Here is a 56521-nt window from a genome sequence, read left to right as displayed (position 1 = left end):
CTGTGAAGCAGGGGCCGGAGTAACTGAAACGCCGGTTCGGCAACGCGTGCATAGGCCAGGCCATGCTTCGGGAATGCGAGATATACATGATTGCGCAGCGGACGGATCCGCTTGTCGAAAATGGAATAAACCCGGTTTAACATTGTACTTTTCCGACCGGTCGATCTGGAAGGCGCGGAGCTGAAAGTGTGTGCGGCAGCCTGCCGATGCATCAAACAACCGGCAATTTACCCGTTGTCGGGGTCAAATATCAAGATCTTCGGCGAATTCGGCATTATCCTGAATGAACTTGAACCTGGCCTCCGGCTTGTTGCCCATGAGGCGCTCCACCGTGTCATTCGTGTCGGCGATTGTATCTTCCGCAACAACAACCTTCAGCATTGTCCTCTTGCTCGGGTCCATTGTTGTTTCCTTGAGCTGCGCAGGCATCATTTCGCCGAGGCCCTTGAAGCGCCCGATCTCCACCTTCGACTTGCCCTTGAAGACCGTTCCCAGCAACTCGTCCTTGTGGGCGTCGTCCCGCGCATAAAGTGTCTTGCCGCCCTGGCTGAGCCTGTAGAGCGGAGGAACGGCAAGGAACAGATGACCGGTGCGGATCAGTTCGGGCATCTCCCGGTAAAAGAACGTGATCAGCAGCGAGGCGATATGGGCGCCGTCGACATCCGCATCTGTCATGATGACGATCTTTTCGTAACGCAGATCGCTGTCGCGGTACTGGGAGCGGCTGCCGCACCCGAGAGCCTGGACAAGATCGGCCAGTTGCTGGTTGGCGACCAGCTTGTCGCGCCCCGCATTGGCGACATTGAGGATCTTGCCGCGCAGGGGCAGCACCGCCTGGTTCGAGCGGTTGCGCGCCTGTTTGGCAGAGCCTCCGGCGGAGTCTCCTTCCACGATGAACAATTCCGTGCCGTCCGCCTGATTGGCGGAACAGTCGGCGAGCTTGCCCGGCAGGCGCAGCTTGCGCACGGCGGTCTTGCGCGCCACATCCTTTTCCTGCCGCCTGCGCAGGCGGTCGTCCGCGCGGTCGAGCACCCATTCCAGAAGTTTGTTGGCCTGATTGGGAGAAGCCGTCAGCCAATGGTCGAAGGCATCGCGGACCGCGACTTCCGTGATGCGGGTCGCCTCGTTGGTCGACAGCTTGTCCTTGGTCTGGCCGACGAACTCCGGTTCGCGGATGAAGACAGACAGCATGCCGCCGGCCGACGTCATCACGTCGTCACCGGTTATGATCGAGGCCTTCTTGTTGTTTGTGAGTTCGCCATAGGCCTTCAGGCCGCGCAGCAGCGCATAGCGGAAACCGGCTTCATGCGTGCCGCCTTCGGGAGTAGGCACCGTGTTGCAGTAGGAATTGACGAACCCGTCACCCGCGAACCAGTTGACCGCCCATTCGACGGAGCCGTGCTTTCCGGCATTGTCGGTGCGCCCGGAAAAGACCTCGTCGACGACACGCCGTTCGGTTTGCAGACGCTCTTCGAGAAAGTCCCGGAGGCCACCGGGAAAATGAAAGACGGCTTCCGCCGGCGTTTCGTCTTTTTCCGGTATCATGTCGGGCGTGCAGTGCCAGCGGATCTCGACACCGCCGAATAGATAGGCCTTGGACCGGGCCATCTTCAAAAGGCGCGCAGGCTTGAAGTGCGCCCCCTTGCCGAAAATTTGTTCGTCCGGCTTGAACCGGACCTGCGTGCCGCGCCGGTTCTGAGTGTCACCGACCAGCTCGATCGGCCCCTGTGGCTGACCGCGGCGGAACACCTGTCGGTACAGCTTGCGGCTGCGGGCCACCTCGACGACGAGTTCCTCGGAGAGCGCGTTGACCACGGACACGCCGACGCCGTGAAGGCCGCCGGATGTCTCGTAGACCTTGCTGTCGAACTTTCCGCCGGCATGAAGGGTGGTCATGATGACCTCGAGCGCGGACTTGTCCTTGAACTTGGGATGCGGATCGACAGGGATCCCGCGTCCGTTGTCGGTAATGGTCAGATAGCCGTCGCTTGTCAGGCTGACATCGATCCAGGTCGCGTGGCCGGCTACGGCCTCGTCCATGGAGTTGTCGATGACTTCCGCGAACAGGTGATGAAGCGCCTTTTCGTCGGTTCCGCCGATATACATGCCGGGGCGCCGTCTGACAGGCTCAAGTCCTTCCAGGACCTCGATATCGGCCGCGGAATAGTCATCGGGCACTTCCACAGGTGCAACGGAACGTGCTTTTTGCGGCTTTGGAGCGGGCGGGTCTTGCGCAATAGGTGCGGAGACCGCCGCGTTGCCGGCAAATAGATCGTCTTTTGAACTCATTCCGTGTCGCCTGCCGTATCGCCTGTTGAATGCTGGGTACCGGTTTCCCGATGATCAGCGCTGTTACCTACACCGAATCGAGAGAGAGTTTGAAGGACAAAGATAGAACGGGAAAGGTTTTGAGCCAAAAGCCCCCGTTTTCAACAGACCTGAAGCGGAATTGTCGGCTCCGGCAACCCTTCGTCAACCCGGGCATGGTGTGATGAGCGGGAACCATCGGGAGAGGGGTTTATCGGAATGTGCCAATTCAGCAACACTTGCCGGCAGAGTCATTCGCGGCATGGCCGAATACATTCCATTGCCCATGTTCGGCCATTTTTGGCGGTCACCCGTTAACATGAATTAAGTCGGGCCATGCATGAGGGACCGCCTCGATCAGGGCGGCGCCTGAACCTAAAGACCCGGAATTGATCCAAGTTGGGCGCAAAGCAGCCCAACTTGGAACGAAATGATCGGCCATCTTGGGCCAAACCGGAAAACGACCCTGAAGGGCCTAGCCTGGCAGGGGTGAGAGACTTCAAATGCGCATGGCGCGGACAAAAAACAAGAGTGTCCGTCGGAAGGACAAGTCGTTGCCGACGGATAATTGTGTGACAGGGATGCTGAACAAAAGCACGATGCTTCGACGCATGGGCAAGGCCGGAACTGTGCTCGGCGCGTTGATCGTCATCGCACTTGCCGGACCGGCGGGTGCATTCGACGGCCAGCCGGCGCCGCACAGGACAATCGGTCCGGACGACCTGTCGCCGATGGAAGCCCTGCGCGCAGGGGCACGCCAGTACTATTCCGGCGACAAGACAGCCGCCCTCGGTTCGCTGCAATACGCCGCCGAGAATGGCGAGCCCATGGCCGCCTGGAAACTCGGCGAGATGTATGCCAAGGGCGACGGCGTCAAGGAAGACGACCTGAAGGCATTCAAATATTACAGTCAGATCGTGCGGGAACATGGCGACGACCGTCCGGATGCGCCGGATGCTCCTTTCGTTTCCAGTGCGTTCGTTGCACTTGGCTCCTATTACCTGGACGGCATAGACGGCGCCATCCCGAGAAACGAGGCCAGGGCAAGGCAGATCTTCACCCATGCCGCCTCTTATTTCGGCGATGCCGGCGCCCAGTACGAACTGGGCCGGATGTATCAGAGCTCAAATTATCGCATGGCCGTTCGCTGGTACAATCTGGCCGCTCTGAAAGGGCATGTCGGCGCCCAGGCACGGCTCGGGGAAACGCTTTACGCCATTGGCACGTCGGACAAGAAGAAAGCGCGCGGGCTGATGTGGATGACCGTTGCCCGTCAGCAGGCCCAGGGAACCGAGGCGGCGTGGATCAACACCATGCATGAACAGTATTTCGCCGTATCGCCGGAACCCGTTCGCCAGATGGCCCGTTCGCTGGCCGATGGCTGGCTGCAGCAGAACCGGCCGGACGTCCTCACCGCGCAGCAACTGCCTTCTCAATAGTCGTCACACCGTTCACAACCGGGGCCTGTCGGCTCCGCCCGGGAGCCCGGACGCACCGGCATGTGCACGGCTGAAATCCGCCTGAAGAAGGCCGGTCTCGAGCCGGGGCGCCGTCCAAGGTGTTTCGGGCGGGTGGTCGCCATCGTGCCCTGGCACCCGGCTGACCGGGCAGGGGGCATCGCTCAATTTCCACGATGTGTTGTTCAGGACCATGTCGCAGGTTGCCATGCGCATTCCGTCCGGACTTTTCAGGCAGATGGAATCGCCCAGCCCGTAGTCCGCGCCCTGGTAGCGGCAGGTGCATGAAACGTTCTGGGCAGCGGCGAAAGAGCCGCCATAAAGCGCGAAAACAACAAGCTGCACCGCGAACAGCAGGCGAAAGAAAATCGCCGGTCCAAGCGTGCCACGCCCGGCCAGCGCCGTCCTTTCAGGCGGTGCCGACCCGTATTGTCCGCATGTCGCGCGCGCGGACGTTGAGCGCTGTTGCGTTATCCCATGATCGCAAAAGCCTAGCACGGTCGCGGTCAACCGCAAGTCCAGGCGCGAAAATTCGAGCCGACGCAGGGTGTACTGGCATTTGTTAGGTTCTTCGACACCTCATGGGCAGCGTCAGGAAAAGCGACCGGACACAAGCCCGCGCTTTGCATTCTTTCCTGGCAACTCGTCGAGATTTGACGCGCGATTTCAGTCCGATAATTGACTTCGCGACCTAGGCCGCAAGCTCAACCCAGACCGGGACATGATCGGAGGGCTTTTCCCAGCCGCGCACAAATTTGTCGATCCCGCAGCCCGCCATTCTGTCCGTCGCCTGGGGCGACAGCAGGATATGATCGATGCGGATGCCGTTGTTTTTCTGCCAGGCGCCGGCCTGATAATCCCAGAACGTATAGGTTTCCGGCGCTTCTGTTGTCGCACGGACGGCCTCGGTCAGGCCAAGATGGGTGAGGGCACGGAAGCGTTGGCGGCTCTCGGGTTGAAAGAGGGCGTCATCGACCCAATTGTCCGGGTTCCGGGCATCGATCCGGTCGGGGATCACGTTGTAGTCGCCAAGCAGGACAAAGGGGATTTCCTCCGCGAGGCGTTTTTCGGCATGGGCAATGAGACGGTCCATCCATTCCAGCTTGTACGGGAATTTTTCGGTTCCGAGCGGATTGCCATTGGGCAGATAGAGGCAACCGAAACGGATATCCCCGCGTTCGGTGGAGATACTGGCCTCGATATAGCGGGCCTGTTCGTCGCCATCGTTTCCGGGAAGGCCGCGCTGAACGTCCAGAAGCGGTTGCCTGGAGAGCAAGGCAACACCATTGAAACCCTTTTGCCCGTGGGTTTCGACAACATACCCGAGGTCCTCGAAAACCGACCTGGGAAAGTTTTCGTCGACCGACTTTATTTCCTGAAAACACGCTACGTCCGGTGACGTTTCCTTCAGCCAGTCCTGCACTGTATCGATGCGGGCCTTGACGCCATTGATGTTCCAGGTCGCGATTTTCATGGGCGGGGAGGCCTTGTGGACAGGAGGGACGGCGCAGCCGGCCGGAAATTCAAGATGCAGGACAATCAAGCGATCATGTCGCATGATGTTCTTATGCCGGGAACCGGAAACCGGCGCGCACGCGGGTCAGATCGTGAAACTGGTTCCGCAGCCGCATCCGGCAACCGCGTGGGGATTGTTGATCTGAAAGGACTGGCCAATCAGATCGTCCACGAAGTCGATTTCCGAACCGCCCATATACTGCAGCGAAACGGAGTCGATCAGAACGGTCGCCCCCTGTTTCTCGATTGCCAGATCATCCTCTTCCCTGGCATCGACCACGTCATATTTGTATTGCAGCCCGGAGCAGCCGCCGCCTTCGACACTGACCCGCAGCATGCTGCCCGCCGGTTCTCCGGACAAAATTGCCGCGATGCGCTTGGCAGCGCGGTCACTGACTGTTACTCGATTTTCAAGTGTTTCGGTCATGTTCTGCCGACTCGCTCGTTTCCCGCACTCGCGGGCGCATGAAACCTGATTTGTTCAGATAAGTATGTTTTGGAACTGCCCGCGTCAATGCACGCCGACAGGCCACGATGGCATCGGGTGCCGAAATACGCTGAGAACCATGGCTGGAAGCAGATGAACGCCGATATCGGATATGGGGCTCAGGCCCGCGCAGCCTACGCGGAAAATCCCGCCGAAAGCCGGGGGCGGCTGTACCCGGAACCGGAAAGTCCGACCCGGACGCCGTTTCAGCGGGACCGGGACCGGATCATCCACTCCTCCGCATTCCGGCGCCTCAAGCACAAGACACAGGTTTTCGTCTATCACGAGGGGGACCATTTCCGCACCCGCCTGACCCATACGATCGAGGTCTCTCAGATCGCCCGGTCCCTGGCCCGCGCCTTGCGTCTTGATGAGGATCTGGCGGAAAGTCTGGCGCTCGCCCATGATCTTGGTCACACGCCCTTCGGCCACGAGGGCGAGGATGTGATGCATGACTGCATGGCGCCGTTCGGCGGGTTCGATCACAATGCCCAGTCCATCCGCGTCGTCACCCAGCTCGAACAGCGCTATGCGGAGTTCGACGGACTGAACCTTGCCTGGGAGACCCTTGAAGGCCTCGTCAAGCACAACGGCCCCCTCATCGGAACGGACGGGGCACCGCTCGGAAAGTTCAAGGACGGCGAATTGCCTTTCGCGATCCGCGAATATGCGGCCCGGCAGGACCTGTTGCTGGACACCTGGCCGAGCGCGGAGGCGCAGGCTGCGGCCATTGCCGATGACATCGCCTATGACGCGCACGACTTGGATGACGGTCTCCGGGCCGGCCTTTTTGCCATAGAAGACATGCGCGCGGTTCCCTTCCTTGCGAGCATTCTGGAAGAAGTCGATGGCCGTTACCCGGGTCTCGAGGAAAGCCGGCGGATCCACGAGATCGTCCGCAGGTCCATAACCCGCATGGTGGAGGACGTGATCAGGGAAGCCGTGCGCAATCTCGAGGAGATAGCTCCGAACAACGTTCAGGACATCCGGATGGCGGGACGATGTCTCGTCGGCTTCTCAAGGGATATGGTCTTGCAGGAAAAGGCGGTGAAACAGTTTCTGTTCGCGCGGGTCTACCGGCATGCGGATGTTCTGGCCGTTCGCCGGGTTGTGGCAAGAATCGTCCGGGATCTCTTCGAAAGGTTCCTGGCCCAGCCGGAGACCATGCCGAAACCCTGGAATGTCGGCCTGGGGGACTTGAACGAAAAGGAGGTCGCGCGGCGGGTATGTGACTATATCGCCGGCATGACGGACCGCTATGCCATTGAAGAGCACCGCAGATTGTTTGACGATACTCCCGATTTGGGGTAGGCGCTTGATCAACTTTGAAGCCCTGTGGCGCCGAGGGGCGGCTCCCTCGCTGCGCACGGGGACTTTGTGTTTGCATTGCAGAACCCGATCGGTGACCCATGAATATCTTCGCGGACTTCACAAAACGCGTCAAAAAGATCCTTCAAGATCTTGACTTGAAGGATGCAAACGGATCTGCGCCAGATCTGTCTCGCGTTGTCGTCGAAGCTCCGCGCGATCCTGCTCACGGCGATCTGGCCACGAATGCGGCAATGGTTCTTGCCAAGCCGCTCGGACTGAAGCCGCGCGATCTGGCCGAGCGTCTGGTGTCCGAACTCAACGCTGATCCCGACATCACGGAAACCTCCATTGCCGGGCCCGGTTTCATCAACTTGCGGGTCGCTCCGGCTGTCTGGCACCGCGTTCTGGCAAGTGTTCTCGACCTGGGTGTCGATTTCGGGGCACAGACCAAGTCGCCGGCACCCAAGGTAAACGTGGAGTACGTCTCCGCCAATCCGACGGGGCCGATGCATGTCGGGCACATTCGTGGCGCCGTTGTGGGAGATGCTCTGGCCAATCTTCTGGAGTTCGCCGGCGATGAGGTCGTCAAGGAATACTACATCAACGACGCCGGTTCGCAGATCGACACGCTCGCACGCAGTGCCTATCTCCGCTACCGCGAGGCGCTCGGGGAAGACATCGGTGACATCCCGGCAGGACTTTACCCGGGCGATTACCTGAAGCCTGTCGGTGACCGGCTCAAGACCGAATTCGGTGAGAAGTTGAAGGCCATGGACGAAGCCGCCTGGATGCCGGTCGTCAAGGAACGCGCGATGGCGGCCATGCTTGATCTTATCCGGGAAGATCTCGCAGCGCTCGGTGTCGAGCACGAGGTGTTTTATTCCGAAAAGTCGCTTCATGAGCGCACGGACAAGAACGGTTCGAAAATCGACCACATGCTGGACACGCTCCGGGACATGGGGCTGGTCTATCAAGGCACGCTGCCGCCCCCCAAGGGCCAGACGCCCGAGGATTGGGAAGACCGGGAGCAGACCCTTTTCCGGGCCAGCGATTTTGGCGACGACACCGACCGCGCGCTCAAGAAATCCGACGGGTCCTATACCTATTTCGCGGCGGATGTCGCCTATTTCCAGGACAAGTTCGAGCGCGGGTTTCAGGAAACGATCTACGTGCTGGGGGCGGATCATGGCGGCTATGCCAAGCGCCTCCAGGCTGTCGGCAAGGCGATCTCCGGCGGCAGCACCGAAGTCATTGTGCGGTTCTGCCAGCTGGTCAAGCTGATGCGTGACGGCGAACCGGTCAAGATGTCGAAAAGGTCGGGAGATTTCATCACGCTGCGTGACGTTGTCGACGAGGTCGGTTCCGATCCGGTCCGCTTCATGATGCTGTTCCGCAAGAACGACGCGCCGCTGGACTTCGATTTCAAGAAAGTCACCGAGCAATCGAAGGACAACCCCGTCTTCTACGTTCAGTACGGGCATGCCCGGTGCCGCTCCGTGCTGCGCCAGGCGGTCGAGGCCGGAACGGCGGCCGACAGCAAGGCACTGGCAACGGCCGATCTTGCGCTGCTGGAAGACAGCGGCGAGTTGGAGCTGATCGCGAAGATGGCTGAATGGCCGAAGGTTGTGGATGCGGCGGCCGAAACACATGAGCCTCACAGAATCGCTTTTTATCTGCATGAATTGGCGGGATCTTTGCATGGCCATTGGAACAAAGGCTATGAATTGCCGCATTTACGTTTTATTCAGGCCGGTAACTTGAAATTAACCCTGGCGCGTCTTGCTTTGGTTCAGGCAGTATCTTTGGTGCTTGCTTCAGGATTATCGATTCTTGGCGTCAACGCCCCTGAAGAAATGCGCTAGGCTAAACGTCGCTGCCGCAGACAAAATGTTGGTTAAAAGTACCGAAGTGGACCGGTTTTCGCAAAGCTCATGGCACAAGACTACGAAACAAAGCGATCAGATTTGCAGGCTTCGCGCGATAAACCGGGCGATAACCTGACGGCTGCCGAAGATCCGCTGGTCGAGCTGGCGCGGATTGTCCACAAGAACAAGCAATCGGGGGCAAATGTGAGCAGTGGCCGCGTCGGCAGCACGGACTACTTCGCAGGGCTTGAGGACGTCGCCAGCAAGGACGATGAAACCGCGGCCGAATTCAGCACGCGCCAGGAGCCGACCTTCGCTTCACAGCCGTCCGCAAGCCAGGACCCTGCCGGGCCGGCCTTGAGTGCCGATACGAGCACACAAACCGTCTCCGGCGGGATGCAGGTGGCTACCGAAGCAGGCGACCAGGAACCGTTTTTCGAAGCGCCAACCGAGCCTGCCACGGGCAGATCCTCGCATCCCTCGACACTCTGGCCGGAAATCGGCCAATCCGGTGCGGGTATCGGTCTTCCGGAGGTGTCGGGCCAGGTCGCGACCGGGCTTCAGCCAGCGCCGCTTGAAAGCGCTGCCGTTGACGGTCAGACCGCCTATTCCGAAGTTCCGGACTTTGCCTCGGAAGTCGAACCTTCAAGTCTTGCGCCGACGATATCTATCGACCTTGAGCAGAACCTCTCCGCCGAACTCGAGGACGAACTCATCGGTGCGCTGCGCCAGTCGGTAGATGAAGTGCAGCCGGGCGCCGAAATCCCGGTCGAGCCGATTGCTCCTTACGCGGTGCAGGGAACGGAATACCCGGCCACCGGTCAGTATGCGGGATCCTATCGCGTTGACGCAGGTGCGCCTGCCGCCGCTGCCGCGCCGCATGAAACCGGTGCCAGGGACATGGCTGCGGAAAACCGGATTTTTGACCGGGAAGACCGGGTCTCTCCGAGCCGGGGGACGGAACGGTATATGCCGTCCGGTCATCACGAACCTCGCCTGGACACGCCCGTGCAACCACCCGAACCGGTTTCGGCGCAGCGTCCGCGCATCGATGAAAACGATCTGTTTGCCGCCTTGAACCCGGTACAGAGCGATCCGGTCCCGGAGCAGGAACTTTCGCCGACGGCGCAGAGCGGTGATCCGGCCGGAATTGAAGCCCTGTTTGCCGACCTGGATTTTCCGTCACCTTCCGAAAGGAAGGCCGGTGCCCAGGAAACCCAACTCTCTCAGACGGCCGGGTCGACCGACTTGTCGGCACTCGACGAGATGACCTGGCCTGCTGCGGCTGCGGCCGTGCCGCAGACCGAGGCGGAAGAAACACCGCCGCCGCCCGAGGGCTACGATCTCGATGCGGTCGCCAGAGCAATGCAGGAAAGCGACCCGAGCCTGACAGGTGCAGGCGTGCTTCCGCCCCATTCCGCCGCAGAGACGGGAGCCGTTCCGCACGCGGGTGAGAAGTCGCGCCGTGGAATGGTGGTCGCTGCGGGTGTGCTTGGCGTCGCCATACTCGGTGCAGCCGGGTTCTTCATGCTCGACGGGGACTCGGTCTCCGTGCCAAGCGGGCCGCCTCCGGTCATCAGCGGCCTGCAGGAGCCGCTCAAGGTCTTTCCCGAGGACGCACCGGCTCCCGCGAATGACCAGACCGCGAAACTCGATTACTCGCGCGTCGACGGGTCCGGCGTGACCGGGCCTGACAGACTGGTTCTTCCAAACACGCCGCAACCGGCCGAACTGCCGCCGGCTCCGGCCGACACCAACGGACGTGCAGAACTGGCTCCCGGAACACCGAAACGGGTGCGGACCGTGATCGTGCGGCCGGACGGCACTTTCGTTTCCGAGAACGAACCTGATCCGTCCGCGGCGACCGTGCCGCCGGTCTCCGTGCCGGCGGACGCGAGACCTGTCCAGACCGAACCGGTCGTTGCCGCCCCCGAAGACAGTCCGGCAGTGGCGGCCCAGCCCAGCCTGCCGGTGCCGGCAACGGTTCAGACACCAGTCGTTTCCGGCGGTGCGGACAACGCCGGAACCGCGTCTGCGGTTACCGGTGCGCCTGTGCCGGGTGTCCTGCCGCGCAAGAAGCCTCCGGTTCCGCTCCAGGTTGCCGCTGCGCCGCCTGCTGCCGTCACCCCCGTTACCACGCCCGCGCCGACTGCGACCGACACCGGACCGCTCAATCTGTCTCAGCAGGCGGCAACGCCTGCGGCTGCGGCACCTGCGGGGACCTCGGGATCGATCGCGCCGGGCACCTATATCGTGCAGGTCACGTCACAGCGCTCCGAATCGGCGGCAACGGATGCCTATTCGGGCCTGCAACGCCGGTATCCAGCCATCCTCGGCAACCGGAATGCTGTGATCGTCTCCGCGAATGTTCAGGACCGCGGCGTATTCTACCGGGCGCGGATCCCCGCTTCATCGCGCGAGGAAGCAGTGTCGCTCTGCGAGAGCCTGCAGGCAGCCGGTGGTGATTGTTTCGTTCGCAGGCAGCCGTAACGGGTGAAGAATTCCATCCTGCCGAAGATCTGAACCAGGCTTGGTGACGCCGCTATTGCGCGGCGGCCGCCGGAAATTCTGATGCTGTTCCCGTCAATTCTGGCGAGAGGGAACGATAGACCTGTGCTATCGCGTCCATCGCCGTTCGAACCGCGGGTTCCCGTCTCAGGTCGCGATGCACGATGATGTGTTCCGCATTTGTCAGCTCGGGCAGCGGGTCGGTTAGCCTTGTCAACGTGCGGTTCTGGTCTCCCATGAAGGCGGGCAGCAGTGCCAGCCCGGCGCCGGAAGCGGTCATGTTCATGAGCGTTGTCATGGTGTTGGAGCGAAATTTTGGCCGTTCCGTCAAACGGCATTCCAGCCAGCGCATATGCGAGGGATACCAGAGATCGTCGGGGGCAAAGCCCAGCCATGTGCAGTGCTCGTAACGGTCGTCGGTCCGGGACGCGGGATGGGCATTGACGTATGTCCGCGATCCGTAGACGGCATAAGCAAGGTCACCGACCTTGCGGGCGATCAGGGTGTCCGTTTCCGGCAGGCAGTTGCGGATCTGCAGTTCGATGCTGCGGGACTGGTGATTGACGAGGCCATGACTGGATATCAGCTCCAGTTCAACGCCATCCAGAAGATCCGTCAGCGTCGAGAACCGGTCCGTGAGCACACGCGCCCGGACTTCGTCCACGGCCACCCTGACCACCTTGAGCGCGGAAGCCGCTAGGTCCGGCAGGATACGGGTCGCCGCCTCCGCTTGTCTGCGCATGTCCTGCGCGAGCGGGATCAGGCGCAGGCCTGCTTCCGTCGGCTTCAGCCCTGTCGGTGTCCTGTCGAACAGGCGCGCGCCTATCCTGTCCTCGAAACTCTTCAGTCTGCGGCTGAGCTGCGGCTGGCTGATGTCCAGTGCCTTGGCCGCGCCGGACAGGGACCGCATGCGCGCTGCGGCATCGACAAGTTTCAGGTCATCCCAATTCATGCCCGTGATATACCAAAATGCAGAACAGGCAGCAACGGTATGCGAATATGCATGCCCAATATGGGCATTTAGGGACTGCAGGCAGCGGCCTTCGGATGCTAACAGAAGCGGTGCAACAGGAACCCTGCCGAATGTCCGAGCGATCGATCCATCACCAGCCTGAAAACACCGTCATCGCGTTCCTGCTGGCGATCGCCGGGATGTCCGCCTTCACACCCATATTTGCGGCAGGGAAACTCGCCGATGGCGCGCTGCCGCTCGCGGTGCTTGTCTGGCTGAGGTTTCTGGGGGGCGCCGTTACGATCCTGTCCGTCGCAGCGGTGAGACGGTCGCCTGCGTTCCTGCGACCCAGTTCCCACTGGAAGCTGCATCTGCTGCGCGCTTTTTGCGGCGTCGGCGGTCTGGGCTGTACCATTTACGCGGCCAGCGTACTGCCCCTGGCGGACGCAACGGCCATCGGACTGACCAAAGGCATCTTTGCGATCGCACTGGCGGGCCTGATCCTGAAGGAAGTGGTCACAGGACATCATTGGGTCGCCGGCGGGCTGTGCGCGCTGGGGGCATTCCTGGTGGTCACGGCGGCAGAAAGCGGCGGCGGCAGCAGCAGGGAGCTGGTCCTCCCAGGTGTGGCCGCGGCTCTGCTGGGAGCCGTGTTCATGGCCAGCGAAGCCCTGATCATGCGTTTCGTCGCCCAGCGTGAGCACACAATCACGATCCTCGCCCATGTGAATGTCATCGCTGCCGTCCTGCTGACAGGTCCCGTGATCTGGGTGATTGTCTCGCATGGCGTGGCCTGGAAGGATCTCTTGGGCTTCGCCTGGATGGGGCCCCTGGCGATCCTGGGTCAATCCTTGAACCTGTCCGCCTACCGGCGCGCCGGCGCAGCGACGCTGGCGCCGGTCTTTTACGGCACCGTGCTTCTCTCGGCGGCCTTCGGCTATGTCGTCTGGGGGGAAATACCGGCCCCCGTTGCAGTGGCCGGCGCAGTCCTGATCGTCGCGGGCGGAGCCGTCCTGACGGTGCCCCGAGCCGCATTGCGTCAGGTCGTCAGCCTGTTCACCAGAAAGGGCAGGCTCTGGTCGAGGCGGTAGTCGAGCGAGGAGTGATTGTCGGCAAACTCCTGGTAGACATGGTCTACGCCTGCAGCGTCCAGCTTCCTGTGAAGTTGCCGGGCGCCGTAAACCAGATTGTACTGATCGATGTCGCCACATTCGAGCCAGAGACCCTTGAGCGACCTGAGCGCATCGAGGTGCCTGTCGACGATCCGGACCGGATCGTGTTCCAGCCAGGTATTCCAGCGCTCTTCGATGAGTTCGCACGTGTCCGGGTGGACGGGCAGGCGGATGCCGCAAAAAACGTCCGGGTCCGGGTCCGGATCGTAGGTCGCGGCCATTGCAAAGGTCATCAGGTCGTGCAGCGCATTGCCGGGAAATTTGGGGCCCTTCTCGAAATCCTTGACGAACGCCTCGATAGAGCCGGCCCTGGCGATGGCGCGCAGGGCACTGGGCATTTCCGGAAGATAACAAAGGTCGAAGGCCATATCGCCCGAAAGGCACGCGGCCGCGGACCAGACCTTCGGATACTTCATGGCATGCATGATGGCGCCGTAGCCGCCGGATGACTTGCCGAAGATGCCGCGTCTGCCGGGCCCGCCGCACTTGAAACGGCCTTCGACATCCTCAAGCATTTCCGTGGTCAGCCACGTCGCCCAGGGACCCATGGCATCGCTGTCGATGTACTGATTGCCGCCCAGGCGGGTGAAGCAGTCCGGAAACACGACCGAAACCGGCGGCAACTCGCCGTCGTGAATGAGTCGATCAAGCCTTTCGGGAACGTTTTCGCCGAAGTTCTTCCAGTTGACATGGGCGGGGCCCCCGGCCGTATAGCCGACGATATCCACCAGAAGCGGCAGCCCGTCGCCGTCATGGCCATGAGGCGTATAGACGACAATCTCGCGTGTCGCGGTGTCGCCCAGCCGATTCCGCCCAAGGTTTTCAGATCTATGGGAAAACCGGTGCAGGTTGCCGGCTGGAATATCGAGACGCGCACGCATGGACAACTCCGGTTTGGGCGGGGGCAGCGAGCCCATAGAATGCAAGTTCATGGAGTGGGCGCAAGTGGGGGGCATCGCATTTCTTGACGGGTCACGATGCTGAGGCTAAGCCGGACGGATGATCAAGGCCTTTGTTTCCGGCTGTTCCGGACCGCAACTTACCACTTACGAAATCGGTTTTTTCAGGGATGAGGCCCCCTGGGGACTGATCCTGTTTGCCCGAAATATCCAGACGCCGGATCAGGTCCTCGAACTTACGACGGAGTTCCGCAGGGCGGTCGGGCGCGACGACGCGCCGGTGCTGGTCGACCAGGAGGGCGGCCGTGTCCAGCGGCTCCGCCCCCCGCATTGGCGCAAGTATCCGGCTGCGAAAGTCTACGGGGATCTGTATCTGCGGGACGCGGAAGCGGGTCTGCGGGCCGCCTGGCTCGGAGCGCGGTTGATTGCCGGAGACCTCCAGCCGCTCGGTATCACCGTTGATTGCCTGCCCTGTCTGGATGTCCGGTTCCCCGATACGGTGGATGCCATCGGCGACAGGGCCTTTTCAACGGATCCGGATGTCGTCGCGGACCTCGGCAAGGCGATGGTCGAGGGCGCGCTGGCCGGTGGTGTTCTGCCGGTCATCAAGCATATCCCCGGACACGGCCGGGCACGGGTCGACAGCCATCTGGAACTGCCCCGTGTGGACGCCGGCCATTCTTCTCTGGAAAGCGTGGATTTTCGACCCTTCAAGGCGCTTTCCCGGGTGTCATTGGGAATGACAGCGCATATTGTATACACGGACATCGATGCCGAGAGACCCGGCACCCACAGCGCGAAGATCATTCGCGGCATTATCAGGGAGACGATCGGTTTTGACGGTTGCCTGATGAGCGACGATATTTCGATGAAGGCGCTTGGCGGCACCATCGACGAGCGCTCGCGCGCGATCATTGAAGCCGGCTGCGACATCGTCCTGCATTGCAACGGCGATCTGGAAGAAATGCGCGCGGTCGCCGCCGCGGTGCCTGAACTCTCCGGAAAAGCCGGAGAGCGGTGCGAGGCGGCGCTGAGCGGGCTGAGGGTACCGGATCCGGAATTCGACGGCCGGGAGGCCTGGAACGAGTTTCAGTCCCTGACGGGCTGGCAAGGGGTTTGACCGGAGCAGGAATGGCGGAGCTGGAAAGCAACAAGCAGATTGCGGAAGACGGCTCCTTCGATCTTCTGACAAGCGTCGCTGCAAGCGAGGAACACGCGAGTTCGGATCCGCAGCTGGTCGTGGATGTGGAGGGATTCGAGGGCCCGCTGGACCTGTTGCTCGGACTAGCGCGCACCCAGAAGGTCGATTTGGCCCGGATTTCAATCCTGGAACTGGTCGAGCAATATCTGGAATTTGTCTCCGAGGCGCGCCGCATGCGGCTGGAACTGGCGGCCGACTATCTGGTCATGGCGGCCTGGCTCGCCTATCTGAAATCCAGGCTTCTGCTGCCCGAACAGAAGAACGAAGACGAGCCGACGGGCGAGGAACTGGCTGCCGCACTCGCCTTTCGCCTTCGGCGCCTGGAGGCCATGCGGGAGGTTTCCGAAAAGCTCATGGCCAGAAACCGTCAGGGCAGGGAGGTGTTCCATCGTGGCGCGCCTGAAACCATGTCCGTCGAGCATAAAAGCATCTGGGACGCGTCGATCTACGATCTTCTGACCGCCTATGCGACCCAGAGGCAGCGTCAGTCGGTCACCTCGGTGCGGGTGCTCAGGCGCACGGTGTGGTCCCTGCAGGAGGCGCGGGAGCTGCTGGTCACTCTGGTGGGGCGGGTCAGCGAATGGGCGCCGCTCAATTCCTATTTGCAGGAATACCTTTACGACGACAAGGACTGGGCGACGATTGTTGCCAGCACCTTCTCGGCCAGCCTTGAAATGGTTCGGGAGGGGCAGGTGGAAATCCGGCAGGGCGAACCCTTCTCGCCGGTCTACATCCGCTCGAAAGTCAGGGAACGCGACACTGATGGCTGATCCGGATCTTTATGACTTCGAACGCGAGGATCGCGACGCCGCCGCCGGGACTGGGGCAATGACTGGCGCAGGGACCGAGACCGGACCTGTGGATCTGGCGGGTCTGCGCATGGTCGAGGCATTGCTGTTTGCCGCCTCCGAACCACTGTCGCTCGAGGAACTGACCCTGCGCCTTCCGGAGGGCACGGATGTGCTCGCCTTGCTGGAGACACTTCAGGCCCAATATGCCACCCGTGGCGTCAACCTCGTCCGGCTTGCCGAAAAGTGGTGCTTTCGCACGGCGGAAGACTTGGCCTTCCTGATGCACCGGAATGTGGAGGAACAACGCAAACTGTCCCGCGCCGCGCTGGAGACACTGGCGATCATTGCCTATCACCAGCCTGTGACGCGCGCGGAAATCGAGGAAATCCGGGGCGTCTCCACTTCCAAGGGCACTCTCGATGTTCTGCTCGAAACCACCTGGATCCGCATGCGCGGGCGAAGGCGGACGCCCGGCAGGCCGGTCACCTATGGCACAACCGACCAGTTTCTGGTGCATTTCGGCCTGGAAAACGTCAAGGATCTGCCGGGTCTAGAGGAACTGAAGGGAGCGGGGCTGCTGGACAGTGCCATCCCGGCATCCTTCCTGGTCCCGACACCAAACGACGCGACGGCATTGACGGAAGAGGAGGATCCTCTAGAAGACGGGTCCTTGTTTGACGAAGATGCGGAAACGGTCGCCGAGGACTGATGCCAGATCATGACAAATTGAGTCCGTCCAATGGGACCGGGCTGTCCCCGGGATGGGGTGCACCCGGCACCGCCGGCGCCACCATCGCTGCCGGGCTCGTGTTCGAGGACATCTGGCACGATTATGACGGTGTCGAATCCGTTCGGGACATGAGCCTGTCCATCGCACCGGGGGAAATCCTGTGTCTTTTGGGCCACTCGGGATGCGGCAAGACCACCTTGATGCGGATTGCCGCCGGTGTCGAACGCCAGAGCCGCGGCAGGGTGCTGATCAACGGCCGCGAAATATCGGGCGATACATATTTTCAGCCGCCGGAAAAACGCGGCGTCGGATTGATGTTTCAGGACTACGCCCTGTTTCCCCACATGAGTATTTTGTCGAATGTCATGTTCGGCCTGACCAACATGCCCAGGACCGAGGCACAGGCCGCGGCGCTCAGCGCGCTCGGACGGGTCGGTTTGTCCAACTATGCGGCCGACTATCCCCACGCGCTGTCCGGCGGCGAGCAGCAGCGCGTCGCGCTCGCGCGCGCCCTGGTGCCGCGACCGGGCATTCTTTTGATGGACGAGCCGTTTTCGGGCCTGGACAAGCGCCTGCGCGACAATGTGCGCGACGAGACGCTGGCCGTGATCCGGGAGACCCGGGCGACGTGCATCATCGTCACGCACGATCCGGAAGAAGCGATGCGCATGGGCGATCGCATTGCTCTGATGCGGCGCGGCCGACTGGTCCAGCATGGCACGGCGTCCGATCTTTACAAGACACCGGTGGATCTGTTCGCCGCCCGGTTCTTCTCGGAACTGAACCAGCTGGAAGGTCTGGTCACATCCGCGGGCGTGGAGACGCCCGTCGGAGTTCTGGCCGCGAACGGGCTCGCCGCCGGGCAGAAGGTCGATGTTTGCGTCCGCCCGCAAGGCATCGTCCTGAACAACGCCGGCCTGTGCGGCGTGTCCGGCCGCATTCGTTCCAAACGGTTTGTCGGTGAGGTGGATTTGCTGTCCATCGCCGTGGAGGGACTTGACCATCCCTTGCAGGCAAGAGTGCGCGCGGGCAGCTCCTGGGACGTGGGCGCCGACGTCGCAATAACGACTGATCCGAAAGACGTGCTTGTTTTTCCAAGGCATGAGACCCAGCTTTAGGATGAGTGCCCGGCTAATCATTCAGTCTAAGTGCGTGAAATGAACGGGCGATGCCTGTTGCAGGGAGAGGGTCCTTTTTGTAAGAAGGGCGACAGGGCTTTAAAGCCAATTATCAGGAGTTCGGCGTATGGGCATTAGTATCTGGCAGATCTTGATCATCGCGGTGGTGGTGGTTCTGCTGTTCGGGCGTGGCAAAATCTCAGAGCTTATGGGTGATGTTGCCAAGGGAATCAAAAGCTTCAAGAAAGGCATGTCCGAAGACGACACGGCCGACGCCCCCAAGACCATCGATCATCAGGCCGGCGAATCGGTTCCGTCCGAAAAAGCTGAAGATCAGACCAAAGCGAGCTGATCTTAATCCGCATCGCGTCTCCCTAAGGGACGGAACATCTCATGTTCGATATCGGCTGGACCGAACTCTTGGTGATTGCCTGCGTGGCGATCATCGTTGTGGGGCCAAAAGACCTGCCGCGCATGCTGCGCTCGCTCGGGCAGACGATGGGACAACTGCGGCGCATGTCGCGGGAGTTCCAGTCGACGTTCAATGACGCGCTGCGCGAGGCCGAAAAGCAGGCCGACATCTCCGACATGAAGAAGCAGGTGGAAGAGGCGGCGAACTTCAATCCGCTGGGCGACATCAAGAAATCCATCGAGGAGACGGCGGTCAAGACGGGCACGGTTGCCGGAGATGCAGCTGAAAAGGCGGCGTCGGCCGAGCCGGTCGTGACCGGGTCTGCGCCCGGAGCCAATCCTGAACCTGAAGCGGCTGACGGCGCCTCCGGCAAGACGGCGGCTGCCGAAACAGCGCCGCCCGATCCCGAAACCAAACCGGACGTTCAGCCGGTGACGGAAGATGTGAAGGCATGAGCCAGGAAGATATAGAAGCCTCGAAGGCGCCCCTGATCGAACATCTCATCGAATTGCGCCAGCGGCTGATGTGGTCGATCGGCGCCATACTGGTGATGTTCATCTTCTGCTTCTATTTCGCCACCGACATCTACAACATCCTGACAGTTCCCTATATCCGGGCGGCGGGCGAGGGGCATCCGGTGGAGATGATCTTCACCGCGCCGCAGGAGTGGTTTTTCACCCAGTTGAAGCTTGCCCTGTTCGGGGCGCTGTTCCTGGCATTTCCTGTTGTCGCCAGCCAGATCTACATGTTCGTTGCGCCCGGATTGTACAAGAACGAACGCGGCGCCTTCCTGCCGTTCCTGTTCGCGACCCCGATCCTGTTCCTGATCGGGGCCTGCCTGGTCTATTTTCTCGTGATGCCGATGGCGATGGGCTTCTTCCTGTCCCAGGAGCAGCTGGCGACCGAGGGCAAGGTCGCCATCCAGCACCTGGCCAAGGTCAGCGAATATCTCGGCCTGATCATGGTCCTCATCTTTGCCTTCGGGCTGGTGTTTCAGCTTCCGGTCGTTCTGACCCTTCTGGGCCGGGCAGGGATGGTTTCGGCGGAAACACTCAGGCACAAGCGCAAATACGCGGTTGTCGGTGCTTTCGCGGCTGCTGCAATATTGACACCACCGGACCCGATCTCGCAGATCGGTCTTGCGCTGCCTACGCTGCTTCTCTACGAAGTCTCCATTCTGTCTGTCAGACTGGTGGAGCGCCAGCGCGCCGAACGAGAGGCCCAACGCGAGGCCGAGCGTGAAGCGGAAGACGCGGCTGCCTGATCCGGCACGGCCGGCTCCCCGGACTGCATGACGGATTTCACTGGAAACGACCGTCGTTCGGGAAGCGAAGATGTTTGATATTAGATGGATACGGGACAACGCAGAGGCATTTGACCAGGCTTTGGCAAAGCGGGGCCATGAAGCCTCCTCCGCCAGACTGATCGCACTCGACGATGCCCGCCGCTCTCACATCACCAGGCTTCAGGACGCCCAGGAACGGCGCAATGCCGCGTCCAGGGAAATCGGCAAGGCCAAGGGTTCCGGCGACGAGGCCCGTGCGCAGGAGCTTATCGACGAGGTCGCGCAGATCAAGTCCTTCATCCAGTCGGGTGAAGAGGAAGAGCGAAAGCTCGTCGCCGACCTGGAAGCGGCCATGGCCGTCATTCCCAATCTGCCTCATGACGACGTGCCTGCGGGCGCGGACGAGGCCGACAATGTTCTCCTGAGAACCCATGGCGAAAGACCGGTCTTTTCCTTCAATACGGCACCGAAGGAGCATTTTGAACTGGGGGAAGAGCTGGACGGCATGGACTTTTCCACCGCCGCGAAGCTGTCCGGGTCGCGCTTTGTCGTCCTGAAGGGGCAGATTGCGCGGCTGGAACGGGCGCTCGGCCAGTTCATGATCGACCTGCACACGACTGAAAACGGCTATACGGAAGTGTCGCCGCCGCTTCTGGTGCATGACGCACCGCTGTACGGCACCGGTCAATTGCCGAAATTCGAAGAAGATCTCTTCAAGACCAGTTCGGACCACTACCTGATTCCGACGGCGGAAGTACCGCTGACCAATCTGGTCGCAGGCGAAATTCTGGCCGAAGAGCAGTTGCCGCTGCGCGTGGCGGCGCTGACCTATTGTTTCCGCTCCGAGGCCGGCTCCGCCGGGCGCGACACGCGTGGCATGCTGCGTCAGCACCAGTTTCTGAAATGCGAGCTTGTCTCCGTGACGAAGCCGGAAGACTCGCTCGACGAGCTGGAACGCCTGCTGGGCTGCGCGGAACTGGTGCTCCAGAAACTCGGGTTGCACTACCGCGTGATGACGCTGTGCACCGGCGACATGGGCTTTGGTGCCCGCAAGACCTACGACATCGAGGTCTGGCTGCCTGGCCAGGACACCTATCGCGAAATTTCGTCCTGTTCCGTCTGCGGCGATTTCCAGGCGCGGCGCATGCATGCCCGCTACAGGCCCGCGGATGCCAAACAGACCGTCCACGTCCACACGCTCAATGGTTCGGGCATCGCGGTCGGCCGGGCCCTGATCGCCGTCCTGGAGAACTACCAGAACGGCGACGGCACGATCACGGTTCCTGAAGTCCTCAGGCCCTATATGGCTGGTCTGGACAAGATCGGTTAGTCACGTGGCCCCCGTGGGGTCACCGGATGCTCGAGTTGACGGACGGCAGGCACCCGCCTTTGCCGTCCTCGCCTCGTCCATTTGGACCTCCGTCCTGCCGCTGCCTCGGCACGGCATCTCAACAAGCTCAGGAGCAGATCACGCATGCGCATTCTGATCACCAATGACGACGGCATTGAATCGCCCGGTCTTGCGGTCCTTGAGACCATTGCCCGGACCCTGTCGGACGATGTCTGGGTCGTCGCGCCCGAGACGGATCAGAGCGGCGTGGCCCATTCCCTGACCTTGAGCGATCCATTGCGCCTCAGACGCATCGATGACCGTCACTTTGCTCTCAAGGGCACGCCGACGGACTGCGTGATCATGGGAGTGCGCAAGGTCCTGCCCGAATTGCCGGATCTCGTGCTGTCCGGCATCAACAGAGGACAGAACCTGGCCGAGGACGTCACATATTCAGGGACTGTCGCCGGGGCGATCGAAGGGGCCATTCTCGGGATCCGGTCCATCGCCGTTTCCCAGGCCTACAACTGGGATGTGCGTTCCGAGCCGGATTATTCCAACGCCGAAGCCCACGCTCCGGATCTGTTCAGGAAACTGATCGACTTCACCCTGCCGCCCTTTACCCTGCTCAATGTCAATTTCCCCGCGTGTCCGGTTCGGGACGTCAAGGGGGTCAAGGTGACCGTGCAGGGGCATCATGAGCAGAGCGGGCTCTCCATCGATGAACGCGAGGACGGACGGGGCTACCCTTACTACTGGCTGCGTTTCAGGGACCGGGGCAAATCCGTTCTTGATAATTCGGACCTGCAGGCAATTGCCGATGGATATGTCTCCGTTTCGCCGCTACGCATAGATCTGACGGCCCACGATCTGGTGACACACCTGGCGGGGGCGCTTCAGTAGTCCCGGGCGGGGAGCAGGAGAGTAACGCATGGCCGGCCAGTCTCCGGACGGAGAGCATAGGGCAGGGGCCACCGGATTGCCGGACGAGGCAGAGGCGCGCGCAGCGCTGGTTCTTGCCCTGAGACGGCGCGGCGTCGGCGCGCGCGATGTGCTGGCTGCGATCGAGCGGGTTCCAAGACGCCTGTTTCTCCCGGCCAGGTACCACGGCCTTGCCTACGAGGACACGGCCCTGCCGATCGAGTGCGGCCAGACCCTGTCGGCACCGTCCATGATCGCGGTCTGTGTCCAGGCACTGGCGATAGCGCCGGAACATGCGGTCCTGGAGATCGGCACCGGCTCCGGCTATCAGGCTGCCGTAATGGCGCATCTCGCTGCCCGTGTGGAAACACTGGACCGCTTTGCCACGCTTACGGAACTTGCAACCAAACGTTTTGCGGCGCTCAGGCTGGAAAATGTCAAGGCCCGGCAGCAGGACGGGTTCGACGGTCTCAGGCAACAGGGCCCCTATGACCGAATCGTCGTCAACGCGGCGGTCGAAGCCGTGCCGGACAGTTGGGTGGAGCAGTTGAAACCCGGCGGTATTCTGGTGGCGCCGATCGGAAAGCCCAATCAGCTTCAGTCGCTCATAAGATTTCAAAAAACCGATGATGTGATGACGGCGGAAACCTTAAGTCCCTTGCGCACGGTAATGCTGCGCCCGGGACTGGCCAGGAAGCTCTGATCCGCTGCATTGAGCCAATCGCAACCTGTCCCGCAGGCCTGCGCGGAACGGCAATCTCGCTTGTCGATTTTTACCATGAAAGGCCCGGGACCCGGTGTCCGCAGGGGACTGCCTGTTGGGAAATATGGGCTTTTCGGGAATTAGTCCGGCGGCCTTTAGCCTTTATAAACCTTACTGCCGTCTACTCTTAACCATAACAGTCATTGCAAACGGTTAGAGTTGAGGCGATGAAAAAGCGGATGCGTACCCTCCGCAGGGATCTTTTGGGCAAGGTGGCGACGGTGTCGCTTGTAGCAGCTGCGCTTGCGGGATGTTCCGGCGCGGTTGAACGGTTTGGTGAATCTCCCTATTACACCGGAAACACCCAGAATCAGCGCGATATTCTGAACGGTGCGGACACGCAGCCGACCTATCAGGACATCGTCTCAGGTCCCGGGGGAACTTCGGCCGGATTGCCTCCGGCGTCCTCCGCGCCGATAACAACAGGATCGGTGCCGAACAGGCCGTCCACTGTGCAGCGGGCGCCGATTCCGGCCGCCGCGGCCCAGCCGGTCGTGGCCGCGCGACCGGTCAGTGTCGCAAGTCCGGCTCCTGTCGCCGCACTGCCGGCGCCTGAAGTCGCAAGGCCTGCCGCCGTGCAGGGCGCGCGGAGCTGGAAGGGCTGGACATCTGCCGGCGGAACACAGGTGCAGCTCCGCCAGGGAGACAGTCTTAATTCGGTTGCGCGCCGATATGGCGTGCCCATTCAGGCCCTGGTGGCCGTGAATGGCATTGAGGATCCTTCAAAGGTTCGCCCGGGGCAGAATGTCATCATTCCGACCTATGTCTATTCGGACCGGAACGGCCATTCGAGTGCGACGGAAGGCGAGAATGGCCGCGTCAAGTTGCCCAGTGTCAGTCGCGAGGAAACCGTTGTCACCGGTGCTATTCCGACCGCCGCCGGAAACGTGCGTCCGGATCACAAGCCTGCCGGCCAGCCGAGTTTCGACGATATTGTTCGCGGCGATGCCGGGGCCGGCGCTGTCCAGCCCGTTCGGGTCAGCACATTGCCCCGCCGCAAGCCCGGAGACGGGAGCCGGTCATCGACCGGGCCTGCGACGCAGCCATTGACCACGGCGTCGATCTCTTCCAGCGCAGCCGCTTCGAATATTCCGACGCCGCGCCGTCAGCCCGCGGTTGCCCCGTCGCGCCGGGATGCCGTCGCAGCCGCTCCTGCAGCGCCTGTCGCTGGTTCGGGGCTTCCGCAGCCGTCACTGACCCAGGAAGCCAGGCCGTCCCAGCCGATCAAGACCCCCGCAGTTGTCGCCAGTGTCCGCGAGGACAGCGCCGCAACCGAAAAGTTCCGCTGGCCGGTGCGCGGCCGGATCATTTCCGATTTCGGTGCCAAACCGGGCGGTGGCCGGAACGAAGGGGTGAATCTCGCGGTCCCGGAAGGCACGCAGGTTCATGCTGCCGGTGATGGAACCGTCATCTATTCCGGGAACGAATTGAAGGGCTACGGCAATCTTATCCTTGTCCGCCACGCCGATGGCTGGGTATCGGCCTATGCCCACAACAGTGAATTGAAAGTCAAGCGCGGCGACACCATTCGCCGCGGTGATGTGGTGGCGCTCGCGGGGGCGACCGGCTCGGTCAACCAGCCTCAGGTGCATTTCGAACTGCGCGAGGGCAACAAGCCGGTAGATCCCCTGAAACACCTGCCCAGACGCTGACGCACTGTCCGTGATCTGCCTGAAGCCCGGCCGTTGAGCCGGGTTTTTTGTGTGTCGACCTGATCGCGGTCCGGGGCCGGACTTACATGCTGTCCAGGGAAAGCGGCTTGCCGAGCCGTCCCGCAAGGTCCTGGATGAACTGAAAAGCCACCCGGCCGGAGCGGCTGCCACGCGTCGTCGCCCACTCCAGCGCCTGTGTCCGCAAGTCCTCTCCGGAGGTCTCGATTCCGAAATGAGCGGCGTAGCCGCGAACCATGTCCAGATAATCGTCCTGACTGCATTTGTGAAAACCGAGCCAGAGCCCGAATCTGTCCGACAGGGACACCTTTTCCTCGACCGCTTCCGCCGGGTTGATTGCCGTCGAGCGTTCGTTCTCGATCATGTCACGCGGCAGGAGATGGCGCCGGTTGGACGTCGCGTAGAAGATGACATTGTCGGGACGGCCCTCGATGCCGCCCTCCAGCACTGCTTTCAGCGATTTGTAGGAGGTGTCGTCATTGTCGAAACTGAGATCGTCGCAAAAGACGATGAACCGGTAGGGCGCTGCGCGCATGCGGGTCATCAGTTTCGGCAGGGACTCAATGTCTTCGCGATGAATTTCGACCAGTTTGATATCCGTGTTTGCGTTTTCCCGGTTGACCGCTGCATGGGCCGCCTTGACCAGAGAGGATTTGCCCATGCCGCGCGCGCCCCACAGCAGCGCGTTGTTCGCCGGCAGACCGCGTGCGAATCGCCTGGTGTTGTCGAGCAGGAGATCGCGCACATGCGAAACGGCGCACAACAAAGTGATGTCGACGCGATTCACCTTGGTGACGGGGTGGAGTTCTCCGGGCTCCGGCACCCATGCAAAGGCGTCTGCGGCGGACCAGTCGGTTTCACGTGCCGGGGCCGGGACGGCCCGGCTGATCAGCTCGATCAGGGAATCGAGTTTGGCGTTCAAGGTGGCGATATCGTTTTGCGCGCTCATTGTGCTTGCAAGCCCCGTCAAAAAGGCCCATGTGAGGCCCTGAGAAAATCGACGGCAGCAGTAACATGGTGTAGCGGCCGCGAAAACGACGGTTATTCGCATACCGGTACGCCGGAAACTGCCTGCAAAGCTTGAAATGAGGCGCGCCGCCGTTATAGTCCGCGCGACCAGAACGAGAGCGTTTTTGCCGGAGGCCAAAGCCAGGCATGCCGGACGACGAAGACGCCGCTTAGGAGTAGTAAATGTTCATCACACCAGCCTTTGCACAGGGAATCGGTCCGGCAGGAGCTTCCAGCTTCCTGATCCAGATTCTGCCTTTCGTGGCGATCTTCGCGATCATGTATTTTCTGATCATCCGGCCGCAGCGCCAACGGGTGAAGCGGCATCAGGAAATGGTTGCCAACCTTCGCCGCGGCGATACCATCGTCACCACCGGCGGTCTTATCGGCAAGGTGTCCAAGGTCGTCGACGATGGCGAAATACAGGTTGAGCTGGCCGAAGGCATGAAGGTGCGCGTTGTTCGCGCCATGGTGCAGGAAGTGCGCTCCAAGACCGAACCGGCGAAAGAAAACGGCTGATTTTTCGCCGCGTCGTTTTAGGAACTATGCCGGGCCGGTATCTATCGGCCTGGCCGCTTTTAAGGCTTGACCATGCTCTATTTCGCTCGCTGGAAGATCGCGCTGATCCTGCTTGTGGTTGCCGTTGGCATCGTGACGACCCTGCCGAACTTCTTTTCCGCCAAACAGCTTGAAAGCTGGCCGGGTTTTTTGCCGAAGAGCCAGATGGTTCTGGGCCTGGATCTGCGAGGCGGCGCCTATCTGCTCTATGAAATCGACGAGCAGGACTATATCGAAAAACGCTACAAGGTTCTTGAGAGCGACATTCGCGAGGCGCTTCTGCGGGATGGTACGCGCATCGGCTATACCGGTCTGGGGGCTCGCAACGACGGCGTCCAGGTCCGCATTCGCGACCTGACGCGTCTGGAAGAAGCTGAAGAACGGCTGGAACCTCTGGTCAATCCGCTGGTGTCCAACCTGTTCGGCGGTCAGCCAGTCAACGAGTTCGAGATGACGGTCAACGATGACGGTCTGGTCCGGTTCACCTATTCGGACCAGGGCCTCGAAGACCGTATGACGAATATCGTGCAGCAATCGATCGAGGTTATCCGCCGCCGTGTCGATGAACTCGGCACCACGGAACCCAGCATCCAGCGCCAGGGAGCCGACCGCATCCTGGTGGAAGCGCCGGGAGAGGACGATCCCGAGCGGCTCAAGGATGTGATCGGGACAACCGCGCAGCTCACGTTTCACATGGTCGACACCTCGATGTCCGGTGAACAGGCGATGCAGAACCGCCCGCCTGTCGGCACCGTGGTGATGATGTCGGTGGACGATCCGCCGTTTCCCTATCTGCTTGAGGAAGCTCCGCTCCTGTCGGGTGAGGATCTTGTCGACGCGCAGGTCACCTTCGATCAGCGGTCGAACGAGCCGGTCGTGAATTTTCGCTTCAACCAGTCCGGTGCCCGCAAGTTTTCCCTGGTGACCCAGCAGAATGTCGGCCGTCCGTTCGCGATCGTGCTCGACAACGAGGTCATTTCCGCGCCGGTCATTCGTGAACCGATCACCGGCGGGTCCGGGCAGATCTCCGGCAGTTTCACCGTCGACAGCGCCAACGATCTCGCCGTGCTGCTTCGTGCCGGGGCTTTGCCGGCCAGGCTCACGGTGATGGAGGAAAGGTCGATCGGTCCGGGTCTGGGCGCCGATTCCGTCGAGGCCGGAAAACTGGCTTCCATCATCGCGGGCATCGCCGTGATCGTGTTCATGGTCCTGGCATACGGTCGCTTCGGGCTCATTGCCGACATGGCGCTCATGGCGAACATCTTCCTGATATTCGGTGCCCTGACGGTGCTGCAGGCCACGCTGACGCTGCCGGGAATTGCCGGTATCGTGCTAACCATCGGCATGGCGGTGGACGCGAACGTGCTCATCTTCGAGCGCATCCGCGAGGAATCCCGGGCAGGGCGCTCGGTGATATCTGCCATCGACGCCGGCTACAGCCGGGCGCTTGGCACAATCCTGGATGCCAACATCACCACGCTTATTGCCGCGGTGATCCTGTTCCAGCTCGGGTCAGGCCCCGTGCGCGGCTTCGCCGTGACGCTGGCGATCGGGATCTTCACCACCGTGTTCACGGCCTTCACCTTCAGCCGGTTGCTTGTGGCTCTGTGGATCCGAAAGCGCCGTCCGTCCAAATTGCCGATTTGATCCGGGAGACATAAAATGTTGCTGAGACTCGTTCCGGACAACACGCATATCAAGTTCATGTGGCTGCGGAAGGTCAGTTTTCCGCTGTCCGTTCTGTTGGTGATCGCCTCGCTTGCCGCGTTTTTCACCGTCGGCCTGAATTACGGCATCGACTTCAAGGGCGGCACGATCATCGAGATCAAGACCGATGGGCCAGCCGATGTCGGCGCAATTCGATCAGAATTGTCCGAACTCAATCTCGGTGACATCCAGGTACAGGAATTCGGCGGATCGGATGATATCCTCATTCGTGTCGAGGAACAGCCGGGCGGCGAACTGGCGCAGCAGTCCGTGGTCCAGCGTATTCGGACGATTTTCGCGGATGACAATGTCGACTTCCGCCGGGTGGAAGTGGTCGGTCCGCGTGTGTCCGGTGAACTGGCACAGGCCGGGGCGATCGCCGTTATCGCCTCGCTGCTGGCGATCCTGTTCTACATCTGGTTCCGGTTCGAATGGCAGTTCGCGCTCGGCGCTATCCTGACGACCGCGAATGACGTGGTCATCACGGTGGGACTCTTTGTTCTGCTGCAACTGGACTTTTCCCTGTCCAGCATCGCCGCGGTTCTGACCATCATCGGCTATTCGCTCAATGATACCGTCGTGATCTACGACCGGATCCGGGAGAACCTGCGCAAATACAAGAAGCGCTCGCTGCAGGAACTGCTCGATCAGTCGATCAACGAGACCCTTGCCAGAACGACGATGACGTCGGTCACCACATTGCTGGCCCTGTTTGCGCTGTATATCTTCGGCGGAGAAGTCATCCAGTCGTTCACGCTCGCCATGATCTTCGGGATCGTGATCGGCACCTATTCGTCGATCTTCCTGGCGGCACCGTTCCTGATCCTGTTCAACTTGCGTCCCGATGCACTGGACGCCAAGGAGGACGACAGCACGGAAGGCCCCGAGGCCAAGCCGTCCGTCTAGAGCATCAGCCGTTGGGAAACGCCTGAAAGGATGCTCCAACACTTGGAAATCGATCAGCTTTTGGGCGATAAGCCGTTTCAGGCTTGTCGCCCGCTGATCTAGAAAAGGCGCGTGATGCAGATCCGTGATGCGCATTTCCCGGGCAGGGCGCCTGTGGATGCCTACGGCAATGGCGGGTTCCGGTTCGCGAAGATGTCGCACCGGGGCTCGCTCCTGTGCCTTCCGAGCGGCATCTATGGCTGGAGCCTTTCGGACCCTTCGGGCCTGACCCTCGAGACCTTTCACAAAGTGTTCGAGGAACAGGAGGATATCGAGGTGGTGCTGGTCGGCACGGGCACAGATTTGCGTCCCTTGCCCCCGGTATTGAAGGATGCCTTTCGCGAAGCAGGTATTCTCGCCGATCCCATGTCGACCGGGGCAGCGGTGCGCACCTACAACGTGCTTCTGTCGGAGAATCGCGCGGTCGCCGCCGCCCTGCTGGCCGTGGACCGAGCGGACCGTGGCGCCAGATGGCCGGGTGCAGGCACAGATCGGGTGTGAGCACAGATCATGACCACAGATTTCGACTATGCAGCCGATGTGGCGCGCACGTATGACCGGGACCGGTATCTGAGCGCTCTACTGGCGCCGGAGGACCACCGTGCCGGCCTGATGGCACTCTATGCCTTCGCAGCCGAGATCGGCCGCATCCGGGATGTCGTCTCCGAACCCCTGCCGGGCGAGGTGCGTCTGCAATGGTGGCGCGACCTTCTGGAAGGCACGGAGCACGGCGCTGTGGCGTCCAATCCGCTCGCCAATGCCCTGCTGCAAACCGTGCGGACCTACGAGCTTCCGGAAAACAGCCTGGTGGCCATGGCCGAGGCCCGGATTTTCGATCTTTACAATGACCCGATGCCGAGCCTGAACGACCTTGAAGGCTATGCGGGGGAAACCTGTTCCGGCCTCTTCCAGCTTGCTTGTCTGGTTCTGAACGGCGGCAAGGACCCGGAAACGGCAACGGCGGCCGGTCATGCGGGCGTTGCCTATGCCCTGACAGGCATGATGCAGGCCTTGCCCTGGCACGCCGCCCGCCGCCAGATGTATCTGCCGTCGGACGTCTGTTCCAGACACGGTCTCGACCCGGAGACCGTGTTCCGGGGGCAAACGACACCGGAATTGCGCGCCGTGTTGTCGGAACTGCGTGGCCATGCGCGCCATCATCTGGCTCGGGTCCGGCAGGTATCTGCCGAAGTCCCGGCCGCTTGCGAAGCCGCATTCCTGCCCCTGGCGCTGGTCGAACCGGCTTTGAAGCGGCTCGAAAGCGCGGATCTGGACCCGTTGAAAGACGACCCACGGATGTCCCGGCTGCGGCGCCAATGGATCTTGTGGCGCGCGTCCGGCCGTGTTTTCGGAAAAATCTGAAGCAGGCTGACGCCGGCGGGGCCGGTCTATTCCGCGGCTGCCCTGTCAAACCCCAGATCTGACTGCCAGCCCGCGAAATCAGCCTTTGCCCTGTTCGTCATGGCCAGTTTTTTCGCCCGGGATTTGTCCTTGCCTTTCAGCCGCTTGCCGTTTTCATCCTTGTTCGGTGCCTCGATGGGCGGAAACAGGCCGAAATTGACGTTCATGGGCTGAAAGGACCCCGGTTTGCCGGCTCCGTCATCCCGGGAGATATGGCCACCGGTGATGTGGCCGAGCAACGCCCCCATTGCAGTTGTCGGCGGCGGCGGTAGAATGTCCCGGCCGCGTGCTTCAAGGACCGCGAACAGTCCCGCCAGGCAGCCGACACTGGCCGATTCCACGTAGCCTTCGCAGCCGGTGATCTGCCCTGCGAACCGGATGCGCGGGTCTGCCTTCAGCCGAAGCGTTTCATCGAGCACCCTGGGAGAATTCAGAAAGGTGTTGCGGTGCAGACCGCCGAGGCGCGCGAACTGGGCGTTTTCCAGTCCGGGAATCATCCGGAAGATGTCGGCCTGGGCGCCGTATTTCAGTTTTGTCTGGAAGCCGACCATATTGTAGAGCGTTCCAAGGGCGTTGTCCTGGCGTAGTTGCACGACCGCGTAGGCCTTGACGTCCGGATTGTGGGCGTTGGTCAGGCCCATCGGTTTCATCGGTCCGTGACGCAGGGTTTCGCGGCCGCGGGCCGCCATAACCTCGATGGGCAGACAACCGTCGAAATAGGGCGTGTTCTGTTCCCATTCCTTGAAATCCGCGGTGTCGCCTTCGATCAGGGCATCCATGAAGGCCTCATACTGGTCGCGGTCAAGCGGGCAGTTGAGATAATCCTTGCCGGTTCCGCCGGGGCCGACCTTGTCGTAGCGGGACTGGAACCAAGCCTTTGACAGATCGACGCTGTCGAAATGCACGATCGGTGCAATGGCGTCGAAAAAGGCGAGGGCATCCTCGCCGCTTTTTTCCAGAACGGCGCGCGACAGGTCCGGGGACGTCAGCGGCCCTGTCGCGATGATGACCTTTTCCCAGTCCGCAGGCGGCAATCCGGAGACTTCCTCGCGGGATATCCGGATCCGCGGGTGGGAGTCGAGCGCCCGGGTCACCGCGGCGGAAAACCCGTCGCGATCGACGGCCAGGGCACTGCCGGCCGGCACCTGGTGGGCATCAGCCGACGCCATGATCAGCGATCCCAGCTGCCGCAGTTCATGATGGATCAGCCCGACGGCATTCTGTTCCGAATCGTCGGAGCGGAAGGAGTTGGAACAGACCAGTTCCGCCAGTCCGTCCGTCTGATGGGCTTCGGTCTCGCGAACAGGGCGCATTTCATGCAGCACCACGTCCAGTCCGGCCTGGGCCATTTGCCAGGCGGCTTCGGATCCGGCGAGGCCGCCGCCGATAACATGAATGAGGGTCATTGGTCGTCCCTGGGACAGGTCGGCTGGTCCTGGAATGCCAAAGTCGGCACCGGCCACGCCGATCAAGTGATCAGCCGCCCTGATACAGGCTCGAAGGCCATTCCGCAACGGTCGGCTTCATGTCGGTCCTGTTGCCCGGACCGGACAAGGCCCCGGACAAGGCCATGAACCAAGGCCATGGACCAAGGCACAAACACAAAAACGCCCGCCGGTGGGAGGAGGTACCGGCAGGCGCTTTTTTGGACTGCGTAAATACGCAGAAATTGCAATCCGAAGGAAACTCTGGGAGGAGGAGACCCCCGGATTGCAAAACCGATTATTTTGCGGACAGGCGCGCGTAGCGGCCAATGTCGGCGCGGGCGATGCCCAGGTCGTTCAGTTCACGGTTGGACAGGTTGGACAGCTCGTCATAGGTCTGACGGAAACGCTTCCAGTTGTTGAATTTGCGAACAACAGTATCGATCATGGTGTGGCCTTTCGCTATCTCATGGCCATGGCACCGCAGATCGGCGTCTGGCCCGTTCATCTCTTATGTTCGTAAGATAGGTGAATTGTGCAGTGCGAGGTAGAGGGCAAAACGCGAAGCAGGTATGCGTTTTTTGCAGATTAAAAAAGCTTTAAACGGATTGAATCCCCAAAAACGCCATCGTTAATTGCATGGCTGGCAAAATTGCAATCTCGCAAGTGCGAAATGATCAGGCGCCCGCTGCTTGCGCGCAGGTCGTCTCGTGCCTTGGGAAGATCGGGGAAACCGGACGCCGGACAAACGAACGCCCGCCAGTGGGAGGAGGTACCGGCGGGCGTCGTTTCGACGTGACAGGGCTGGGAGGAGGATGCCCTGCGTGTCACACGTCCGTTGGCTGGGAGGAGGATGCCTCGGGACGCGATCTCTTATGTGTCAGCCATTCTGGCGGCGTGCGACGAACCTGATGTCGCTCCGGCAGATGCCGAGGTCGGAAAGCTCTCGCGAAGACAGGCGGGACAGTTCGTCAACCGCACGGCGATAGCTCACCCAATTGCTGTATTTCTGGCGCACTGAATCAAACATCTTCTTATTCCTTAACTACCGAAACGCGTCTGCGTTCCACGCCGTGTTGAGGAACTATATATTTCACCCGTCGAAATAAAAGAAGTGCCAAGTCTGCATGCCTGACATGCGTTTGATGCAATGCAGCATAAATGGCGGCGGCGCATTTTGGTGATTCGAAAACACATAGCAAAATCAAAGAATGAAGCCTGTGTGCGCTGCACACAGGCTCTGATCCTGGTATCCCCGCGGCGGCGGCGTGACTTTATTCCGCTGCGTCCGACGTTCTTTGGGGTCGGCGCCGCAAAAGTTCCTGCAGAAACTGTCCGGTATAGCTTTCCGGCACCTCCGCAACGTCCTCGGGACGGCCTTCGGCGACGACCGTACCGCCGCCATCGCCACCCTCGGGACCGAGATCTATGATCCAGTCAGCCGTCTTTATGACTTCCAGATTGTGTTCGATCACGAGAACGGTGTTGCCCTGGTCGACGAGTTCGTGAAGCACGTCGAGCAGTTTGGCAACGTCGTGAAAATGCAGGCCGGTGGTCGGCTCATCCAGAATATAGAGCGTTCGGCCTGTCGATCGCTTGGACAGTTCCTTGGCGAGCTTGACCCGCTGTGCCTCGCCGCCGGACAGGGTCGTGGCCTGCTGGCCCACCTTGATGTAGCCGAGGCCGACCCGTGCAAGGGTCTTCATCTTGTCGCGGACAGCGGGAACGGCGGAAAAGAAGTCCGCGGCTTCTTCCACCGTCATGTCGAGCACGTCGGCGATTGACTTGCCCTTGAATTCAACCTCGAGGGTTTCCCTGTTGTACCGCTTGCCCTGGCACACGTCGCAGGTGACATAGACATCCGGCAGAAAGTGCATTTCGATCTTGATGACGCCGTCGCCCTGGCAGGCCTCGCAGCGCCCGCCCTTGACGTTGAAGGAAAACCGGCCGGGTTGATACCCGCGCGCCTTGGCTTCCGGCATGCCCGCGAACCACTCGCGGATCGGCGTGAAGGCCCCGGTATAGGTCGCAGGATTGGATCGCGGCGTGCGCCCGATCGGCGACTGGTCGATGTCGATCACCTTGTCGAGAACTTCCAGACCCTCGATGCGGTCGTGCGGGGCCGGATTGTCGCGCGCGCCGTTCAGGCGGCGGGCGGCAGCCTTGTAGAGCGTGTCGATCAGGAAGGTGGACTTGCCGCCGCCGGACACGCCGGTGACACATGTGAAGGTGCTCAGCGGAACCGAGACATCGATGTCCTTGAGGTTGTTCCCGCGCGCGCCCTTGACGGCGATCTGCCGCTTCTTGCTGATCTTCCGGCGGCTGTCCGCTCGGGCGATCATCTTTGCGCCCGTCAGATATTGCCCGGTCAGCGAAGCCGGGTTCGCCATGACTTCAGCGGGAGTGCCCTTGGCGACGACCTCGCCGCCATGAACGCCTGCACCGGGGCCGACATCGACGACATAATCCGCGGTCAGGACCGCATCCTCGTCGTGCTCGACCACGATCACCGTATTGCCGAGGTCACGCAGGTGCTTGAGCGTTTCCAGGAGACGGGCGTTGTCACGCTGATGCAGACCGATGGAGGGTTCGTCCAGCACGTAGAGCACGCCGGTCAGGCCGGAGCCGATCTGCGACGCCAGCCGGATGCGCTGGCTTTCGCCGCCGGACAATGTGCCGGATGCGCGCGACAGCGTCAGATATTCAAGGCCGACATCATTCAGAAACTTGAGCCGTTCCCGGATTTCCTTGAGAATTCGTCCGGCGATTTCGGTCTGTTTCTCATTGAGTTTGGCAGGCAGTTCCTCGAACCATTCGCTGGCGTTGCGGATGGAGAATTCGGTCACCTGGCCGATATGCATGTTCGCGATCTTGACCGCCAGTGCTTCCGGCTTCAGCCGGTAGCCGCTGCAGGCCGGGCAGGCGTGGTCGGACTGGAACCGGGCCAGCTCTTCACGGACCCAGCTTGAATCCGTCTCGCGCCAGCGCCGCTCGATGTTGCCGACGACACCTTCGAAGGTCTTTTCGGTCCGGTAGGACCGCACGCCGTCATTATACACGAACTCGATCTTGGTCTTGCCGGTGCCATGAAGGATGGCGTCCCGGGCCTCTGCCGGGAGGTCCTTCCACGGGGTCGCCATCGAAACGTCGAAATGGCTGCTCAGCGCTTCCAGGGTCTGGGCGTAGTAGGGCGATGTCGATCCGGTCTTGGCCCAGGGCAGGACGGCCCCTTCGCGCAGGGACAACGAATGATCCGGGACCACCAGGTCTTCCTCGAAAGCCAGCGTTGTGCCGAGCCCGTCGCATGTCGGGCAGGCGCCGAAGGGATTGTTGAAGGAAAACAGCCGGGGTTCGATTTCCGGGATTGTGAAGCCCGAAACCGGGCAGGCGAATTTTTCCGAGAAAATCAGCCGTTCCGGCGCACCCTTTTTGTCGGTCTTGTCCGCGAATTCGGCGATGGCAATGCCATCGGCCAGCTTCAGCGCGGTCTCAAGGGAATCGGCGAGCCGCCCCGCGATATCGCCGCGCACGACGAGACGGTCGACGACCACATCGATGTCATGCTTGAATTTCTTGTCGAGTGCGGGGGCCTCCGCGATTTCGTGGAATGTCCCGTCGATCTTGACGCGCTGAAAGCCCTTTTTCATGAGCTCCGCGAGTTCCTTGCGGTACTCGCCCTTGCGGCCGCGCACCATCGGTGCCAGCAGAAAGAGCCGTGACCCTTCCTCAAGCGCGAGCACCCTGTCCACCATCTGGCTGATGGTCTGGCTTTCGATCGGCAGACCGGTCGCCGGCGAATAGGGGATCCCCACCCGGGCAAACAGCAGGCGCATATAGTCATATATCTCGGTGACCGTGCCGACCGTCGAACGGGGATTGCGCGATGTCGTTTTCTGTTCGATGGAGATGGCGGGAGACAGTCCGTCGATCTGGTCGACATCCGGCTTCTGCATCATTTCCAGGAACTGGCGCGCGTAGGCCGACAGGCTTTCCACATAGCGGCGCTGACCTTCGGCATAGATGGTGTCAAAGGCCAAAGACGACTTTCCCGATCCCGACAGACCGGTCATGACGATCAACTGGTCGCGCGGCAGGTCAAGATCGACCCCCTTGAGATTGTGCTCCCGCGCGCCGCGGACGCTGAGCATCCGGGTGGGGTCGTTTTTCCAGCTTTCATCCGGCCGTGCGCCCTTGGATGTCTTCATTTCAATTCTTCCCGAGCTCTTGCGCATGGTGCCGCCGTCCGTGCGGCGGCGGGCGCATGATGGTCCCACGCGGTGGCATCCGTTTGCCCCGATATAGCAGTTTCACGCGGCGCTTCCAGTCAGGCAGGCCTCGAAGGCATCCGAATTCCGGTTTCCGCAGCCAATACGATTGAAACGCTTGTACAGACCTGATAGGAACAAAACAAGTACACGCGCCGATGTCGGTGATTGTTTCCTGTGGCTGGGCGACCGGCAGGGTGCGGGCGGCGGTCCGGCGTTGACGCCGCGACGGCAAATATGTCGCACGGGAGCAGAGACAGGATAGAGTGTCATGGCCAGGCAGCCGCGCGGCGCTGGTTTGGCCGGGTTCGGCCCGAGACGGCTTGCGGCGCCTTGGAGGCTGCCTTGTGGAAAATGGCCGCTGAAACAGGAAAATGCGCGCGAAGCTGTTGGCGGGCCGTTAGGGTTCTGATCTTTAGCAGCATGGCTTGCAACGCGTGAACGGCGAAACACGTACCGAAAAAGTTCAAGATGTGGCCGTTCCGCGATAGAACAACAGGAGTGCAGGATGGCGGGCAGCGTCAACAAAGTCATTTTGGTCGGCAACCTTGGTGCCGATCCGGAAATCCGCCGGACGCAGGACGGGCGTCCAATCGCCAATCTGCGGATAGCAACATCGGAATCCTGGCGCGACCGCACCTCGGGCGAGCGCCGGGAGAAGACCGAATGGCATCGTGTGGTGATCTTCAACGAAGGACTTTGCAAGGTCGCCGAAAATTATCTGCGCAAAGGCTCCAAGGTCTATCTCGAAGGCCAGTTGCAGACCCGCAAATGGCAGGACCAGGGCGGCCAGGACCGGTATTCCACTGAAGTCGTCCTTCAGGGGTTCAATTCCAACCTGACCATGCTCGACGGCCGGGGCGAGGGCGCCGGTGGCGGCTCCCTTCCGGATTACGGCAATGACAGCCAGGGCGGCGGTGGCAGCTTCGGCGGCGGCAGCGGCGGTTCGGGCGGCGGCTCCGGGGGCGGTTTCGGCGGCGGCGGCTATGGCGGCGGCGGGGGCGGGGGCGGCCAGGGTGGCCCATCCGGCGGCGGTGGCGGACCCATGGACGACGAAATTCCGTTCTGATTGGGCCGGACCACCCCGGTGGCAGCCCGCTTAGCGGGGCAGCCACCGGGGTGGCGGCGACATCCACTGGCACCGGGCCGGCATGAGGTGCCCGGATCGCCGATGCCATCGATTTCGGCGAGGCATGGCCCCGGTATTGGGCCGCGTCCTGCACACGCCGACATGCATGCGCGTTTTTCCGAGCCTTGAATGGGCCGAATAGGGCCTTCTGGCCTGTGATGATGGTCTGGCTGAGGCAGATTGCGGCGCCGAAACCGGCGTGAAGCGAGACCCACAAAAGCCGGTCCCCATGGGGATGATTGCCGATATTCAATCTCTGGTGGCAAGAGGCGTCAAAAATCAGCCGCGGGTGGGTCTGCGAGCGGCATTATCGTCACACTGAATTGATTTCAAAATCTGTGTATGACAGCCGACCTTAACCACAGACTTAGTCCTGCTATAGTATCAAACGACAGCAGCAGGCGTCCGGCCCGATTCAGACTATTCGACTGACCGGCCGCGCCTTGTTGACACAGCTCCCGTTCGGCACACAGGGAACGGGGCTATCCCAGGCAGGGATCGAGATTACCGGCGGGACTGGGCGTGATGCCGGGCCTTTAAACTTAAACATTTCGGGTTGAAACAATGCGAGCAGATACAACGAGACACGGCGAACGCAAGCCCGGCAAGGGCGTGTCCGCGTTGGCGGTAAGGACCAGGAGCTTCCTTGGCTGTTCTCTCAAGGCGGGGCTGATGGCGTCCGTGCTGGCGACCGGTCTCAGCGTCTCGGCGGTTGAGCCGGCCAGTGCCCAGAATTTCCTCCAGCGCCTGTTCAATCCGGAGCATCAGCGCCGGAAGGAGGAGCGTCTGCGTCAGCAAGAGCTCCGTAAGCAGACGGCGGCAGTAAAGGTATCCGCCCCCCGCTACCTGACCTACGCGCCCGATGCGTGGAAGCAGGTTTCGCTCGCCGAGCTTTCCGAAAAGAAAACGGCCGAGGTTCAGCCCGCGCAAATCGTTCCCGAGGGGGCCGAAACAACGGCCGTCGAATCGGACACCGCTCCGCAGGCACCGATCGTTCTGACCGCATTCGACGAGGCCCGCCCTGCGCTCAAGGACATGAAACTGACCGCACTGCCGGGTGTCGGCGAAGCTCTGATTGCCTATTACCGCGAGCATCCCGATTTCGTCTGGGTGCAAGACGGCAAGCCGACAGCCAAGGCGGCCGGACTGCGCAGGGCCTTGGCGGATGCCGCGATCTTCGCGCTCGATCCGGACGACTATTTTGTCGCACTGCCCGCGGTTGCCGGCCTCGAAGGCGCGGAGCGCGACGCCGCCGTGATGCGTTTCGAAATGGAATTGAGCGCGGCGGCAATGACCTATGTGCTCGATGCCACGCGGGGCCGCGTCGATCCGAACCGGATTTCGCAGTACCACGACCTGCCGCGTCACGACGTCGATCTGGTCGCGGCTCTTCAGCAGCTCGAGGCGTCCGATGACGTTGCCGGGGAGCTGACCGGACACCTTCCCCAGAACGATCATTTCAGGAAACTGACCGCGGAACTGGCACGGCTCAAGGCCGAGGATCAGGAAGCCGACCAGATCACGATCGCTCCGGGCACCTTTCTGAAGGCCGGCAAGTCGAGCCCGGAAATGAAGAACATCGTCGCGGCGATCGCCCAAAACGGCTCCGACGAACTCAGGACGCTGCATGCGGAAACGCTTGAGGCTTACGATGGCGGCGATCTGTACACGCCCGAACTTGTGGACCTCGTCAAGACCTTCCAGAAAGAAGCCAGGCTGACGCCGGACGGTATTGTCGGCAAGAACTCGATCAAGGCCATGGTCGGGGAAACCAATGCCGCCAGGATTGCCAAGGTCGAACTCGCGATGGAACGGAGCCGCTGGCTGCCGGAAGATCTGGGCGAACGCAAGGTTTTCATCAACCAGGCGGCCTTCACCGCGACCTATACGGCGCCAGGCGAGGACTCTCTGTCCATGCGTGTGGTGGTTGGCAAGAAATCCAACCAGACAAACTTCTTTTACGACACGATCGAAGTGGTCGAGTACAATCCGTATTGGGGTGTCCCCTATTCGATCATCGTCAACGAGATGCTGCCGAAACTCGCCAATGATCCGAGCTATCTGGATCGGGCCGGCTATGAAGTCTCCACGCCTGGCGGACGCAAGGTGTCGTCTTCCTCGGTCGACTGGTACGCCGTCGCGTCCAGGCAGCAATCGATCAACGTGAGGCAGTATCCCGGCCGGTCCAATGCGCTTGGTGAAGTCAAGATCCTGTTTCCGAACGCACACCACATCTACATGCACGACACGCCGTCGAAGAGCCTCTTCAAGAAGGATGTCCGTGCCTTCTCTCACGGCTGCATCCGTCTGCATGACCCGAAGGCCATGGCCGCCGCCGTGCTTGGCAAGTCCAAGGATTACGTGACCTCACGCATCGCCGCAGGCCAGAACGAACAGGAGCAGGTCGCCGGAGACATCCCGGTCTATGTGTCCTATTTCACAGCCTGGCCTGAAGACGACGGATCGATCGCCTTCTATTCGGACGTCTACGACCGCGACCGGTATCTGTTGAAGGCACTTGAAAAGACCCGGGCTGTCCGCAGCAAGGCCAGAACATCCTGATTGCCGATCACCGGGCACCGCTTGGCAGGAACCACTCCGCCGGTCACTGACCGGCGGAGTTCTGCATTGATCAGCTGTCTCCGTTGAGGCAGCTTGCCAGCGACACCGCCAGGCCCTTGAGCAATTCCGGATAAAGATCCGGCCCGTTTTCCAACTGGGTTCCCAGCGGATCGAGCGTGCCGACGCGCGCCTCGCTTCCTTCAATCACGACTTCGACCAGTTTCGACTCGAATTGAGGCTCCCGGAACACGCAGGTGACGCCAAGGTCCCTGATCCTCGCACGTACCTGCGCAACACGCTCCGCGCTTGACAGCGTTTCAGGTGACAGGGTGATGGCACCGCTCGCTTCCATGTCGAAATGATGCTCGAAATGGTGGTAGGCGTCGTGAAAGACGACAAACTTCTTGCCTGACACCGGTTCGAGAACCGAGACGATCTCGCCTTCGAGAGCCTCGATACGGTCGGCGAAGGCTGCCGCATTTTTCTTGTAGATATCTGCATGGTCCGGGTCGATGCGCGCCAGTGTGTCCGCCATCTGCGTGGCCATCACGATACCGTTGTCCGGATTCAGCCAGACATGGGCATCCTGCGCACCGGCATGATCATGACCTTCGTGGCCGTCATGGTCCGCATGCTCTTCGTGGTCGTCGTGATCCGCATGCTCTTCGTGGTCGTCATGATCCGCATGCTCCTCGTGATCGTCGTGGTCCGCATGCTCCTCATGCTCCTCATGGTCGTCATGGTCCCCATGAGCATGATCGTCTTCTTCATGGTCATGTTCGTCGTGGGCGTGCTCGTCATGGTGGTCGCCGTGATCATGCGCGTCGAAATCGGTACCTTCCCGGATATCCAGGTGCTGAATGCCGGTGACGTCCATCATCTCGACGACTGCCGCATCGTCTGCCATCGATGAGATCGGTTTGGCGAGGGAAGGAGCCAGTGCTTCGCCGACCCAGAAGACGGCGTCGGCGCCCTGGAGCAGAAACGCCTGCGAGGGTTTCAGGGCAAATCCGTGCGGAGATGCGGCGCCATCGATGAGGAGAAGCGGTTCGCCGACACCGTCCATCACCGCCGAGGCAATGGAGTGAAGCGGCTTGATCGTCGTGACAACGGAAGGGGAGTCCGCTGCCGCTGCAGTGGTCATGGCCAGAAGCGCGCCACCGAGACAGGTCGACAGCAGGCTGAGGCGTTTCCTTGAGGACAGGGTTTGGCGCTGGGGGAAGGGCATTCTGGTCTCGATCCAATCTGACGTTACAATATTACATGTAACTTTATAACGTTGAGGCGTGTCCTGTGCAAGCCGGATATGCATGTTCAACAAGCACTCCGTTCGTGGCCCCTTGGTTTGCCGCGGGGGGAGGGGTAAGCTCCTGACAAATCAGTCGGATCAAAATACGAATGCTTACCAGCGCCGAACCAATGGCAAACCGTTTCCTGCATCCTTGCCCGCCGAAGGCTGCACAGTTGATCGTCACCATTTATGGAGACATCGTCGAACCGCGTGGCGGTGTGTTGTGGATGGGGGATCTCATCAGCCTGTGCGGCGGGTTTGGTGTCAATGAGTCCCTCGTTCGGACCGCCGTCTCGCGCCTTGTCACCAAGGGCCAGCTCAAAGGGGAGCGCGAAGGCCGGCGCAGTTTCTACGGTCTGACACCGGGCGCAAGGGACGAATACCATCTGGCGGCGGAGCTGTTTTTCGGTCCGGCGGACGGCGACTGCGGCTGGATCCTGACCCATTGTCCGGACCCTGCCGACCAGGCGGTTCTGATCCGGCACGGATTTGGACTGCTTGGCGGGCATGTCTATGCAGGCGCGGACCGTCCGGGCCAGCCGTTGCTGGGGACCGTGTTTCAATCCCGGGCTTTGACGCCGAGTGGCGAGGATCTGCAACAGCTCGTGAGAACGACCTTTCAACTCGACGGCATCGCGGGCGCCTATGGGGCCTTTGTCACGCGGTTCGAGCCGATGCTGGCCGCAGCCGAGGAGCTTGCCACACAGGAAACGGCGCTGCTCTTCCGGCTCGCACTTGTTCACGCCTATCGCGACATCCGGCTGCGTGATCCCCGCCTGCCGCTTTCCGTTCTGCCCGATGCCTGGCCCGGTTTCGCCGCGCGTTCCCTGTTCGCGGAGCTTTACCGGCGCCTGTCCGCACCGGCGGACGCCTATATCGGTCAGCATCTGCTGGCCCGGCAGGGCCCCCTTCCGGAAGTACCCGAGGCTGTCCGCCATCGTATGGAAATGCTCGCCTCCGGCGGTTGAGCACGGCGGTTTGCTGCGCGGCAGAGGCATGCAGATTCAATACGTCACACATTTTTCGGAAAAATCGCTTTTTCTGTGATGCTTTGTGAGGTATCCTTCCTGAAAGTCCACATGACGGGAGGGGGCGTCATGTATGCCCAGATGGTAAAGACCGACGAGAAGAAGCTGCGCGACATCTCCGAGATGTCCGCCGAGGAACGCGCCTTTCAGGAGCGGATCGATCGCGGCGAAAAGATAGAGCCAACCGACTGGATGCCGGAAGGCTACCGCAAGACGCTCATCCGCCAGATCGGGCAGCACGCCCATTCCGAGATTGTCGGTCAGTTGCCCGAAGGCAACTGGATCACGCGCGCGCCGTCTCTGGAGCGCAAGGCCATTCTTCTGGCGAAGGTTCAGGACGAGGCGGGGCACGGGCTTTATCTTTATTGCGCGGCGGAGACGCTTGGTGTCAGCCGGGACGAGTTGATCGAACTCCTGCATGCCGGCAAGATGAAATATTCCTCCATTTTCAACTACCCGACCCTGACCTGGGCCGACATCGGTGCCGTCGGATGGCTTGTCGACGGGGCGGCGATCATGAATCAGGTCCCCCTGCAGCGCACTTCCTTCGGCCCCTATTCACGCGCGATGGTCCGCATCTGCAAGGAAGAGAGCTTCCACCAGCGTCAGGGCTTCGACATCATGATGAAAATGGCGCGCGGGACACCCGATCAGCGCCGCATGGCCCAGGATGCCCTGAACCGGTTCTGGTATCCCTCGCTGATGATGTTCGGTCCGTCGGACAAGGACTCTGTCCACTCCGCGCAATCCATGGCCTGGAAGATCAAGATCAACACCAATGACGAGCTTCGGCAGAAATTCGTCGACCAGACGGTGCCACAGGCCGAATATCTCGGCCTGAGCGTACCTGACGAGCACCTTGTGTGGAACGAGCACAAGGGCGGCTACGATTTTTCCGAACCCGACTGGAACGAGTTCTTTGAAGTCCTGAAGGGCAACGGTCCCTGCAATCGCGAGCGCCTGGAAGCCAGGGTCAATGCCTGGGAAGACGGTGCCTGGGTGCGCGACGGACTGATGGCGTATGCCGACAAGCGGTCCGCCGCTGGCAACGCCGTCCAGACAGCAGCGGAGTAGGAGAGCCATGTCCGGTAAACATATCGCGGAACTCAATGTCGCCCGCCTTCTTTACGATATCAATGATCCCAGGGTCTCCGATTTCGTCGGCAATCTTGACCGGGTCAATGCAGCTGCGGAGCGCAGCCCGGGCTTTGTCTGGCGCCTGAAGGAAGAGGCCGGCGACTACACGGCTGTTGTCGACGGCGATCCTTCGGTCATCCCCAACCTGTCCGTCTGGGAAAGCGTCGGGACCCTCGAAAACTTCGTCTTCAAGACCGTTCACAAGCGGATCTACGAGCGGCGCGCCGACTGGTTCGAAGTCATGGAGAAGATGCATTTCGTCATGTGGCAGGTGGACATCGGCCATCGGCCCACCCTGGCGGAAGCCTGGGGAAGGCTGGAGCATCTGAACAGGCACGGTTCGTCCGATCATGCTTTCGGTTGGGATCATGTTGCGGACGCAAACCTGTGGCGGTCCGCCCGCTGTGAAAACCCGGCGGCGTAGCAGGCCTGCTTGGAGGAAAAACAATGAAAAAGGAATGGCCTCTCTGGGAGGTGTTCATCCGGGGTCAGCATGGCTTGAACCACCGCCATGTTGGCTCCCTGCATGCGCCGGATGCCGAAATGGCAATCAAGAACGCGCGCGATGTCTACACCCGCCGCAAGGAAGGCGTGTCCATCTGGGTGGTTCCGTCCGCGCAGATCGCCGCCTCGGATCCGGATGCGAAGGGGTCCTTGTTCGAACCGTCGATGGACAAGGTCTACCGGCACCCGAGTTTCTATGACATCCCCGAAGACGTCGGAAAGATGTGATGGCCGAGACGAACGACAAGATCGCGAACGATATGTTGTTGGAGTGGCTCCTGCGCCGCGGCGACACGGCCCTCGTGCTCGGGCATCGTGTCTCGGAATGGTGCGGGCATGCTCCGGCACTTGAGGAAGATATCGCGCTGGCGAATATCGCGCTCGATCTGATCGGGCAGGCGCGCATGTGGCTGAGCCTGGCCGGTGAGGTGGAGGGCGCGGGACGCGGTGAGAACGAACTTGCCTACCTGCGCGATGCCTGGGACTTCCGGAACCTTCTGCTGGCCGAACAGCCGAACGGCGATTTCGGCAGAACGCTGATGCGCCAGTTTTTGATCGACGCGTTTCAGGCAAAGCTGTTGCAGGCTCTGGAAACCTCGCAGGATCACAGGGTCGCCGCGATTGCCGCCAAGGCCGGCAAGGAAACCGCCTATCATCTGGACCGGTCCGCCGATCTTGTCATTCGCCTGGGGGACGGCACTCCGGAAAGCCACCGGCGGATGCAGGACGCGCTCGAAAGGCTCTGGCCTTACGCCGGCGAAATGTTTGTCTCCGATGCGGTTGACGCCGCCATGGCGCAGGCAGGTCTTGCTCCCGATCCGGCAACGCTCCGGCCTTTATGGCAGGAAACCATCGACGCGGTGTTCTCCGAAGCCGGTCTGACACCGCCGGCATCCGATTTCGCCCATACCGGCGGTCTCACCGGACGCCACACGGAACATCTCGGGCACATGCTGACCGAAATGCAGTTTCTGCAGCGTGCCTATCCGGGCGCGGTGTGGTGAGACCATGCAGGCTTCGACAAGCACCGTCTGGCAATGGCTGTCCGAGATCCCGGATCCGGAAATTCCGGTCCTGTCCCTGACCGACCTCGGCGTTATCCGGGATGTTTGCTGGCAGGAGGGCACGCTGGTGGTCACCGTAACCCCGACCTATTCCGGCTGTCCGGCCACCTCTGTGATCAGTCTGGACATTGAAACCAAGCTGCGCTCTTGCGGGATCGACAATCTGCGCCTTGACCAGAAACTCAGTCCGCCCTGGACCACCGACTGGCTGAGTGAGGCGGGCCGGCAAAAACTGAAGGACTACGGCATCGCGCCTCCTGTGACGGGGACGCGCAGCACTGCCGCGGGGGGCCGGATTGCGCGTCTGGCCGACAAGGAGACCTTTACGGTTGCCTGTCCGCGCTGCGGCTCGCACGACACCGAAAAAATCAGCCAGTTCGGCTCCACACCCTGCAAGGCCGCCTACCGCTGCCGCGCCTGCCTGGAACCGTTCGACTATTTCAAATGCCACTGACCGGCGGCCTGGAAACAAACTTGGGAGGTTCTGCATGTCACGGTTTCATGCCCTGACAGTCACCGGCGTGACGCCGGACACACGGGATTCGGTCGTCGTGACCCTGAAACCGCCGCCGGGCGAAGAGGATCTGTTCCGGTTCAGGCAGGGCCAGTACCTGACTTTTCGAAAGGATTTTGACGGCCACGAGGTGCGGCGCTGTTATTCGATCTGCTCCGGCACGGAAGATGGCGACCTGAAGGTCGGTATCAAGCGGGTCGACGGCGGTGCCTTTTCGTGCTGGGCCAATGAAAATCTTGCCGTCGGTGAGGTCGTCGAGGCGATGCCGCCGCTCGGCAGTTTCAACGCCGCGATCGAACCCGCAACGGACCGCTTCTATGTCGGCTTTGCCGGTGGCTCCGGCATCACCCCGGTCCTGTCGATCCTGAAGACCGTTCTGGCCCGGGAACCCGGCGCGCAGTTCACGCTTGTCTACGCCAACCGCCAGGTGTCGTCGATCATGTTCCGGGAAGACCTCGAGGATCTGAAAAACAGGTATCTCGGCCGCCTGCAGGTCATTCACATCCTGAACAACGATGCCCAGGACACCGAGCTGTTTTCCGGCCGGGTGGACGAACAGAAGCTCGCCGACCTGTTTGAAACCCTGATCGACCCGCAGGACATCGATCTGGCGTTCCTGTGCGGCCCGCACGGCATGATGGACACCGTGCGCGCGAGCCTTGAGGAGCGCGGCGTCGCGGCGGACAGGATCAGGCAGGAACTGTTCAAGTCGGACCAGCCCGGACGTCTGCCGGCGGCACAGCGGTCTGCGGTCACCGACGGCAGGGCAAAGGACGCCGACCTGAGGCTGACCATCGACGGCACCACCCGTGAAATCCACATGGAACCGGGCGAAACCATTCTGGAAGCCGCTCACCGGCACGACATCGACGCGCCTTATTCCTGCTGTGCCGGCGTCTGCTCGACCTGCCGCGGCAAGGTCCTGGAGGGCGAGGTCGAAATGGCGGCCAACCATGCGCTCGAGGACGACGAGATCCGCGACGGCTATGTGCTCACCTGCCAGTCCCGGCCACTGACCAAACATCTGGTTGTCACCTACGATGCCTGACCGGCAGTGCCGTGTCCAAAATCTGGAAGTTTTCTCATGACAGTTCATCCGCACAAGGTCCGCGTACTGGAAAGCTATCTGTCCGGCACCTGGCGGACCGGCAAGGGCGACGGCAAGCTCTTGCTGGACGCCTCGACAGGGCAGCCGGTCGCAACGATAGAGTCTTCCGGCCTCGATCTTGCCGATGCGCTCGCCTTCGGCCGTGACCGGGGCGGCCGCGCGTTGCGCGCAATGACTTTCCACGAGCGCGCCCTGATGCTGAAGTCCCTCGCGCAGGCGCTGATGGAGAAGAAAGAGGCTTTCTATCTGGAGAGCTTTGCCACCGGTGCGACCCGCAAGGACAGCTGGATCGACATCGAAGGCGGCATTGGCACGCTGTTTGCGTATTCCTCCAAGGCACGGCGGGAGATGCCGAACACCCGGGTTTTCACGGAGGGAGCCGTCGAGCCGCTCTCGCGCGACAACACATTCTCCGCGCAGCACATCCTGTCACCCCTTCAGGGAATAGCGATCCATATCAATGCCTTCAACTTTCCTTGCTGGGGCATGCTGGAAAAGATCGCGCCCGCTCTTATCGCGGGCGTTCCATGTCTGGTGAAGCCGGCCAGCCAGACCGCCTATCTCACGGAATTGATGGTGCGCCATATCCTGGAGACTGGCATCCTGCCCGAAGGCGCGCTTCAGCTCCTTTGCGGATCGGCGGGCGATCTCGTCGATCACGTCTCAGAACAGGATGTCGTGACCTTTACCGGATCCGCGGCAACAGGCCAGATGTTGCGTCGGAGCCCGGCAATCATCCGAAATTCGGTGCGCTTTTCCATGGAAGCGGACAGTCTGAACGCCGCCGTGCTCGGTCCGGACGTCGCGCCGGAAGATCCGGAATTCGACCTGTTCGTCAGGGAAGTCGCCCGGGAAATGACCGCGAAGGCAGGCCAGAAGTGCACCGCGATCCGCCGCGTGATCGTACCGAAAGCGCTTGCGCCTGCGGTTGCCGATGCCCTGACACAGCGGTTCGCAAAGGCAAGGATCGGAGATCCGCGGGACGAGGCGGTCACCATGGGGCCGCTCGCCTCCCTCCAGCAGCGCGAAGAAGTCCTTGCCCGCATCGAGGATTTGAAATCGGAAGCGGAGATCGTGCCGGGCTCCGCGTCGACTGCAACGGGGGACGGGGCATTCACCGCGCCCGTGCTGCTTCATTGCGACAGACCCATGGCGGGCGAGGCGGTGCATTCCGTCGAAGCCTTCGGACCGGTTGCAACGCTCATGCCTTACGACACGCTGGAAGACGCTGTCGAACTGACCCGCAAGGGCAAGGGATCCCTGGTTGCATCGTTGTTCACGAACGATACGGCTGTGGCGGAAGAGGCGGTCCTTGCCATGGCGCCGTTCCATGGCCGTATCATGATCGGAAACCGGCAGAGCGCGAAATCGTCCACCGGGCACGGCTCGCCGCTGCCGATGCTGGTTCACGGCGGGCCGGGCCGGGCAGGCGGCGGCGAGGAACTCGGCGGTCTGCGGTCCATCAAGCACTACATGCAGCGCACGGCGGTTCAGGGTGCGCCGGAGCTTCTGGGGGCGGTGACCGGACGCTGGGTCACCGGCGCTCCGGGCCGCGAGGACGCCCTGCATCCGTTCCGCAAATCGCTTGCTGAACTCAGGATCGGCGATCGCTTGGTCACAAGATCGCGGCCGGTGACCCTTGAGGACATCGAACATTTCGCGACCTTTACCGGTGATACGTTCTATGCCCACATGAATGAAGCAGCAGCGAAACGGAATCCTTTCTTTGAGGGTCGGGTCGCCCATGGCTATCTCATCGTCTCATTCGCTGCCGGCCTGTTCGTCGATCCGGACGAGGGACCGGTCCTGGCCAACTACGGCGTCGACAACCTGCGTTTCCTGACCCCCGTCAACGCGGGCGATGCGTTGAAGGTCCAGCTCACGGCCAAGGAAATCTCGCCGCGCATATCGGCCGATTACGGCGAGGTCCGATGGGATTGCCAGGTGACCAATCAGGATGACGAGCCGGTCGCCCAGTATGACGTCCTGACCCTGGTCGCCAAAGAGTGGACTGAGCGGGCCTGAGTGTGACCGCATGCAAATTCAGCCGTTCCGGAGCTCCCGGAACGGCTGAATGATGCTTGTTGCTTTCGTGCTGGATCGGCTGAACCCACGCTCGAGCGGTGCCGGACCTAACCCTTGGGCCGGTTGTCCACCACCCGTTTGGCCTTGCCGGCCGACCGTTCGACGGCACCGGGTTCGGTGACGTCAATCCGGGCGGTTACACCGACAATACTCTTGATGTGATGGGCCAGTTCCCTGGCGGAGCCAGCACGATGATCCGCCGAGGCAGCGCCGGGCACGGCCTCGACATGGACCGTCATGACGTCCAGCCGGTCCGATTTGCCGAGTTCGATCTGGAAATGCGGTGAAAGCCCTTCGCACTTCAGGACCTGTTCCTCGATCTGTGTCGGAAACACGTTGACCCCGCGCAGGATGATCATGTCGTCGGACCGTCCGGTGATCTTCTCCATCCGCCGCATGCTGCGCGCCGTGCCCGGCAGAAGACAGGTCAGGTCGCGCGTCCGGTAGCGGACCATCGGCAGGCCTTCCTTGGTCAGCGTCGTGAACACCAGCTCCCCGATTTCGCCGTCTGGCAGAACGTCACCGGTCTGCGGGTCGATGATTTCCGGGTAGAAATGGTCTTCCCAGATATGCAGACCGTCCTTGGATTCCACACATTCGTTGGCGACCCCGGGGCCGAGCACCTCCGACAGGCCGTAAATATCCACCGCATGCATGTCGAATGCCTGCTCGATTTCCTGGCGCATGGCGTTCGTCCAGGGTTCCGCTCCGAAGATGCCGGTCGCCAGCGAGGTTTCGCGCGGATCGATGCCCTGGCGGCGGAATTCGTCCAGGATGGACAGAAGGTAGGACGGCGTTACCATGATGATGCGCGGCTTGAAGTCCTGGATCAGCGTGACCTGGCGTTCGGTCATGCCTCCTGAAACGGGCACGACCGTGCAGCCCATTTTCTCGGCGCCGTAATGCGCTCCGAGTCCTCCGGTGAACAGGCCGTAGCCATAGGCCACGTGGATGATGTCGCCGGCACGGCCACCGGACGCGCGGATCGACCGGGCCACCAGGTTGGCCCACATCTCGATGTCATTGGCGGTATAGCCGACGACCGTCGGCTTGCCCGTCGTGCCCGACGAGGCATGAATGCGCACGATCTTGTCCCGGGGCACCGCGAACAGGCCGAAGGGGTAATGGTCCCTGAGATCCCCCTTGGTGGTGAAGGGAAACTTCGACAGGTCGGAAAGCGTTTTCAGGTCTGACGGGTGGACGCCCTTGTCGTCGAACCGCTTCCTGAAAAACGGGACGTTTTCATAAGCATGGGCAACAGACCATTTCAGCCTGTCCAGTTGCAGCGCTGACAGCTCGTCCCGGCTTGCGGTTTCAACAGGTTCGAGATCTCCGGGACGCGGAGCCAGATTTTCCATGGGTTTCTCCCTTGAGCGGCCGCATCATTCCGGCAGAATGGTGCCTTTTGTGGTTCGTGAATTGCCGCGAAATTCGGCGATGATCCCGCCGGTCTGATTGCTGACCGTAACGTCGTACAGGCCGGACCGGCCTGCGCGGGACCGTTCACTGGCCGTCGCCGTCAGACGGTCCCCGAGATAGGCCGGCGCCAGATAGCTCACGGTGCAATGCTGTCCGACCGTGACCTGATTGTAGGTGTTGCAAGCGAATGCGAAGGCGCTGTCGGCGAGCGTGAAAAGATAACCCCCGTGGCAGGTGCCGTGTCCGTTGGTCATGCTTTTCGTGACGCTCATGGACATGACAGCCCGGCCGGCTTCAACATGATCGAGGCTCATGCCGAGGTCCTGCGAAGCCGTGTCCCGGCTCCACATGCTCTGCGCACAGGCCTCGGCGAGTTCGTTCGGGGTCATTGAAATATCCTGTTCAGGAGCCGGAAAAGCGGGCAGGGCGTTTTTCCAGGAAGGAGGTCACACCTTCCTTGTAATCGGCGGTCCGTCCGGCCTGACGCTGCGCGTCGCGTTCTGAATCCAGATGCTGGTCGAGAGGCTGGCCGGCGGCTTGCTGGATCAGTTGTTTGGTCAGGGCAAGGCCCCTGGTCGCCCCGGCCGCAAGCTGCCCGGCAAGATTGCCTGCTTCCATCATGAGTTCGGAATCGGGAACGCATTTCCAGATGAGTCCCCAGGACGCGGCGGTCTCCGCGTCGAGTGGCGCGCCCGTCATGGCAAGCGCCTTGGCGCGTGCTTCCCCGATCAGTCTCGGCAGCAGCCAGGTGCCGCCGGAATCGGGAACCAGCCCGATCTTCGAAAAGGCCTGAATGAACCGCGCCGATTGCGCGGCAAGGACGATGTCGCAACAAAGTGCGATATTCGCACCGGCCCCCGCAGCCACGCCGTTGACGGCGCAGACGACCGGTTTGTTCATCGACCTGATCTGCCGCACCAGCGGATTGTACAGGGTGTCCAGAGTGACACCGAGGTCCGGAGCCGGGCCGCCTGCGCGCATGTCCCGGTCGGAAAGATCCTGGCCGGCGCAAAACGCCCGGCCTGCACCTGTCAGCAGCACCGCCCGGATATCCGCTGTCTCTTCCGCGTCGGTCAGATGACCACGCAGCGCATGGTGCATGTCCTCATTGAAGGCATTGAGCCGGTCCGGCCGGTTCAGGGTTACAAGAAGATAGCCGTCCCGCCGATGTGCGAGAACTGTCTCCGTGTCTGCCATGCGCTCCTCCCAAAGCATCACACAAATAGCTGAAATAGCCAAAAATTTGTGACATTAATGCATGTGAAAAACGCCCCGTCAAAGACAGATTTCGCCAAACCCGGTCCGGACCGGTCAGAACGCCCGGTTTGGCGGCGTTTTCCGGCGATCCTTCACGTGGCTCGCTGAATTTCGGCTGTCAAAAAGACGCGTATCGATGACCAGTACCGGTGAATGGCATCCTGATGCGATTCAGCTGATATTTACTTTGAACGCTGACGGTTGGCCCGGTATCTACCTGCGTCAGGACGCCATGTTCATTCGTAAATCCACTGCGGATAATTATTCTTTCGACCTGCCTCTCGAATTGGAGGACGGGCCGCCAGCGGCTGCCTATCGCCGGGTGTCGCAGGTTTTGTCGCTGAGTGATGCCGTCTTTCTTGGATGGGCGGCGATCTGAATAGCCACAAGATTTTTAGACGCCTTCTTCCCTGATTTTGAGGCAAGGAGGCCAGGACGGGCACGATCAAATTCAGTGACGAGGTCCAGGTTTCCGGCCAGATCGAAGAGTCCGGGAGACATCGGTTTTTTCGCCGGACTGGCCCGAACGGTCGCCGAAAAGGCGACCGCTTGAGACTGAAATCAACTCTGAAAAGACTTCAGAGAACCGATCGGACAGCCGTGACGGTGGCCGCAACGACCCGGTCGATTTCGCTTTCCGTGATGCACAGGGGCGGAGCGAACCCGAGAATGTCGCCTTGCGGCATCGCGCGTCCGACAACACCTTCCTTCAGCAGCGCGGCCGCGATTTGCGGACCGGTTTTTGCGGACGGATCGAAGAAGGTGCGGCTGTCCCTGTCGGCCACGAATTCCACCGCGCACAGCAGGCCGTCGCCGCGAATTTCGCCGACATTCGGATGATCTGCGAGCGCGGTTTCCAGAGCCTTCTTGAAATAACTTCCGGCCTTTCCCGCATTGGTGACCAGATCCAGCCGGTCGATCAGCTCCAGATTGGCGACACCGGCGGCCGCGCCGATCGGGTGCGCCGAATAGGTCCAGCCATGGCCGATCGGGCCGAATTCATCGGTGCCGTCTTCCAGAACCTTCCAGACCCGGTCGGAAATGATCGACCCGGACAAGGGCGCGTAGGCCGATGTCAAGCCTTTGGCAATGGTGATGAAATCGGCTTCGATACCGTAGTGGCCGGATCCGAACATGCTGCCGAGCCGACCAAAACCGGACACCACCTCGTCCGCGATCAGGAGAATGTCGTGTTTCTTCAGGATTGCCTGTATCGCGTCCCAGTAACCTGCGGGCGGCGGCACGATCCCGCCGGTTCCGAGAGCCGGCTCGCCGATGAAGGCCGCGATCGTATCCGCGCCTTCGCGCGCGATCAGGTCTTCTAGCTCCGACGCGCAATGGGCAACGAACTCTGCTTCCGACAGGGACAGGTCGTCGCGCCGGAAGTAGTCCGGAGCGACCGTGTGCAACACCTTGTCGAGCGGCAGGTCGAACTTCTTGTGAAACAGCTCCAGCCCGGTCAGCGAACCGGTCATCAGGCCGGAGCCGTGATAGCCACGCCAGCGCGAGATGATTTTCTTCTTCTCCGGCCGCCCGAGAATGTTGTTGTAATACCAGACCAGCTTGATGTTGGTCTCGTTCGCATCCGATCCACCGAGGCCGAAATAGACTTTCGACATGTTGTCCGGCGCGCGGTCGAGAACCATCTTCGCGAGCGTGATCGAGGCTTCGGTGCCGTGACCGACATAGGAATGGTAATAAGCCAGCTCCCGGGCCTGGGCGGCAATGGCCTCGGCAATTTCGGTGCGGCCATACCCGACATTGACGCAATAAAGCCCTGCGAAGGCGTCAAGCAGCCTGGTTCCGTCGCGGTCCTCGATATAGACACCCTGACCACCTGTCATGATCCGGTTCGGGCTTTCGCCGCGCGCGTGCTGTGCCAGATGCGTTGACGGGTGAAAGAAATTGTCGCGGTCCCAGGCGTCGAGGTGATCGTTCTTCAGCATGGTCTTTCCTTTATCCAGAAGGCAGGGGCCGTCATGAGCCTGTTCCTGCGGTCGGTCCTGATTTCATGAGTGTTTCGAGAGTTTCCAGCCGGTTCATGCCTTCCGTTTCGGAGCTGGGGAGCGCATGTGTCCGGAAAGTGAATCAAATGTGTCGTCAGCTCAAAACGGTCGTTCCGGCCTGGGCGCGCCTGACCCTTTCGAGCGCCAGTGTCGCCATTGCCGTATCCTGAACCCCCGTTCCTGTGAGGTCGCAGACGGTAATGTCGTCATCGGACATGCGGCCCGCGGCGGCTCCGGTGATGACGTTGCCGAGTTCACTGACATTGCTCAGGCTGCCCGGTGGTCCCGCCGCGCGCGCTCTGCGCAGTTCCCCCATTGTTTCGCACTGGCTGATCCGGTCGCACACCACTGCGTCAGCGCGTTCGAGGATCCGGGGGTCCAGCTCGTTCTTGTCCTCCTGATCGGATCCCATGGCCGTGACATGAAGACCGGCATGCAGCCAGTCGGCGCTCAGTATGGGATCCCGCGCGGGTGTCGTGGTGATGACGAGCTGGCATTGCGCGACAAGGTCGGCGGGGTCCGTGCAGGCCGCCACGTCGATGCCAAGCGCAGCGGTCAGTTCCGCTGCCACCCGCGAGGCCTTGCCGGCATCGCGGCCCCAGATCAGCGCCTTTCCGAACGGACGGACCTTTGCCGCGGCAACCAGTTGCAGGCGCGCCTGCACGCCGGTGCCGAGGACCCCGGCGGTGGTGACATTCGATGGCGCCAGAAGCCGGGCCGCGACCGCGCCCGCCGCCGCCGTCCGGATATCCGTCAGATAGCCATTGTCCAGAAACACCGCCTCGACCAGACCCGTTTTCGCCGAAAGCAGCACCATGAGACCGTTGAGACTTGGCAATCCGAGGCCCGGATTGTCGAAAAAGCCTGGAGAGATTTTCAGAGCGAACCCGTCGAGACCCGGTACATAGGCGGTCTTGACGTCCACTTCCGCATTGATCTCCGGCAGCGACATCGACAGGACCGGCGGCATCACCACCTGGCCCGCCGCCAGACTGGCAAAGGCATTCTCGATGCGGTCGATGACGTCCAGATCGAGTTGTACGGCTCGGCGCAGGTCGGGTTCGGTCACGAGTATGATCTCATGCGGCATAGGAAGTCCCCCTGAGATGATAGTCGCCGAGGTCAACGTCCTGACCGGTCACGATACTGGTGAACCGGGTCATGTCCACGTTCCGTCCGGAAAGGATCGTGGCCACGGGACCATCGAAATCCGGCAGTTTGCCCGCGAGACACGCTGCGATGCCGACGACGCCGGCCCCTTCCGCCACATGGCCTTCCTCGTGGTAGAGAACCTGCATGGCCCGGCGGATTTCCTCTTCGGTGACCAGAACGACCGCGTCGAGAAGCTTTCGGCACATGTGGAAGGACAGCTTGTTGTTCAGGCCGATGCCGCCCCCGAGCGAATCCGCGAGACTTTCGACTTCCCTTACCTCGACGGGTTTTCCGGCGTCTAAGGAGGCCTTCATTGCCGCGCCGCGGTCCATGGTCAGCCCGAATATCCGGATCGCCGGGTTGATGGACTTTGCCGCCAAGGCAGCTCCTGCGGCCAGACCACCGCCCGAGAGCGGTATCAGCAACGTCTGCAAGCCGGGCAGATCTTCAAGGATCTCGAGGCCAACGGTGCCTTGCCCGGCGATGACGAGGGGATCGTCAAAGGGCGAAATCTCGGCAAAGCCCTGTTCGCCTGCGAGGAGTTGGCAGTCGGCAAGCGCCGCGTCCTGACTGGTTCCGACGATCCTGATCTCGGCGCCGAGCGCCTTGATCGCGTCAATCTTGGTTTGTGGCACAAGAGACGACATGCAGATCACGGCCCGTAGCCCCAGGGATCGCGCGGCAAAAGCGACCGCACGCCCGTGATTGCCGGTTGAGCAGCAAACGAGCGTATGCGTTTCGGCGGAGACCTTGCGGGCCGCGTTCATTGCGCCGCGCAATTTGAAGGCCCCGGTCGGCTGCATCGTCTCCATCTTGAGGTGAAACGGCACCCCCGTCAGACCGCTCATGAAGGGGGAGGGCAGCAAGGGCGTCCTGACGATCTCTCCGGCAAGGGTTTGCCGCGCCGCCAGTATGTCAGCAAGGGTCAGGTTCATGTCAGCTCTACCAGGTTCGCGTCATTGCGGGCGCGGCGTGCGTTGCGGTCGCGGCATGCGTTGGCTGACGTGTCGAGTCAGTCGCGGCGCATATTTGTGTACAACGAAGCTAGATATCTTGTTTCCAGCCGTCAATACCGAAGAAAAAGCTTGCCAGACGGCGTGAAGTGATTTCATTTGTATACAACTAAACATGACAGGAATGGCCATGCCCGGTTTGGATCTTCCGTTTTCCAGTACAGAATACGCGCGCCGTCTCGCGCTGATCCGCGCCGACATGGAAAGGCGCGGCATCGATGTCCTGTTCCTGGAGGATCCGTCGAACATGGCGTGGACGACCGGCTATGACGGCTGGTCCTTCTACGTGCATCAGGGGGTGATCGTTTTTCTCGACGACGACCCCGTCTGGTGGGGCCGGCTGCAGGATGCCAATGGTGCCAGGCGCACGGTCTGGATGGATGATGACCACGTCGCGGCCTACGCCGACAATTTCATTCAGTCGACCGAACGCCACCCGATGCAGGATCTCGCCCGTCTCCTGGAGGCCGGAGGCTACGCCGGCAAGCGGATCGGGGTCGAACTCGAAAACTATTATTTCTCGGCCAAGGCCTACCTGACCTTGCGCGACGAATTGCCGAATGCGGAGTTCATCGACGCGACCGGCATGGTCAACTGGCTGCGCGCCGAAAAATCCGCCGAAGAACTGGTTTTCATGCGCAAGGCCGCCCGGATCTCCGAAAAGATCATGGACGGGGTCTTCGAGAGGGTTGAGCCGGGCATGCGCAAGGCGGACCTCGTTGCGGAGATCTACGCCGATGCCATCCGAGGCCTCGACGACGCCTGGGGGGATTACCCGGCCATCGTGCCGCTGCTTCCCAGCGGCGCGGACGCGTCCGCGCCGCACCTGACATGGGACGGCCGGTTCATGCAGGAGGGCGAGGCGACGTTTTTTGAACTGTCCGGCTGCTTCCGCCGCTATCACGCGCCCCTGTGCCGCACCGTCTTTCTCGGCCAGCCGCCCCGGTATCTTGTTGACGCCGAAAAAGCGCTCATAGACGGCCTCGAAGCCGGGCTGGACGCGGCACGGGCCGGAAACACCGCCGGCGACATAGCGCGGGCACTTGCCGGGCCGCTCGCGGCGGCCGGCATCGAGCGCGGTGCGCGGGCGGGTTATCCGATCGGCATCTCCTATCCGCCCGATTGGGGTGAACGCACCATTTCCATCAGGGACGAGGACACCACCGTTCTGAAACCCGGCATGACCTTCCATTTCATGCCGGGCCTGTGGATGGACGGTTGGGGCCTGGAAATCACGGAGAGCATTCTGA

At 61.4% G+C, this 56521-nt stretch carries 52 protein-coding genes (2 of these 52 cut by a window edge); 33 read left to right on the top strand and 19 right to left on the bottom strand.

Annotated elements, in window-relative coordinates:
* Window positions 1-143: the 5' end (the start) of a hypothetical protein gene (locus tag WNZ15_RS20295; RefSeq protein WP_342894847.1), read on the bottom strand. It extends 589 nt beyond the left edge of the window; 143 of the gene's 732 nt are visible here — the first part of the coding sequence; its start codon is at window positions 141-143; its stop codon lies beyond the left edge, outside the window.
* A 100-nt stretch (window positions 144-243) separates the two neighbouring features.
* A complete protein-coding gene (parE, locus tag WNZ15_RS20290) occupies window positions 244-2289 on the bottom strand; it encodes a DNA topoisomerase IV subunit B (RefSeq protein ID WP_342894846.1) in 2046 nt (681 codons plus the stop codon).
* A 599-nt stretch (window positions 2290-2888) separates the two neighbouring features.
* Between parE and WNZ15_RS20285 the strand changes: the two genes are divergently transcribed.
* Entirely contained in the window at window positions 2889-3746 is an 858-nt protein-coding gene (locus WNZ15_RS20285) for a tetratricopeptide repeat protein (protein ID WP_342894845.1), read from the top strand.
* Window positions 3747-3758: 12 nt separating this feature from the next.
* On the opposite strand, the gene WNZ15_RS20280 is transcribed toward WNZ15_RS20285, so the two are convergent.
* The 3 genes from WNZ15_RS20280 to WNZ15_RS20270 all read right to left on the bottom strand — a co-directional run bounded on the left by WNZ15_RS20280 (window position 3759) and on the right by WNZ15_RS20270 (window position 5706).
* Entirely contained in the window at window positions 3759-4274 is a 516-nt protein-coding gene (locus WNZ15_RS20280; protein ID WP_342894844.1) for a hypothetical protein, read from the bottom strand.
* A 181-nt stretch (window positions 4275-4455) separates the two neighbouring features.
* Window positions 4456-5238 carry an exodeoxyribonuclease III gene (gene xth, locus WNZ15_RS20275; protein WP_342894843.1) on the bottom strand — a complete coding sequence of 261 codons (783 nt, stop codon included), beginning with the start codon at window positions 5236-5238 and terminating at the stop codon, window positions 4456-4458.
* Between the two features lie 126 nt (window positions 5239-5364).
* Window positions 5365-5706, bottom strand: coding sequence for an iron-sulfur cluster assembly accessory protein (locus WNZ15_RS20270; protein ID WP_342894842.1), 342 nt, complete (start codon window positions 5704-5706; stop codon window positions 5365-5367).
* A gap of 153 nt (window positions 5707-5859) precedes the next feature.
* Between WNZ15_RS20270 and WNZ15_RS20265 the strand changes: the two genes are divergently transcribed.
* From WNZ15_RS20265 to WNZ15_RS20255, 3 genes are all read left to right on the top strand, one after another.
* Window positions 5860-7077, top strand: coding sequence for a deoxyguanosinetriphosphate triphosphohydrolase (locus WNZ15_RS20265; RefSeq protein WP_342894994.1), 1218 nt, complete (start codon window positions 5860-5862; stop codon window positions 7075-7077).
* A 98-nt stretch (window positions 7078-7175) separates the two neighbouring features.
* Window positions 7176-8939, top strand: a complete 1764-nt coding sequence (gene argS / locus WNZ15_RS20260) for an arginine--tRNA ligase (RefSeq protein ID WP_342894841.1) — start codon at window positions 7176-7178, stop codon at window positions 8937-8939.
* 102 nt (window positions 8940-9041) lie between these two features.
* Complete coding sequence (locus WNZ15_RS20255; protein ID WP_342894840.1) at window positions 9042-11432, top strand: SPOR domain-containing protein; 2391 nt, start codon at window positions 9042-9044, stop codon at window positions 11430-11432.
* A gap of 52 nt (window positions 11433-11484) precedes the next feature.
* Here the strand turns inward: WNZ15_RS20255 and WNZ15_RS20250 are convergent, their stop codons facing one another.
* Window positions 11485-12402: a LysR family transcriptional regulator gene (locus tag WNZ15_RS20250; RefSeq protein ID WP_342894839.1), complete on the bottom strand. Its 918-nt coding sequence runs from the start codon at window positions 12400-12402 to the stop codon at window positions 11485-11487.
* Window positions 12403-12533: 131 nt separating this feature from the next.
* On the opposite strand from WNZ15_RS20250, the gene WNZ15_RS20245 reads away from it, so the two are divergent.
* Complete coding sequence (locus WNZ15_RS20245; RefSeq protein ID WP_342894838.1) at window positions 12534-13493, top strand: DMT family transporter; 960 nt, start codon at window positions 12534-12536, stop codon at window positions 13491-13493.
* Here the strand turns inward: WNZ15_RS20245 and WNZ15_RS20240 are convergent.
* Window positions 13442-14455 carry an alpha/beta hydrolase-fold protein gene (locus WNZ15_RS20240; RefSeq protein WP_342894837.1) on the bottom strand — a complete coding sequence of 338 codons (1014 nt, stop codon included), beginning with the start codon at window positions 14453-14455 and terminating at the stop codon, window positions 13442-13444. The genes WNZ15_RS20245 and WNZ15_RS20240 overlap by 52 nt on opposite strands.
* Before the next feature lie 118 nt (window positions 14456-14573).
* Between WNZ15_RS20240 and nagZ the strand changes: the two genes are divergently transcribed.
* The 11 genes from nagZ to WNZ15_RS20185 all read left to right on the top strand — a co-directional run bounded on the left by nagZ (window position 14574) and on the right by WNZ15_RS20185 (window position 24676).
* Window positions 14574-15593, top strand: a complete 1020-nt coding sequence (nagZ, locus tag WNZ15_RS20235) for a beta-N-acetylhexosaminidase (protein ID WP_342894836.1) — start codon at window positions 14574-14576, stop codon at window positions 15591-15593.
* 11 nt (window positions 15594-15604) lie between these two features.
* Window positions 15605-16444 (top strand): ScpA family protein, encoded by an 840-nt coding sequence (locus WNZ15_RS20230; RefSeq protein WP_342894835.1) that lies wholly within the window; start codon window positions 15605-15607, stop codon window positions 16442-16444.
* A gap of 58 nt (window positions 16445-16502) precedes the next feature.
* A complete protein-coding gene (gene scpB, locus WNZ15_RS20225) occupies window positions 16503-17174 on the top strand; it encodes an SMC-Scp complex subunit ScpB (protein ID WP_342894993.1) in 672 nt (223 codons plus the stop codon).
* Window positions 17174-18313 (top strand): ABC transporter ATP-binding protein, encoded by a 1140-nt coding sequence (locus WNZ15_RS20220; RefSeq protein ID WP_342894834.1) that lies wholly within the window; start codon window positions 17174-17176, stop codon window positions 18311-18313. Before scpB ends, WNZ15_RS20220 begins: the two co-directional genes overlap by 1 nt.
* A gap of 127 nt (window positions 18314-18440) precedes the next feature.
* A complete protein-coding gene (locus tag WNZ15_RS20215) occupies window positions 18441-18665 on the top strand; it encodes a twin-arginine translocase TatA/TatE family subunit (RefSeq protein WP_342894833.1) in 225 nt (74 codons plus the stop codon).
* A gap of 41 nt (window positions 18666-18706) precedes the next feature.
* Window positions 18707-19180, top strand: coding sequence for a Sec-independent protein translocase protein TatB (gene tatB / locus WNZ15_RS20210; protein ID WP_342894832.1), 474 nt, complete (start codon window positions 18707-18709; stop codon window positions 19178-19180).
* Window positions 19177-19989, top strand: a complete 813-nt coding sequence (gene tatC, locus WNZ15_RS20205) for a twin-arginine translocase subunit TatC (RefSeq protein WP_342894831.1) — start codon at window positions 19177-19179, stop codon at window positions 19987-19989. Before tatB ends, tatC begins: the two co-directional genes overlap by 4 nt.
* Before the next feature lie 70 nt (window positions 19990-20059).
* The gene (serS, locus tag WNZ15_RS20200) at window positions 20060-21340 is read left to right on the top strand and encodes a serine--tRNA ligase (RefSeq protein WP_342894830.1); all 1281 of its coding nucleotides are present in this window, start codon (window positions 20060-20062) and stop codon (window positions 21338-21340) included.
* A gap of 144 nt (window positions 21341-21484) precedes the next feature.
* Window positions 21485-22243: a 5'/3'-nucleotidase SurE gene (surE, locus tag WNZ15_RS20195; RefSeq protein WP_342894829.1), complete on the top strand. Its 759-nt coding sequence runs from the start codon at window positions 21485-21487 to the stop codon at window positions 22241-22243.
* A gap of 28 nt (window positions 22244-22271) precedes the next feature.
* On the top strand, window positions 22272-22964 hold the full coding sequence (locus WNZ15_RS20190) for a protein-L-isoaspartate(D-aspartate) O-methyltransferase (RefSeq protein ID WP_342894828.1): 693 nt from the start codon (window positions 22272-22274) through the stop codon (window positions 22962-22964).
* 239 nt (window positions 22965-23203) lie between these two features.
* Window positions 23204-24676, top strand: a complete 1473-nt coding sequence (locus WNZ15_RS20185) for a peptidoglycan DD-metalloendopeptidase family protein (RefSeq protein ID WP_342894827.1) — start codon at window positions 23204-23206, stop codon at window positions 24674-24676.
* An 82-nt stretch (window positions 24677-24758) separates the two neighbouring features.
* Here WNZ15_RS20185 and WNZ15_RS20180 read toward each other — a convergent pair whose 3' ends face one another.
* A complete protein-coding gene (locus tag WNZ15_RS20180) occupies window positions 24759-25643 on the bottom strand; it encodes an ATP-binding protein (RefSeq protein ID WP_342894826.1) in 885 nt (294 codons plus the stop codon).
* A 242-nt stretch (window positions 25644-25885) separates the two neighbouring features.
* Here WNZ15_RS20180 and yajC point away from each other — a divergent pair, with 242 nt between their 5' ends.
* The 5 genes from yajC to WNZ15_RS20155 all read left to right on the top strand — a co-directional run bounded on the left by yajC (window position 25886) and on the right by WNZ15_RS20155 (window position 30274).
* The gene (gene yajC, locus WNZ15_RS20175) at window positions 25886-26221 is read left to right on the top strand and encodes a preprotein translocase subunit YajC (RefSeq protein WP_342894825.1); all 336 of its coding nucleotides are present in this window, start codon (window positions 25886-25888) and stop codon (window positions 26219-26221) included.
* A gap of 72 nt (window positions 26222-26293) precedes the next feature.
* A complete protein-coding gene (gene secD / locus WNZ15_RS20170) occupies window positions 26294-27907 on the top strand; it encodes a protein translocase subunit SecD (RefSeq protein WP_342894824.1) in 1614 nt (537 codons plus the stop codon).
* Window positions 27908-27922: 15 nt separating this feature from the next.
* On the top strand, window positions 27923-28873 hold the full coding sequence (secF, locus tag WNZ15_RS20165) for a protein translocase subunit SecF (RefSeq protein WP_342894823.1): 951 nt from the start codon (window positions 27923-27925) through the stop codon (window positions 28871-28873).
* Window positions 28874-28987: 114 nt separating this feature from the next.
* Complete coding sequence (locus WNZ15_RS20160; RefSeq protein ID WP_342894992.1) at window positions 28988-29413, top strand: Mth938-like domain-containing protein; 426 nt, start codon at window positions 28988-28990, stop codon at window positions 29411-29413.
* Between the two features lie 9 nt (window positions 29414-29422).
* Complete coding sequence (locus WNZ15_RS20155) at window positions 29423-30274, top strand: phytoene/squalene synthase family protein (protein ID WP_342894822.1); 852 nt, start codon at window positions 29423-29425, stop codon at window positions 30272-30274.
* A 26-nt stretch (window positions 30275-30300) separates the two neighbouring features.
* Here the strand turns inward: WNZ15_RS20155 and trmFO are convergent, their stop codons facing one another.
* From trmFO to uvrA, 4 genes are all read right to left on the bottom strand, one after another.
* Window positions 30301-31719: a methylenetetrahydrofolate--tRNA-(uracil(54)-C(5))-methyltransferase (FADH(2)-oxidizing) TrmFO gene (trmFO, locus tag WNZ15_RS20150; RefSeq protein ID WP_342894821.1), complete on the bottom strand. Its 1419-nt coding sequence runs from the start codon at window positions 31717-31719 to the stop codon at window positions 30301-30303.
* 316 nt (window positions 31720-32035) lie between these two features.
* Window positions 32036-32185, bottom strand: a complete 150-nt coding sequence (locus WNZ15_RS20145) for a DUF1127 domain-containing protein (RefSeq protein ID WP_342894820.1) — start codon at window positions 32183-32185, stop codon at window positions 32036-32038.
* Window positions 32186-32617: 432 nt separating this feature from the next.
* Window positions 32618-32767: a DUF1127 domain-containing protein gene (locus tag WNZ15_RS20140; protein ID WP_342894819.1), complete on the bottom strand. Its 150-nt coding sequence runs from the start codon at window positions 32765-32767 to the stop codon at window positions 32618-32620.
* A 244-nt stretch (window positions 32768-33011) separates the two neighbouring features.
* Complete coding sequence (uvrA, locus tag WNZ15_RS20135; RefSeq protein ID WP_342894818.1) at window positions 33012-35942, bottom strand: excinuclease ABC subunit UvrA; 2931 nt, start codon at window positions 35940-35942, stop codon at window positions 33012-33014.
* A gap of 568 nt (window positions 35943-36510) precedes the next feature.
* Between uvrA and WNZ15_RS20130 the strand changes: the two genes are divergently transcribed.
* Window positions 36511-37071 (top strand): single-stranded DNA-binding protein, encoded by a 561-nt coding sequence (locus WNZ15_RS20130; RefSeq protein WP_342894817.1) that lies wholly within the window; start codon window positions 36511-36513, stop codon window positions 37069-37071.
* 624 nt (window positions 37072-37695) lie between these two features.
* Window positions 37696-39693: a L,D-transpeptidase family protein gene (locus WNZ15_RS20125; RefSeq protein ID WP_342894816.1), complete on the top strand. Its 1998-nt coding sequence runs from the start codon at window positions 37696-37698 to the stop codon at window positions 39691-39693.
* A gap of 70 nt (window positions 39694-39763) precedes the next feature.
* Here WNZ15_RS20125 and WNZ15_RS20120 read toward each other — a convergent pair whose 3' ends face one another.
* The gene (locus WNZ15_RS20120; protein ID WP_342894815.1) at window positions 39764-40921 is read right to left on the bottom strand and encodes a zinc ABC transporter substrate-binding protein; all 1158 of its coding nucleotides are present in this window, start codon (window positions 40919-40921) and stop codon (window positions 39764-39766) included.
* A 236-nt stretch (window positions 40922-41157) separates the two neighbouring features.
* Here WNZ15_RS20120 and WNZ15_RS20115 point away from each other — a divergent pair, with 236 nt between their 5' ends.
* The 8 genes from WNZ15_RS20115 to paaZ all read left to right on the top strand — a co-directional run bounded on the left by WNZ15_RS20115 (window position 41158) and on the right by paaZ (window position 48364).
* Entirely contained in the window at window positions 41158-41952 is a 795-nt protein-coding gene (locus WNZ15_RS20115; protein WP_342894814.1) for a PaaX family transcriptional regulator C-terminal domain-containing protein, read from the top strand.
* A gap of 129 nt (window positions 41953-42081) precedes the next feature.
* Window positions 42082-43086: a 1,2-phenylacetyl-CoA epoxidase subunit PaaA gene (paaA, locus tag WNZ15_RS20110; protein WP_342894813.1), complete on the top strand. Its 1005-nt coding sequence runs from the start codon at window positions 42082-42084 to the stop codon at window positions 43084-43086.
* Window positions 43087-43093: 7 nt separating this feature from the next.
* Window positions 43094-43573, top strand: a complete 480-nt coding sequence (locus tag WNZ15_RS20105) for a DUF3291 domain-containing protein (protein ID WP_342894812.1) — start codon at window positions 43094-43096, stop codon at window positions 43571-43573.
* A 23-nt stretch (window positions 43574-43596) separates the two neighbouring features.
* Window positions 43597-43881, top strand: coding sequence for a 1,2-phenylacetyl-CoA epoxidase subunit PaaB (paaB, locus tag WNZ15_RS20100; RefSeq protein WP_342894811.1), 285 nt, complete (start codon window positions 43597-43599; stop codon window positions 43879-43881).
* On the top strand, window positions 43881-44657 hold the full coding sequence (gene paaC / locus WNZ15_RS20095; protein WP_342894810.1) for a 1,2-phenylacetyl-CoA epoxidase subunit PaaC: 777 nt from the start codon (window positions 43881-43883) through the stop codon (window positions 44655-44657). Before paaB ends, paaC begins: the two co-directional genes overlap by 1 nt.
* Window positions 44658-44661: 4 nt before the next feature.
* A complete protein-coding gene (gene paaD / locus WNZ15_RS20090) occupies window positions 44662-45171 on the top strand; it encodes a 1,2-phenylacetyl-CoA epoxidase subunit PaaD (protein ID WP_342894809.1) in 510 nt (169 codons plus the stop codon).
* A 34-nt stretch (window positions 45172-45205) separates the two neighbouring features.
* On the top strand, window positions 45206-46279 hold the full coding sequence (locus tag WNZ15_RS20085) for a 2Fe-2S iron-sulfur cluster-binding protein (protein ID WP_342894808.1): 1074 nt from the start codon (window positions 45206-45208) through the stop codon (window positions 46277-46279).
* A 36-nt stretch (window positions 46280-46315) separates the two neighbouring features.
* The gene (paaZ, locus tag WNZ15_RS20080) at window positions 46316-48364 is read left to right on the top strand and encodes a phenylacetic acid degradation bifunctional protein PaaZ (protein WP_342894807.1); all 2049 of its coding nucleotides are present in this window, start codon (window positions 46316-46318) and stop codon (window positions 48362-48364) included.
* A gap of 107 nt (window positions 48365-48471) precedes the next feature.
* Here paaZ and paaK read toward each other — a convergent pair whose 3' ends face one another.
* Genes paaK through paaG form a run of 3 tightly spaced genes read right to left on the bottom strand, consistent with a single transcriptional unit; the run spans window position 48472 to window position 51040 of the window.
* Window positions 48472-49782 (bottom strand): phenylacetate--CoA ligase PaaK, encoded by a 1311-nt coding sequence (paaK, locus tag WNZ15_RS20075; RefSeq protein WP_342894806.1) that lies wholly within the window; start codon window positions 49780-49782, stop codon window positions 48472-48474.
* 24 nt (window positions 49783-49806) lie between these two features.
* A complete protein-coding gene (gene paaI, locus WNZ15_RS20070; protein WP_342894805.1) occupies window positions 49807-50232 on the bottom strand; it encodes a hydroxyphenylacetyl-CoA thioesterase PaaI in 426 nt (141 codons plus the stop codon).
* A gap of 13 nt (window positions 50233-50245) precedes the next feature.
* The gene (paaG, locus tag WNZ15_RS20065) at window positions 50246-51040 is read right to left on the bottom strand and encodes a 2-(1,2-epoxy-1,2-dihydrophenyl)acetyl-CoA isomerase PaaG (RefSeq protein WP_342894804.1); all 795 of its coding nucleotides are present in this window, start codon (window positions 51038-51040) and stop codon (window positions 50246-50248) included.
* A 196-nt stretch (window positions 51041-51236) separates the two neighbouring features.
* Here paaG and WNZ15_RS20060 point away from each other — a divergent pair, with 196 nt between their 5' ends.
* A complete protein-coding gene (locus WNZ15_RS20060; RefSeq protein WP_342894803.1) occupies window positions 51237-51479 on the top strand; it encodes a hypothetical protein in 243 nt (80 codons plus the stop codon).
* A gap of 199 nt (window positions 51480-51678) precedes the next feature.
* Here the strand turns inward: WNZ15_RS20060 and WNZ15_RS20055 are convergent, their stop codons facing one another.
* The 3 genes from WNZ15_RS20055 to eutB all read right to left on the bottom strand — a co-directional run bounded on the left by WNZ15_RS20055 (window position 51679) and on the right by eutB (window position 55193).
* A complete protein-coding gene (locus WNZ15_RS20055; RefSeq protein WP_342894802.1) occupies window positions 51679-53046 on the bottom strand; it encodes an aspartate aminotransferase family protein in 1368 nt (455 codons plus the stop codon).
* 154 nt (window positions 53047-53200) lie between these two features.
* Window positions 53201-54196 (bottom strand): cyclodeaminase, encoded by a 996-nt coding sequence (locus tag WNZ15_RS20050; protein WP_342894801.1) that lies wholly within the window; start codon window positions 54194-54196, stop codon window positions 53201-53203.
* The gene (gene eutB, locus WNZ15_RS20045; RefSeq protein WP_342894800.1) at window positions 54186-55193 is read right to left on the bottom strand and encodes a hydroxyectoine utilization dehydratase EutB; all 1008 of its coding nucleotides are present in this window, start codon (window positions 55191-55193) and stop codon (window positions 54186-54188) included. Before eutB ends, WNZ15_RS20050 begins: the two co-directional genes overlap by 11 nt.
* A 208-nt stretch (window positions 55194-55401) precedes the next feature.
* On the opposite strand from eutB, the gene WNZ15_RS20040 reads away from it, so the two are divergent.
* A protein-coding gene (locus WNZ15_RS20040) for a M24 family metallopeptidase (RefSeq protein WP_342894799.1) crosses the window boundary here: on the top strand, window positions 55402-56521 show its 5' portion. The gene runs 65 nt beyond the window's last position; the window shows 1120 of its 1185 coding nt (coding positions 1-1120); it begins with the start codon at window positions 55402-55404; the stop codon falls past the right edge of the window.

This window comes from Roseibium sp. AS2 (assembly GCF_038900065.1).
Classification (GTDB): Bacteria; Pseudomonadota; Alphaproteobacteria; order Rhizobiales; family Stappiaceae; genus Roseibium.
Note: the sequence above shows the minus strand (reverse complement) of the source record. Positions and strands in the feature narration are given on the sequence as shown.

What these genes read in the sequence shown, in the direction of transcription:
- serS (WP_342894830.1), top strand. Translation starts at nt 20,060, where the DNA reads ATGTTTGATATTAGATGGATACGGGACAACGCAGAGGCATTTGACCAG.
- WNZ15_RS20060 (WP_342894803.1), top strand. Translation starts at nt 51,237, where the DNA reads ATGACCAGTACCGGTGAATGGCATCCTGATGCGATTCAGCTGATATTT.
- WNZ15_RS20230 (WP_342894835.1), top strand. Translation starts at nt 15,605, where the DNA reads ATGGCGGAGCTGGAAAGCAACAAGCAGATTGCGGAAGACGGCTCCTTC.
- WNZ15_RS20160 (WP_342894992.1), top strand. Translation starts at nt 28,988, where the DNA reads ATGCAGATCCGTGATGCGCATTTCCCGGGCAGGGCGCCTGTGGATGCC.
- argS (WP_342894841.1), top strand. Translation starts at nt 7,176, where the DNA reads ATGAATATCTTCGCGGACTTCACAAAACGCGTCAAAAAGATCCTTCAA.
- tatB (WP_342894832.1), top strand. Translation starts at nt 18,707, where the DNA reads ATGTTCGATATCGGCTGGACCGAACTCTTGGTGATTGCCTGCGTGGCG.
- paaZ (WP_342894807.1), top strand. Translation starts at nt 46,316, where the DNA reads ATGACAGTTCATCCGCACAAGGTCCGCGTACTGGAAAGCTATCTGTCC.
- WNZ15_RS20125 (WP_342894816.1), top strand. Translation starts at nt 37,696, where the DNA reads ATGCGAGCAGATACAACGAGACACGGCGAACGCAAGCCCGGCAAGGGC.
- WNZ15_RS20190 (WP_342894828.1), top strand. Translation starts at nt 22,272, where the DNA reads ATGGCCGGCCAGTCTCCGGACGGAGAGCATAGGGCAGGGGCCACCGGA.
- WNZ15_RS20250 (WP_342894839.1), bottom strand. Translation starts at nt 12,402, where the DNA reads ATGAATTGGGATGACCTGAAACTTGTCGATGCCGCAGCGCGCATGCGG.
- scpB (WP_342894993.1), top strand. Translation starts at nt 16,503, where the DNA reads ATGACTGGCGCAGGGACCGAGACCGGACCTGTGGATCTGGCGGGTCTG.
- paaI (WP_342894805.1), bottom strand. Translation starts at nt 50,232, where the DNA reads ATGACCCCGAACGAACTCGCCGAGGCCTGTGCGCAGAGCATGTGGAGC.
- WNZ15_RS20120 (WP_342894815.1), bottom strand. Translation starts at nt 40,921, where the DNA reads ATGCCCTTCCCCCAGCGCCAAACCCTGTCCTCAAGGAAACGCCTCAGC.
- paaB (WP_342894811.1), top strand. Translation starts at nt 43,597, where the DNA reads ATGAAAAAGGAATGGCCTCTCTGGGAGGTGTTCATCCGGGGTCAGCAT.
- secD (WP_342894824.1), top strand. Translation starts at nt 26,294, where the DNA reads ATGCTCTATTTCGCTCGCTGGAAGATCGCGCTGATCCTGCTTGTGGTT.
- WNZ15_RS20145 (WP_342894820.1), bottom strand. Translation starts at nt 32,185, where the DNA reads ATGATCGATACTGTTGTTCGCAAATTCAACAACTGGAAGCGTTTCCGT.
- paaG (WP_342894804.1), bottom strand. Translation starts at nt 51,040, where the DNA reads ATGGCAGACACGGAGACAGTTCTCGCACATCGGCGGGACGGCTATCTT.
- paaA (WP_342894813.1), top strand. Translation starts at nt 42,082, where the DNA reads ATGTATGCCCAGATGGTAAAGACCGACGAGAAGAAGCTGCGCGACATC.
- WNZ15_RS20055 (WP_342894802.1), bottom strand. Translation starts at nt 53,046, where the DNA reads ATGCTGAAGAACGATCACCTCGACGCCTGGGACCGCGACAATTTCTTT.
- uvrA (WP_342894818.1), bottom strand. Translation starts at nt 35,942, where the DNA reads ATGAAGACATCCAAGGGCGCACGGCCGGATGAAAGCTGGAAAAACGAC.
- WNZ15_RS20155 (WP_342894822.1), top strand. Translation starts at nt 29,423, where the DNA reads ATGACCACAGATTTCGACTATGCAGCCGATGTGGCGCGCACGTATGAC.
- WNZ15_RS20130 (WP_342894817.1), top strand. Translation starts at nt 36,511, where the DNA reads ATGGCGGGCAGCGTCAACAAAGTCATTTTGGTCGGCAACCTTGGTGCC.
- paaD (WP_342894809.1), top strand. Translation starts at nt 44,662, where the DNA reads ATGCAGGCTTCGACAAGCACCGTCTGGCAATGGCTGTCCGAGATCCCG.
- WNZ15_RS20140 (WP_342894819.1), bottom strand. Translation starts at nt 32,767, where the DNA reads ATGTTTGATTCAGTGCGCCAGAAATACAGCAATTGGGTGAGCTATCGC.
- nagZ (WP_342894836.1), top strand. Translation starts at nt 14,574, where the DNA reads ATGATCAAGGCCTTTGTTTCCGGCTGTTCCGGACCGCAACTTACCACT.
- WNZ15_RS20105 (WP_342894812.1), top strand. Translation starts at nt 43,094, where the DNA reads ATGTCCGGTAAACATATCGCGGAACTCAATGTCGCCCGCCTTCTTTAC.
- trmFO (WP_342894821.1), bottom strand. Translation starts at nt 31,719, where the DNA reads ATGACCCTCATTCATGTTATCGGCGGCGGCCTCGCCGGATCCGAAGCC.
- paaK (WP_342894806.1), bottom strand. Translation starts at nt 49,782, where the DNA reads ATGGAAAATCTGGCTCCGCGTCCCGGAGATCTCGAACCTGTTGAAACC.
- WNZ15_RS20050 (WP_342894801.1), bottom strand. Translation starts at nt 54,196, where the DNA reads ATGCCGCATGAGATCATACTCGTGACCGAACCCGACCTGCGCCGAGCC.
- WNZ15_RS20180 (WP_342894826.1), bottom strand. Translation starts at nt 25,643, where the DNA reads ATGAGCGCGCAAAACGATATCGCCACCTTGAACGCCAAACTCGATTCC.
- WNZ15_RS20185 (WP_342894827.1), top strand. Translation starts at nt 23,204, where the DNA reads ATGCGTACCCTCCGCAGGGATCTTTTGGGCAAGGTGGCGACGGTGTCG.
- yajC (WP_342894825.1), top strand. Translation starts at nt 25,886, where the DNA reads ATGTTCATCACACCAGCCTTTGCACAGGGAATCGGTCCGGCAGGAGCT.
- xth (WP_342894843.1), bottom strand. Translation starts at nt 5,238, where the DNA reads ATGAAAATCGCGACCTGGAACATCAATGGCGTCAAGGCCCGCATCGAT.
- paaC (WP_342894810.1), top strand. Translation starts at nt 43,881, where the DNA reads ATGGCCGAGACGAACGACAAGATCGCGAACGATATGTTGTTGGAGTGG.
- eutB (WP_342894800.1), bottom strand. Translation starts at nt 55,193, where the DNA reads ATGAACCTGACCCTTGCTGACATACTGGCGGCGCGGCAAACCCTTGCC.
- parE (WP_342894846.1), bottom strand. Translation starts at nt 2,289, where the DNA reads ATGAGTTCAAAAGACGATCTATTTGCCGGCAACGCGGCGGTCTCCGCA.
- WNZ15_RS20285 (WP_342894845.1), top strand. Translation starts at nt 2,889, where the DNA reads ATGCTGAACAAAAGCACGATGCTTCGACGCATGGGCAAGGCCGGAACT.
- WNZ15_RS20220 (WP_342894834.1), top strand. Translation starts at nt 17,174, where the DNA reads ATGCCAGATCATGACAAATTGAGTCCGTCCAATGGGACCGGGCTGTCC.
- WNZ15_RS20265 (WP_342894994.1), top strand. Translation starts at nt 5,860, where the DNA reads ATGAACGCCGATATCGGATATGGGGCTCAGGCCCGCGCAGCCTACGCG.
- WNZ15_RS20245 (WP_342894838.1), top strand. Translation starts at nt 12,534, where the DNA reads ATGTCCGAGCGATCGATCCATCACCAGCCTGAAAACACCGTCATCGCG.
- WNZ15_RS20085 (WP_342894808.1), top strand. Translation starts at nt 45,206, where the DNA reads ATGTCACGGTTTCATGCCCTGACAGTCACCGGCGTGACGCCGGACACA.
- WNZ15_RS20270 (WP_342894842.1), bottom strand. Translation starts at nt 5,706, where the DNA reads ATGACCGAAACACTTGAAAATCGAGTAACAGTCAGTGACCGCGCTGCC.
- tatC (WP_342894831.1), top strand. Translation starts at nt 19,177, where the DNA reads ATGAGCCAGGAAGATATAGAAGCCTCGAAGGCGCCCCTGATCGAACAT.
- secF (WP_342894823.1), top strand. Translation starts at nt 27,923, where the DNA reads ATGTTGCTGAGACTCGTTCCGGACAACACGCATATCAAGTTCATGTGG.
- WNZ15_RS20240 (WP_342894837.1), bottom strand. Translation starts at nt 14,455, where the DNA reads ATGCGTGCGCGTCTCGATATTCCAGCCGGCAACCTGCACCGGTTTTCC.
- WNZ15_RS20215 (WP_342894833.1), top strand. Translation starts at nt 18,441, where the DNA reads ATGGGCATTAGTATCTGGCAGATCTTGATCATCGCGGTGGTGGTGGTT.
- surE (WP_342894829.1), top strand. Translation starts at nt 21,485, where the DNA reads ATGCGCATTCTGATCACCAATGACGACGGCATTGAATCGCCCGGTCTT.